This window comes from Pseudoalteromonas sp. M58, assembly GCF_042604605.1.
Taxonomy (GTDB): Bacteria; Pseudomonadota; Gammaproteobacteria; order Enterobacterales; family Alteromonadaceae; genus Pseudoalteromonas; species Pseudoalteromonas tetraodonis.
The window spans coordinates 864,068-921,738 of record NZ_CP152390.1 but is presented as its reverse complement, the minus strand read 5'-3'; the positions used below and the strand labels follow the sequence as shown (position 1 = coordinate 921,738).

Below are 57,671 nucleotides of genomic sequence, written 5' to 3'. Positions count from 1 at the left end.
GTGGCTCATCAGCTAGAAATCGCCATGTACCAAACCGATGCCGATTTTGTTGTCTCGACCGGCGATAACTTTTACCCAAATGGTGTGGCAAGTGTGAACGATCCTCTTTGGCAATCAGCCTTTGAGAATATATACCACGGCCCTCACACATTTGAAGATTGGTATGTTGTTTTGGGTAATCACGATTACCTTGGTAATGCTCAAGCACAAATTGACTACACAGCAAAAAGTCAGCGCTGGCAATTACCAGCAAGGTACTACAGTAAAACATTTGCACTTGAAAACAACGAGCAAGTGTTAATGGTTTTTTTAGATACCAACCCGATTCAACCTGAATATAAAACCCGTGAAAAATACCGCTCAACCCAAAGTCAAAACTATCAAACACAATTGGCATGGCTTGAAACCCAACTAGCTGGCAGTAACGCAAAATGGAAAATTGTTGTTGGCCATCACCCGCTTTACTCTAGCGGTAAACGCTTTGGTCGCAACCAAGGTCTTCGCGACATTTTAGAACCTATTTTAGAACGCCATAACGTGCACGTTTATATCGCAGGGCACGAGCACGACTTGCAATACAATCAACCAAAAAATAGCAAGGTGGCTCACTTTGTCTCTGGTGGTGGCAGTGAAGCACGGTTTGTAAAACAACGTGAATTTACCCGCTACGCAGAAGCAACACCGGGTTTTTTAAGTATCTCAATCAATGGTGAAACGCTAACAATGAGCGCGATTAACCACCTTGGTGAAGTACGTTTTAGCACTGAAAAGCACCTAGATAAGTAAAGGATAAAATAATGAACTTTAAACTAAATACAATTTCAGCTGTGCTTGGCAGTGCACTTCTATTGACTACTATAAGCGGCTGTACACGTAATAACGATACGCAAAATAATGCAGCAGTTACAAAACCATATATTGAAAAAACAGACATTGAAACCAAATTATTCGGCCCACAACAAAACATGCAAGGCTCACAAGCTGCATCGCTAGGTAATAATCAATGGCTAATAGCGAGCGAAAGCCAAGGCTTATTTCTTGCCGATAACGAGAAAGACAGTGTGCTGCTCGCCGGTAACTTTGAGTCAATTTCACTGAAAAAAATAGCAACGCAGCAATTTTTATTGGCAACTCTAGATAACAACCAAGATAATGTGGTTATTTTTAAGCTTATAAAAAATGGCCAAACTTGGCAGCTAAATGAACTCACTCGCATTAGTCCACCTCAAGCCCAGCCCGATGCCGTATGTTTATTTAAAAACAGCAATAACAAAACTGTATCAGCATTTGTGCCAGATGTTCGCGGCTTGATCAGCGAAACGGTTATTTATGATTTAGCCACTAACCAAGCTAAAAATATCGCAGTACGTGAGTTCTCTGCAGTCACAGAGGCTTCAGGTTGTGCAGTAAATGACGACACAAAAACCCTGTATGTGGGTGAGGCAGAGCTCGGAGTGTGGGCCATTAACGCGGATGCAGAATCTGATGCCAATAAGCAGCCTGTGGCTTTGGTACAACCCTACGGCGAATTAAACAGTGAAATCGGGGCTCTATCGGTATCACAAGACGGTACTTTATGGCTCAGTGCCACTGATGGTAATGTGGTTTATGCTTACCAAGCTCAAACAGACAAGCTAAGCCAATGGTCACTGGCAGGTGAGCACACAATAGAGTCTGTTGCAGCGAGCTTTATCAATGACAGTCAAGCCCAGCTGGTATTAATTGATGATGAAACAGGCGCCTATATTCAAGCAAACGTTAACTACACAGCGCAAACAGCGACTTCACAAAACAATGTCGCGATGACTCACCTTCATGCCAGCGCACAAACTACACCGGTTGCTGCGTTTGGTGATGCAGCAGATGATCCGGCTATTTGGATTAATGAGCAAGACGCTAAAAAAAGCTTAATTTTAGGCACTGATAAACGTCGCGGCTTGATGGTTTATGATCTTGCTGGCAGCAAAGTACAATCGCTTAATGTTGGGCGTTTAAATAATGTTGATGTGCGCCAACATCAAGGTATAAACAACCAGACCCATACGTGGATCACTGCCAGTAACCGTACTCTTAATAGCATTAGCGTATTTACTGTAGATGGCGATAACCAAGTAAACCATGTGACAGAAATAGCCACTAACCTACCTGAGATTTACGGTATGTGTATGTATTCCTCTGAGTCTGGCCATTACGTGTTTGTTAATGATAAATCAGGTTTATTTCAGCAGTATAAACTCACCGGTGAGCAAAGTAATTTAAGTGGTGAACTGGTTAGAGAGTTTACTCTACCAAGCCAACCTGAAGGCTGTAGCGCTGATGATAATCTAGGCCAACTATTTGCAGGTGAAGAAGATGCAGGCATTTGGTATATCGGTGCAGAGCCTACCGCTGGTAACAAAGCAGTAAAGCTACAAAGTGTTAATGAGCAACTGGTGGCAGATGTTGAAGGTATGGAGATTTATCATGCTAATGATGCTCGCTATTTAGTAGTATCAAGCCAAGGCGATAATAGCTATGTGCTTTATAAAATCTCAGATGACAAAGAGCCTAGTCTAAGCTTTGCAGGTAAGTTTAATGTAATTGCAAACCTAGATAAAGGCATTGATGGCGTAGGTGAAACTGACGGTTTAACCGTTACAGCAACGGCTTTGCCAGGTTACCCTGAAGGCATGCTCATAGTACAAGATGGCTACAATCGCATGCCCCTACAACCACAAAACTTTAAAATTATTGACTGGCGCGAAGTGAAAAAAGCAATTAGATAATAGCTAACCCTAAATGTACTGATACACACTAAAGCTTTAGTGTGTATCACGTTTAAGCTTTACTAAAATATAACTAAAGATAATTATGTATAAATGTATACTACACTTTATATCTATAAATTAATTGAGGTTATTATGCGGCTACCCTACTTCGTATATTTATTTATCAGCATTATATTTTGTACCAGCTCGCTTGCTAATGCCGAAGAGCCACCAGAACTTCCGCCATTAAACCCCAAATATGAAGCAGAGCATGCCATGGTGTTGGTTAATAAAGGTTCAAGTGTATACGCGATTAACATTCCAAGCTTTGAGCTTCCTTATGATGTACATGTTATGTACAAGGTAGATGTATCTGATATTCCATTTTTAGATTTAGTACGTGACGCTGAGTTAGTTACCGTAAAATCAAAGCCGTTTAATATTCAACGCTTAATGCGAGGCGAAGAAGTCGCGATTACCGCAGATGTATACCTTGGAGATTTTAGACAAGGAGGTAGCTTAGTTTACAGTGATAAATTAATAGAGCTTAGCGAGCAGTTATTTACTCGTGAGCTAACTGATTTAAGCCCAGCCTCAAAATGGCAACAGTACGATATGGTTACGCTAAAAAATAACGAGCGTATTTATATTCACCAAATAACTCAGCCACCAAGCTATCATCATATTATGTTTGTTGATTTAAGTGGTGCCTGTTTACAAAAATTTCGCACCTCAACTGAAGTGCCCTCTGCTGGTGAGCTCAATTATAAGTTTATAAATTGTGGCACATTGAAACCCATGTTTTATGATGCTGAAAGCTTGAGTAAATAACTTAGCCTTGTTTTAGGGACGAAAAAAGGCTCCTCGCAATGCTCAGAGCCTTTGGTTAACTTTGGGAATTAACTCGGTTCATTGATCGTTTTAGATCAGTTTAGCGCCACTAGTTGTGGCGCAATTGTTTGATAATCTACCGCCATGGCAATACTCAAAGCGGTAATATTAATAATAGAAAACGCAAACACTTGGCGTGCCCAACGGGTGGTGTCTATGTTGTAGCGATATCCTCTAAGTGCCATGAGTAACCACCAAAAACTGGTAATACAGGCAACGGCCATAAAGGCAGCACCGGTATAACCACTAATTGGCAATAGCATCACCACTAAAGCATATACCGCAATATAAAGCACAATATGGCGCTTAGCTTTGTTAACACCTTGCGCCACGGGCAATACTGGAATATTAGCGGCTTGGTAATCTTTAAAGCGAAAAATAGCAATCGCATATGAGTGCGGCATTTGCCACAAACTAAACATCACCAACAGTATTAATGCACCCATATCGAACACACCCGTAACGGCGCAATAGCCAACAACAGGTGGAACTGCGCCCGACAGACTACCAATAAAGGTGCCGTAAACAGAGTTGCGTTTCATGTAGAGGCTGTACACCCCTACATAAATGACATAGCCAAAGGCGGCAAAAAATACCGCCGCTTGAGTGGTAAAGGCGATTAATAAGCCAAAGCCAATTAGCCCTAATAACACGCCATGGCTTAAAGCGGCTTTTGCAGACATTTCGCCCGTTACAGTTACACGTGAGCGAGTACGTGCCATAGCAACATCAATGTCTCTATCTATAACATTGTTTATGGCACATCCCGATGCAACAACAAGCGATAAACCAACCAAGGTAACCAACATTAACCATGGGTCTATATCACCGCGGGCGGCAAGTAAAAAACCACCGGCAACGCTGATCAAATTCCCCATAATAATACCTGGCTTAGTAACAGCTAAATAACGACGAAACATCTGAAACCTCTAATACATCATCATTGCGTTTGATTCATAAATGATCCAAACAGACAGTCCAACCACCATGACGATGATCAACGCGCTAAACAAGAAGGTAAAGGTATTCGCTTTGCCTTCATCGGTGGTGAAATTAAGGTGTAAAAAGTATTTTAAATGCACCCAAATTTGCACGATTGCAAAAGTAACGATACTCAAAAGCGTGGTGACTTTTGAAAAATCGCCCTCCATCACCATCCAAAATGGAATGGCCGTTAAAATCACTGACAAAACAAAACCAATAAGATAGGTTTTAACACTGCCATGCGACTGTTCATGATGTTGGCTTTGCATTTGCGTTAAAGCATGCGTTTCACTATGACTCATTACATTGCTCCCATTAAATAAACAACGGTAAATACACAAATCCACACAATATCTAAAAAGTGCCAAAATAAGCTTAAGCAACTTAAGCGCGTGACGGTTTGTTTACCTAAACCGCGCTTGATCACTTCTATCATCATTATGCTCATCCAAATAAGGCCTGCAGTTACATGTAAACCATGCAAACCCACTAATGAGAAAAACGATGTTAAAAAAGCACTTTGCTGTGGGCCATTGCCATGAACAATTAAATGATGGAACTCATAAATTTCCATGCCAATAAACACCGCGCCTAAACAAAAAGTAACCGCGAGCCAACCAAGCGTCAGCGCCTTTTTTTGCCCTTGAGCGGCAATCATGGCAAAACCAAAGGTAATACTACTTATAAGTAGCGCCGCAGTTTCTACGGCAACAAAATCAAGCTCAAAAATATCTTTGCCCGATACACCACCTGCGGTGTTCATATAAAGCACTGCGTAGGTTGCAAAAAATGAGGCAAATAAAAGGCAATCGGTCATTAAATAAAGCCAAAAGCCAAAGATTGTATCGCCAGAGGTATCGTGATGCTCATGCGTATGACTTACGCTATGAGGCTCTAAATTTACATGGCCTTGAGTTGCAGATAACGTACTCATGCGCTTACCTCCTTCGTATTACTGGCAATATGCGCGCCTTCTATTTGTAATATTTCATCGTTTTGCACGTAGTAATCTACATCGCTGGTGTAAGCACGGTTAATAAACAGCGCAATCGCGCCAATAAAACCAAGCCCTGCTAGCCACCAAATATGCCAGATCATGGCAAAACAAAACGCCGTTAAACTCGCAGCAATAAGCACACCCGATGCCGTATTTTTTGGCATATGAATTGGGCTATAGCTAGATTTACCTTGATAAGCTAGGCCTTTTTCTTTCATGTCAGTCCATGTATCAATATCATCAACATGCGGGATTTCAGCAAAGTTATAGTATTGTGGCGGTGATGACGTTGACCATTCAAGGGTGTGACCGTTCCAAGGATCGCCGGTGGTATCATCAAGCGCTTCGCGGTTTTTAAAGCTCACATAAAGCTGAATAACTTGGCAAATAATACCGAACATAATAATCACGGCACCCACTGCAGCAATATAAAGCCAGATATTCCAATCAGGATTATTAGAGTGATTTAAGCGACGAGTCATGCCTAAAAAGCCGAGTACGTACAATGGCATAAAGGCTACAAAGAAACCGATTAACCAACACCAAAATGATGCTTTACCCCAACGCTCATCAAGCTTAAAGCCCATTGCTTTTGGAAACCAAAAAACAAAACCAGCTAAGTAGCCAAATACTGCGCCACCAATAATGGTGTTATGAAAGTGAGCAATTAAGAATAAGCTGTTATGCAATACATAATCGGCACCAGGGATTGCTAGTAATACCCCCGTCATACCACCAATACTGAAGGTAACCATAAAACCAAGCGTCCACAGTACGGGCACAGTAATGCGCAAGCGACCACGGTAAATAGTAAACAACCAACTAAATAACTTAACCCCAGTAGGCACAGCTATGACCATGGTCATCACCCCAAAGAAGGCATTTACATTAGCGCTTGAGCCCATAGTAAAGAAGTGATGTAACCATACAATAAAACCAAGAATAGAAATGGCACCGCTGGCATATACCATCGATTTATAACCAAATAAACGTTTACCAGTGAAGGTCGACACTATTTCAGAGAAGATACCAAAAGCTGGTAATACTAAAATGTATACCTCTGGGTGACCCCATGCCCAAAACAGGTTGATATACATCATGGCGTTACCGCCTGCTTCATTAGTGAAGAAGTGGAAATCTAAATAACGGTCTAGCGTTAGCATGGCAAGCACTGCGGTTAAAATTGGAAATGATGCCGCAATTAAGATATTTGCCCACGTACATGCCCATGTGAAAATTGGCATTTTCATCAGTGTCATACCAGGGGCACGCATTTTAAATACTGTCACTAGGAAGTTAACAGCGGTTAATAGCGTACCGAGCCCCGATATTTGCAAGGCCCAAATATAATAATCGACCCCCACCCCAGGGCTAAAGGTCAACTCCGACAACGGTGGGTAAGCAACCCAGCCTGTTTTGGCAAATTCACCAAATATAAGTGATAAATTTATTAAAATGGCACCACTAGCGGTAAACCAAAAACTTAAATTATTTAAAAATGGAAAAGCCACATCACGGGCACCAATTTGCAGTGGTACAACAATATTCATTAAACCAATCATAAATGGCATCGCCATAAAGATGATCATAATAACGCCATGAGCGGTGAATATTTGGTCGTAATGCTCTGGCGGCAGATAACCTGGCGCGCCACTGGTAGCAAGCGCTAACTGCGCACGCATCATAATGGCATCAGAAAAACCACGAAACAGCATGATTAGTGCTAATAAAATGTACATAATGCCTAAGCGTTTATGATCAACCGAGGTGATCCAGTCACGCCAAAGCACACCCCATTTTTTATATTTTGTTATTAGCCCAGCTATAATAAGCCCGACAACAGCAATCACCGCCATAGTAACCATGATAATAGGTTCATGAAACGGAATTGCATCTATAGATAATTTACCTAAAAACGACATGATTATTCCTCGCCCTGGCTGTGTGATGATGGCATTGAATGATTACCCATTGCTTGATGCTCATTACTCATCTGCTGATGTTTACCCATGGCATGATGTTTTTTATTCATATCGCCATGCGCCTGCATGTATTTCATCACTATGGTATGAAATAAACCGTCATCAACCTTGCCATAATAAGCGACGGGATTGTTTTCACTCGCTTTGGCAAGCTCAACATAATTGGCATGAGTAAGGCTATTGGCGTTGGTTTTAACCTGTTCAACCCACTGGTTAAAATCAGCTTTTGTTGTCGTTGCGATGGCATTAAATTTCATACCAGTAAAACCCGCACCACTGTAATTAGCCGAAAAGCCTTTAAACGTGCCTGGCTCATTAGCAATTAAATGCAGCTTAGTTTCCATACCCGCCATTGAGTAGATTTGACTACCTAACTGAGGAATAAAAAACGAGTTCATGGTACTTTCTGACGTGATTTTGTATTCAACCGGAACATTAGCAGGAAATACCAATTCGTTTACCGTGGCAATACCTTGTTCAGGGTAAATAAATAACCATTTCCAATTAAGTGACACCACTTCAACAGTAAGATGTTCACCTTTACCCTCTATCGGTTTATAGGGGTCAAGCTCTTGCGTTGACTGCCAGGTGATCACACCTAAAATAACAACAATAACAATTGGAACCGCCCATACAACAGCCTCAATCTTATTAGAGTGAGCCCATTTTGGTGCGTAAATTTCATGGTTTTGTGTGTCTCTGTATTTCCAAGCAAAATATAAAGTCATCACAATAACGGGGATCACAACTAACAACATAAGCACAGTGGCGATGATGATCAGATTTTTCTCATCAATACCTATCTGCCCTTTTGGGTCGAGTACCCCGCCATTACAGCCTGATAAAATCAGCGCCATACTAGCTAAAGCAATATTAAAAAGGTTACGAATTAACAAGGGACTATCCTAAAACCTAAAGAGTTTTTATTAGCTGCCAAAAATATTTAGCAACGATATTTGATAAAAACCCAAGTTAATTAAGATTGAATTACAATAATGCAGAGCGAATGCAAGCATGAAGTATTGACCACTGGCTTAATAATAAACACCTAGCAGAACCAACCCAGCTTTTTAAACACATTAATATAACGCAATCAAAATTAACTTGGGTGAGGTGTGGTTGGCTGAGAGTGTGTAAAAAACACTAAGCTACAATGAAAGTAATCGTTATTTACAGCAAGAATAAATAATTAGATACCACAGGTGTAACCTATACCCATAAAATTAATGGGTAAACAGACAACCTGTAAAGCTAGGTGGAGCACGACAACCATGCGCAGCTTGCACTGGTTGCTGAACTTTAGCCTCGCTAAAAGCAAAGGCTGCTTTACGGAGGATTATTCCAGCACGACGCGCTGGAAACATGTGGAACAATAGCCAACAAAGGCCAATAAGTAACTGACACGATAAGATGGGATGAGCTAAAAATTCGGCAATTGTCAGTAATAATGGCTCTATAAAAAAGCCATCACTGACCAATGCTTCAAGCCTAAAGGCATCCTCAATAGCGCCACTAAGCAACATAACGACATTAAAAACTAATAATGTTACAGCCACACTCACGCCCTTTTTCGCTTTTTTAAAGCGCTCATGCAACACTGACTTACCTAAGGTAAGCAAAGCGCTGGTATGAAACAAAGAAAGTGAGTTCAAAAACATTAACCTATTAAAATGACTAATAACAAAATTCGGAGTACACCGTGGCAACAAAAAAGGTTGCAGCCGTAAAGCCTTATACAGTGACATGAAATACAGTCTCAACGCATTAGCACTATTTTGCCAAGCTAGTTTTGATCCGCATCAATAGAACTTTCAAAACTTACTGAAAGTTCGGGCATGAGTATAACAAAGAGAATTTTCTGTTCAAGATAAAAACACGATTATTTTATCGGCTGGTGATTTATTTATGCCGATATAAATAAAAAACCTCCCGTAGTGAGCTACGAGAGGTTTTTTTGTTTAAACAGGGATACCCTATTTAAAGAATTTGGTTTTCTTTCCATACTTGCTCTTTGGCTAGACGCTTTTTGCGTTTATCACATGGATCATCGCAATCACATGCTTTATCAATACCTACAGAGCCTAGGCCTCCGCAGCTACTCGCCATCGATTTTCTTTGTACTATCATGCCTATCGCCATTGCAGCGACAATTAAAATAAGTAAGCCAAAGGTTAGAAAAAAAAGTGACATTGCTTAGCCCCTATTGTTCAGCAATAAAATGAGCCCAAACATCATATCTGAGCTTATTGCATTATATACCCTCATGATAAGGATATAAACCTAAAGACTATAAATAAGGCTTAAACGCAGGGCTTGAATAGGTGACTAACCCCTGTGCCGATTTCGCAATTAAATACACAGGTAAATCATGCTGCTGCGCATAACGTTGTGCCTTTTCCATGCCCATTACCGTTAAAGCAGTCGCTAAACCGTCCGCCGTCATTGCACTTGGGTGTAAAACAGTAACAGAGACTAAATCGTGCTTAATTGGCATGCCTGACATCGGATCAATAAGGTGCGTATAGGTTTCACCATCCATAGTATAAAAAATTCTATAATCGCCAGAGGTGGCAATACCATTATTACCCGGTGTTAATACGCGGTGTACTTTGCGCTCGCCCGGATTTGCATCAGGTTGTTCGATTGCTATTCGCCATGCTTGATTGTCTGGTTTTGTACCAGCAATACGCAGTTCTCCACCAATTTCAACCATGTAATCTGTAATGCCTTTACTTTGTAATAGCTCAGCAACTTTATCAATACCATAGCCTTTTGCTGTAGCCGAAAACGACAGCTCTAAATCATCAACTGTTTTAGCTAACCCTTGCTCATTAAGAACCAGCTTATCTATACCAATGTTACTGACCATATTTGCCAGTGCTTCATCCGTTGGGCGCTTTGTTGGTTTTTTATCAGGACCAAATCCCCATAAATCGATTAGCGGCCCCATAGTCACATCGAGTGTTTTAGTTGAATCACCAATTCGTATAGATTCTGCAATAACCGCTCTAAAGTCATCACTAATTGGCATTACTTGATTAGCACCTAAACGGTTAAAGGTGTTTATTTCTGACTCTTCAATATAGGTCGACATAGACTGGTTAATATCAACTAAAACCGCATCTATTTCTGCTTGTACTGCTTGAGGGTCTACTTGATCAGCGTAAAACTTAATGTGGTAAGTTGTCCCCATCGTTTTACCTTCAAGGTAAGCTTCTTCGTTTTGTTGTGAATTGCCACAACCGGTGATAAGTAACGTGGATATGATTAAAAATAAGGCTACCACGCCTTTAACTGTGCTTAATCGATTCATAATAGCCTACTTATAAAGGTTAAATAGAGTATCAACTAAAATCAGCGGTAAAGCCAAACTCAATCAGTTGATATAAAAAAGCCTCATAACACTTAGTGCTATGAGGCTGGTATTTTAACTAAATTTATTTAGTTTGGGTATTAGCCACCGAAATCATCTAATAAGATGTTTTCTTCTTCTACGCCTAAATCTTTAAGCATAGAGATAACTGCCGCATTCATCATTGGAGGACCACACATGTAGAACTCACAATCTTCAGGCGCTTCGTGGTCTTTAAGATAGTTCTCAAATAACACGTTGTGGATAAAGCCAGTGTAGCCTTCCCAGTTATCTTCTGGTTGCGGATCTGAAAGCGCTGTATGCCAAACGAAGTTATCGTTTTGCTCAGCTAGGCCGTCAAAATCTTCAACATAAAACATTTCACGCTTAGAACGTGCACCATACCAGAAACTAATTTTACGCTTAGAGTTTAAACGCTTAAGTTGGTCAAAGATATGTGAACGCATTGGTGCCATACCTGCACCACCACCTACGAATACCATTTCAGCGTCTGTGTCTTTAGCGAAGAACTCACCAAATGGACCAGAAATAGTTACTTTATCACCTTCTTTCAGTGACCAAATGTACGATGACATTTTACCACATGGTAGGCTTAGGTTTCTTGGCGGCGGCGTAGCGATACGCACGTTAAGCATAATAATGCCTTCTTCTTCTGGGTAGTTAGCCATTGAGTAAGCACGAATTGTTTCTTCGTCTACTTTTGACTCCAGGTCGAAGAAACCAAAATGGTTCCAATCGCCACGATACTCTTCAGGAATATCGAAATCAGCGTATTTAACATGGTGAGCTGGCGCTTCGATTTGGATGTAACCACCCGCACGGAACGGCACTGACTCGCCATCTGGAATTTGTAGCTTAAGTTCTTTGATGAACGTTGCTTTGTTATCGTTAGAGATAACTTCACAATCCCATTTTTTAACACCGAAAATTGACTCTTCAAGTTCAATTTCCATGTCATTTTTAACATTAACCTGACACGCTAAACGACAACCTTCACGTGCTTCACCTTTAGAGATGTGGTCAAGTTCAGTTGGCAGAATATCACCGCCACCTTCTTTAATGTGAACGCGACACTGACCACAAGAGCCACCGCCACCACATGCAGAAGATACGAAAATACCTGACTCAGATAGTGCACCTAATAGCTTACTACCTGCTGATGTTTTAATGGCTTTGTCTGGATCGCCATTAATACCGATGATGATGTCACCGCTTGCAACTAGCTTAGATTTAGCACCAATGATGATTAAAACTAGTATTACAACGATAGCGATAAAAACACCAACGCCTAAGAAAATATCCATGATTGACCTCGCTATTATTACAGTGAAATACCAGAGAATGACATAAAGCCAAGACCCATCAAGCCAACAGTGATAAAGGTAATACCTAGACCACGTAAACCATCTGGTACGTCTGAATACTTCATTTTCTCACGGATACCTGCAAGTAATGTAATTGCAAGCGCCCAACCCACACCAGCGCCAATACCATAAACAACAGACTCGCCGAAGTTATAGTTACGCTCAACCATGAAGGCTACCGCACCAAAAATTGCACAGTTAACTGTGATTAGTGGTAGGAAAATACCTAATGCGTTGTACAGCGGTGGGAAGAACTTATCTAATGCCATTTCAAGAATTTGCACCAGTGCAGCAATAACACCAATGAAAGTTAAGAAACGTAAAAAGCTAAGATCCGCTTCTGGGTAACCAAGCCACTCAAGTGAACCTGGTGCTAATACCGCATGGTAAACCAAGTTATTAACCGGTACTGAAATACCTAATACAACAATAACCGCTACCCCTAGGCCAATTGATGTAGTTACTTTTTTAGACACGGCTAAGAAAGTACACATACCTAGGAAGAATGCTAACGCTAAGTTTTCAATAAAAACGGCTTTTACAAATAAACTAATATAATGTTCCACTTATCGCCCCTTACGCTTTAGCTTCTACTTGGTCTTTCTTATAAGTACGAAGTACCCAAATGAATAAACCAATAATGAAGAATGCACTCGGTGGTAAGATCAATAGACCCATAGGTTGGTACCAACCACCATTTTGTACTAATGGAATAATATCAACACCGAACAGTGAACCTTTACCGAATAACTCACGAATAAAGCCAACAGTAAGAAGCACTACAGAGTAACCTAAGCCATTACCAATACCATCAAGGAAAGACATTAATGGCGGCGACTTCATTGCATAAGCTTCAGCACGACCCATTACGATACAGTTAGTAATGATTAGACCAACGAATACTGATAACTCTTTTGCCGTAGCGTAAGAGAAAGCTTGTAGTACTTGGTCAACCACGATTACCAATGATGCAATAATCGTCATCTGTACGATGATACGTACTGATGATGGGATATGGTTACGAATAGTCGAGATAAAAAGGCTAGAGAATGCAGTTACCAAGGTCAATGCGATTGACATGATTAATGCATTTTTTAAGCTAGACGTTACCGCTAGCGCAGAACAAATACCAAGTACTTGTAATGCGATTGGGTTGTTAGCGAAAACTGGACCGAATAGGACCGCCTTCATTTCTTTAGTATCAGCCATTAGTTCAATGCTCCTTTACGTACTTTCGCAAGGAAAGGGCCAAAGCCATTTTCGCCAGTCCAAAAGTCAACTGCATGGTCAACACCATTAGACGTTAATGTAGCACCTGAAAGACCGTCGATCTTGTGCTCATCACCGGCTGCAGTCCCTTTAACGATTTGGATTGGTAACTCTTTACCTTCCCACGTTGCAGTCCACTGTGGGTTTTGAATTTCACCACCTAAACCAGGTGTTTCGTTATGTTTGTAGAAAATAATGTCTTTAATAGTTTCGCCATCGCTTTCAAGCGAGATAAAACCATACATTAAACCCCATAAACCATACCCCTGAATAGGAAGGATGATTGCATCAGTAGAGCCATCGTCTTTTTTAGAGATGTAAACAGGCGCACGTTTGGTAATACGTTGAATACCTGCGATGTCCTTAATCCCATTCTCTTTAAGAGACTTGCTTAAATCAGCATCATATTTGCTTTTTTCAAAGTCGAAATCTTCTACCGGCTCAGCAAACTCACCACTTTGCATATCAACAAAGCGAGTTTCGATTTTAGCATCAAACGTTTCGGCAACGTTATCAACTTTACCAATACCAGCAGCAGCTAAGATATTACTTTGAATATCTTTTGCTTTATTTGCTTTTTGCAGAGGGCGAAGTTGCACAGACGTTAGCGACACAATAACTGCACACACTAAACATAATGAGACAACAACAGCTAGCGTTTTGCCAATTGATTCGTTATTACTAGACATTACGTGCCAACCTCCGCTTGATATTAGCTTGCACTACAAAGTGATCGAATAAAGGTGCAAACAAGTTAGCAAATAAGATTGCTAGCATGATGCCCTCTGGGTATGCAGGGTTAACAACACGGATCATGATAACCATAAAGCCAATAAGCGCACCGTATGCTAATTTACCTTTATCAGTAAATGCAGCAGATACAGGGTCAGTTGCCATAAAGAACATACCGAATGCAAAACCACCTAATACCATATGCCAGTACCAAGGCATAGCAAACATAGCATTGGTTTCAGAACCAATAGTATTTAGTATTGATGAGGTTACTACCATACCTAGGAATACACCTAGCACGATACGCCAAGACGCAATGCGCACGTAAATTAGGAATAAACCACCAATAAGTACAGCTAGTGTAGACGTTTCACCCATAGAACCTTGAATGAATCCGTAAAACGCATTCCACCAAAGCTCAATATCAGTCGCGTAATTTAACGTACCAGCAAACGCTTGACCAAGCATAGTCGCGCCAGAGAATGAATCTACGGCAGTCCATACTGTGTCACCTGAAATTTGTGCAGGGTATGCGAAGAATAAAAACGCACGACCAGCAAGCGCAGGGTTTAAGAAGTTACGACCTGTACCACCAAATATTTCTTTTGCGATAACTACACCAAAAGTAATACCTAGCGCAACTTGCCATAAAGGAATCGTTGCAGGCAGGATTAATGCAAATAATACAGAGGTTACGAAGAAACCTTCATTTACTTCATGCTTACGCACAGAAGCAAACAATACTTCCCAAAAACCACCGACAATAAAGGTTGTTGCATAAATAGGTAGGAAGAAACATGCTCCGTAGAACATTTTTGCGCCCCAACCAGCATCAACGGTTAACTCACCGCCTAATAACTGGAATAAACCTACTTGCCAAATGTTAGCTAGTTCAAAACCATTACCAAGCGCGATTGCCGCTTGATGACCAATATTGAACATACCAAAGAACATGGCAGGGAACGTCGCCATCCACACTAAAATCATCATGCGTTTTAGGTCGATGTTATCACGAACGTGAGTTGAACCTTTGTTTACGTAACCTGGCGTGTAAAAAATAGTCGCAGCGGCTTCATACAGCGCGTACCATTTCTCATGCTTACCACCTGGTTCAAAATGCGGTTCGATATCTTCTAAGAAAGTTTTTAAGCCCATTTTAGCCTTCCTTCTCGATCGTAGTTAAGCAATCGCGTAGGGCTGCGCCGTACTCGTATTTGCCAGGACAAACGAAGGTGCATAACGCTAAATCTTCTTCATCTAATTCAAGCGCACCTAATGAAATTGCACTGTCTAAATCACGAGACAATAAGTCACGTAATAAGAGCGTTGGCAAAATATCAAGTGGCATAACACGCTCATAGCTTCCAAGTGGAACCATGGCACGTTTTGAACCGCCCGTAGACGTTGTCATTTTAAATAAACGACTCGGTGTAAGGTGAGACAAGAATGTACGCGTTACAGAGAATTTATCACTACCTGGTGCAATCCAGCCAAAAAATTCTTTTTCGCGACCTTCAAGTAATACAGATACTTGAACATGGTAACGACCTAAAAATGCATGAACGCCAGACGACGTAGCACCTGCAAGTACAGAACCAGAAATAACACGGTTATCACCGTCTTCTAATTCACCTGCAACTAAGTCATCAAGTGAAGCACCTAATTGTGTTTTCACTAAACGAGGATTCTTAACACGCGGACCTGCAAGCGAAATCACACGGTCTGTGTAAATTTCACCAGTAAGGAAAAGGTGACCATACGCAATAACGTCTTGGTAACCAATGTGCCAAACTTGCTTACTAGCAGATACTGGGTCAAGGTGATGGATATGAGTGCCAACAAGGCCAGCCGGATGCACGCCACCAAACTCATGTACTTCTACTTGAGCAATAGGTGAACTAGGAACTTGACTACCTGCTTGCTTACAAACAAATACTTTGCCATCGGTTAAACGTGACACAACAGCCAAACCTGCTTCAAACGCTTTCGCATTTTCAGCAATAATTACTGCAGGATCTGCAGCAAGTGGATTGGTATCGATAGCTGTCACAAAAATAGAGCTCGGATTTGCATCCAACGCCGCCACTTTACTAAATGGACGAGCACGAAGTGCTACCCATTGACCCGATTGAACTAGTACTTCTTTAGCTTTTTCACGGTCTAAGCTGTTAAGCTCAATTTCCGAGAAAGAACCAAAGGTGATTTGCTCACTGCCGTTTACTTCAATAACAACAGATTGCAGAACACGTTTAGCACCGCGATTAATTTCTTTTACTGTACCAGAAGCTGGTGCAGTAAATAATACGCCTGGGTTCTTTTTATCTTCAAAAAGTACCTGGCCTTTTTTGACTTGGTCATCCACACGAACATGCATGGTTGGACGCATACCGATAAACTCTTCACCTAGCACAGCTACACGTTTGACGGCAGAACCATCATGAATAACTTGCTGAGGTGCGCCCTCTAAGGGTAAATCCAGACCTTTTTTTATATTGATCATACGCACTTGCACTACATTAACGGAAAGAAACTGAAAAATCGTACTAACCACGCCGCTATTTGTATTATTGCAAGTTATATAAAATGACTCGCTATAAATACCAAACAAGCAGCGCAGTAAAACTCCTCACATATTGCTTTGATTTTAACATTATTGTGGCTGACTATGCGAGTGTATTTATGAAAATTATACGAGAGAAACGTTTATTTAGTTTTGTAATTAACAATTAATAAAATACAAGCTAGACCAAAGTGGTAAATTAGCCAACAATTAGCAAATATTTTTTCAAATCAAAGCTAAAAACAAAAAAGCCGCACAAGGCGACTTTTTCAAAAATGCGCTATCAGCGACAAGTTAGTCAATCATATTGGCAATAGGTGCAACAGGATTTACATCTTGTTCATAATCAACCGCGTCAATACCAAAACCAAACAAGCGTAAAAATTCATTATGGTAACCAATATAATCGGTTAACTCATCAATTGAGTTTGTATCTACACTATCCCAAATGGCTTGAACGCGAGATTGAACGTCATCTTCCAGTTCTTTATAGTTTTGGAATAAATGCCCGCCCTCGTCAAAGCGAGGTGAATCACCGTATAAGTTCTCACTAAATAGCGCATGAATTTGCTCAATTGTGCCCTCGTAAGTGCCATCAGCCTTCATCACTTTAAATAAGGCAGAAATATAAAGTGGCATGATTGGAATTGCAGAGCTTGCTTGAGTAACAACCGCATTAAGCGATGAAACGTAGGCTTCACCATTTAAATCTTGGGTAGCAGCTTTAATAGCAGCAGTGGCACGGTCTAAATCTTCTTTGGCTTTTCCAATTGTTGCATGACCGTAAATTGGCCACGTTAGTTCTTTACCAATATAAGTGTAAGCCGTGGTTTTAAAGTTATCTGCTAATACATCCGCTTCTTTAAGAGCGTCAATCCACATTTCCCAATCTTCGCCACCCATTACTTTAATAGTGTTGTCGATATCGTCTTGGTTTGCCGCTTCAACGGTTACCTCATCAATTTCACGCTTTGACGTATTTAAGTTTTTAGTGGTTACCGCATTACCAATTGGCTTAAGCGTTGAAGAAAACACTTCGCCGGTATTTGGATCAGTACGACGAGGTGACGCTAAGCTGTAAATAATACAGTCAACTTTACCTAATTCAGCTTTAATGGTGTCGATTGTTTTTTGTTTAATTTCGTTAGAAAACGCATCACCATTAATATTTTTTGACCATAAACCTTCAGCTTCAGCGGCTGCTTGAAACGCCGCCGTATTATACCAACCCGCAGAACCTGTTTTACGCTCAGTGCCTTCTTTTTCAAAGAAAACACCTAATGTTTTAGCGCCACCGCCAAATGCAGCGGTAATGCGAGACGCTAGGCCATAACCTGTAGACGCACCAATAACTAATACATTTTTAGGTGCATTTTTTAATGCCCCTTGCTGCTTAACATAATTAATTTGTTCTTGTACATGCTCTGCACAGCCTACTGGGTGTGCATTGGTGCAGATAAATCCGCGAATTTTAGGCTTAATGACCATTGATCATCCTATATCTTTTACAATAAAAATTAGCGCTAGTTTAAAGGCTAAAACAAAAAAAACTGATCTGATCAGTTACTCACTGCTCAAACCAATCCACTATTACCTGTTATCCAACTTTTGAGCCGCCCATGCAATTAGGTGACTGCGGCGCTTCGCCGTCGTGCTCTGTAAATTCGTCAGGGGTATAAGTGTGCATCGCAAGCGCATGAATATGATTTGCCAGCTCATCTTTTAAAATTTCATTAATTTCACGATGACGCTGCAATAATCGCTTACCAGCAAATTCCTCACTGACTACAATCACTTTAAAGTGTGATTCAGTCCCAGCACTGTGCATATGGCTTTCGTTGATCACATTTAAATGCTTGCACGCAATCGCATCGGCTAGCTTGTTACGTATTTGTTCTTGCATTGACATAAAAACCATCCTCAAAATTCAGTTATGTACTTACTATAACAACTGCAGCTATACCATGGCTAATGCTATTTAACTGAAACTATTATTAATATAGCGAAACGTTAAACTTATTCGAGGGTGTTTAAGCGTAGTTTGTTTTGGTAACGCATGTTGGTAATTTTGTTGGCTTTGGCCGCTCATTATTAAACAGCTACCACTTTGTAATTTAATGTTAGTAATGCTGTTACTTACTTTGTGTTTAAGTTTAAATAATCGCTCTGCGCCAAGCGATACACAGGCTATGGTAGGCTCAGGCCCTAGCTGCGTCTCATCATCGCTATGCCAGCCCATGCTATCGTGGCCATCACGATAATAATTAACCAAAATTGAATTAAACGGTTGCTGTAGGTGATTTTCTAATCGTGTTCGCATAGCAAGTAATACGTCTGGCCAAGGCTCTAAATCGAGTTTATGCCCGGAATAGCCGTACTCAAGATTCTCTTCGCTGATAAAACATTGCAGCCTTGGTATTGGCCCCGTTTTGCCAAACACCGTTATATTTGGTTGTTGCCAATTTAAGTTTTGCTGCAAATAATAAAATAAATCGAGGCTTTTTTGCGCACTAAGCACCCTACTTTGATAAGAAAAGCCATTTGGTAACAGTTGGGGGTTGGCGTTTGGCGGTTGCATGTTAGAATTTACCTATCATTTGATTACCGATCATTAAACTATTATGACTACGCAAGCTACGCTCGGCGATAACACCTTTACTCTTGAACGCTTTCCTTTGGATCAAAAAAACCGCAGCTTACAAGCGTGGGATTCAGCAGACGAATACCTCATTGACTATGTTAATGAACACTACCCTGATTGTCGCTCGTTACTGATCTTAAACGACAGCTTTGGTGCACTTAGCTGTTACTTTAGCAAGCAACAATTAACAGTTTGTTCAGTAAACGACTCATATATTAGCCATCAGGCGGCGGCTTATAACTTAGCGCAAAACAAAATTGCAACAACTGCGTTTAGCCAGCTTGATAGTTTATCGGCTTTGCCCGAACAAGTAGACCTAGTGTTGGTAAAAGTACCACGCACATTGGCTTTTTTACAGTATCAGCTATCTGAATTAAGCGAAGTACTGGCGCCCGGTACACCGGTTATTGGCGCAGCAAAAACTAAAGACGTGCATAACTCTACGATTAAAGCATTTGAAGATTTTATTGGTGAGACGAAAACAAGCCTCGCAGTAAAAAAATCACGCTTAATTATTAGCCAAGCCGCTGGCGGTTATAAAGGTGCAGATTTCCCAGTGAGCTGGCCGCTCGAAGGCACTGATTTTACAATAAGCAATCATGCTAATGTGTTTTCACGTGATTCACTTGATATTGGTGCGCGATTCTTTTTTAATTATTTGCCACAAACAAATAAAGCCAAAAGTATTATTGATTTAGGCTGTGGCAATGGCGTAGTTGGTTTAATGACATTAGCGCGCTGTCCTAATGCTCATATTAGTTTTGTTGATGAGTCATATATGGCGGTTGAATCAGCTCGACTCAACATTGAGCTCAACATGGAAGACAAGTTTGAACAATGTACCTTTATAGAGAATGATTGTTTAACTGACTTTGAACGTGAAAGCGCTGATATTGTATTGTGTAATCCGCCATTTCACCAAGCACAAGCGGTTACCGACCACATAGCATGGCAAATGTTCAAGCAAGCAAAAGACACATTAAAAGAAGGTGGCGAGCTGCGTATTATTGGTAACCGCCATCTAGATTACCACGACAAACTAAACCGTATGTTTGGTAACTGTACTTTATTAGGCTCTAATAAAAAGTTTGTGGTACTTAGCGCAACTAAAAATAGTGGGACGTTATAAATGAAACTCTTAAAAGCATTATTGAGCTGTTGTACATTAGTGGTTTTTTCGGGATGTGCCAATCAGCCTAATCAGCTTATTCTTAACCCTGTGTATAAAAGTGGTCAAATAAGCTCAATAAACAGCAGCTTAAACACCAGCGTGATTGATTTACGTGGTGACAGTGCAACCTTAAAGCTGATTGAATCGAGCAAAACCAAAACCATTGCCAGTACGGGTATTACTGAATCGGTTAAAAGTGCGCTAGACAGTGCGCTGAGTCGCAATGGCGCCAGCATTTCTAATTTAGCGCAATTGCGTTTTGAGTTAGATATTCACACGCTGCAAGCGGTAGTTACAGAAACGCTAATGAGCCATACCAGTGAAGCCAAGATTGAATTTGAAGTGCGGGTGATTCGCCCGACCAGTAATTTTAGTAAACGCTACAGCGGTAATGCTAATTTATCTGGCCCGCTTGGTCACGATAGGGCAAAAGTTGAAGGTCAGCTCAATAAGTTGACTGAGCAGTTAATTACCCGCATTGTATCTGACCCAGAATTAATTGCATTTTTAGAAGGTTAACAATGAAGCAACTTTTTTTAATCTGCGTAAGCTTATTATTTAGCGTTAGTAGCTTAGCGGCTCAAGAGGGTCGTTTTGTGCAAAAAGATAACATTTTTCCTCGGGTAGAAATTGTGACATCGTTGGGCAGCATTGTGGTTGAATTAGACCGCTCAAGAGCTCCTATTACGGTCAATAATTTTTTAACGTACGTGTCGGATAAAAGCTATCAAGGCAGTGTGTTTCATCGTGTAGAACGCGACGTAGAAAATGATCGTGACTTTGTAATTCAAGGCGGTGGTTATGATAAAGATTACGATGGTCTACATGAAAACGACCCTATTTTTAATGAAAGCGGTAACGGCTTAACAAACGATATGTATAGCATTGCGATGGCTTATCAAGACCGTGAACCACACTCAGGAACGCGTCAGTTCTTTTTTAATATGGATGATAACGATCATTTAAACCCTGGCCGTGATTGGGGATTTGCAGTGTTTGGCAGTGTGATGGAAGGCTATGAAACACTCGATAAAATCATGGCTGTAAAAACCGGATTTAATGACAAAATTGGCTACAACTTTGTACCCGAAAAACCGGTCGTTATATTAAATATTAAGGTGCTTGAGCAAGTTCCTTTATAACTTTTTTAATAAGAGCAGCCTTAACTGCTCTTTGTATAAGCCAATGAGCCCCTATGAATAGCACACTTTCTGTTAGCGAATACTTTTCTTATTTTAAAGATAAACGTTTGATTAATGTTTTTATATTTGGAATGAGCAGTGGCTTTCCGTGGGTATTAATTGGCTCAGTAATGTCGGCATGGCTTAAAGATGAAGGTTTGAGCCGCAGCATGATTGGCCTATTTGGCATTGTGTTTGGTGCCTACAGCATCAACTTTTTATGGTCACCTTTAATCGACCGCACTAAACTGCCCTTTTTATATAATTGGCTTGGTCAGCGCCGTAGTTGGATACTGTTTTGCCAAAGCTTTATTTTGCTTGGCACATTGCTACTTGCAGGACTTGATTTGAAAGCAAACCTAGCGGCTGCCGCCGCACTTTGCTTGTTAATCGCCATAGCCTCTGCCACGCAAGATATTGCAATAGATGCCTTTCGAATAGACACCCTTAGTGAAAATGAATCTCACAAAGCCACCGCGGCTGCTGCAATGGCCACCTCAGGTTGGTGGACTGGCTATGCTTTATTAGGAGCTGTGCCTTTTTACATGGCTGATATGCCAAATATTGACTGGCCACAGGTGTATTATTTTTTATCCGCGATTATGCTGTTATTAATTAGCTGTGTATTTTGGGCTAAAGAGCCACAATCAAATCGCGAAGCCGTACATGCCGAACTAGAACGTGTTTATCTTGAAAAACTCGCCGCAACTAAACAAACACCACTGACAAAAACGCTCGCATGGCTAGGCGTTACCGTGGTTGATCCGTTTAAAACCTTTTTTGCTAAAAATGGCGTTAAAACCGCGTTGGCGCTGCTGGCGTTTATTTTCTTATTTAAGATTGGTGAAGCATTTTTAGCGCGGATGTCGATTGTATTTTATAAAGAAGTTGGCTTTAGTAATACGCAAATAGCAAATTACTCAAAACTCGGCACGGGATTAATCACCATTGTATTTGCCTTTTTGGGCAGTATTTTTAACCATAAATATGGCATTGTGAAAGGCTTATTTATTAGTGGCGTAGCCATGGCAGCATCTAACTTAATGTTTTCTTGGATAGCCTTAGCTGGTCCACAAGAGCACTTATATGCAATGGCAATTGTAGTTGATGGCTTTACCCAAGCTTGGTCTTTAGTGGCAATGGTTGCCTTTATATCTATGTTGTGTGACAGAGCATTTAGCGCCACCCATTATGCGCTATTGGCATCATTGGGTAATTTAGGGCGTACGTTATTATCGAGTTACAGTGGCGTGGTTATTGATGATTGGCTAATGGGAAATTGGTCATTGTTCTTTGTATTAACTGCACTTATGGTTTTACCCTCATTAGTGTTTTTATTTCTAATTAGGCACAAACTATATTCACTAGAGCAAAATTATCATAAAAATACCTAATGCATCCCTGCACTAGTATTGGCTGTAGACGCTAATTTAACTTTACGATTACAGCCAAAAAGAAAGCGTTAGTCAGCTTTAATTAAGCTTAATGCTTCATACGGGTCGACTTCTAATGCATTACAGTAGCGAACAAACTCAATTACATCTAAACGACGTTCCTGATTTTCAATTTTGCCAATAAAAGAATGTGGCGTACCCAAGATTTGCGCTAAGCTGCGCATGGTGTAGCCTTTTTCATGGCGTTTAGTTTTAAGCCACTTTGTTAATTTTGCATTTTCTTCCGAAGATACGGTTTTACCCATCATATACAACTCCTACTCGTTGTTTAAATATACATATAGCTAAGCGCTTAAAATCGCCAACACTGTAAACCTACAACCACTCACTAAAGCGCAGTGTAAACGCTTACAATTCAACCAATAAAAACGCTCAAATATGTATTAACACTTTATTATTGTGAAAAATGAAACCTTGCCCGTTTCACTCTTGGATACATTATATACCATTCACCGTTGATCTGAATGATTAATTAGTAATTATGCGATTAAAGTTTAACAACAAATATTTACTAACTCTGAATAAGGTTAAATATTTTATAACTTTTTTGTTTCATTTAAATATAAGCCGTTTATTATTAACTTATTATTTGCTTAAAAAGGCTAAATCATGTTTAGACTACTTTTTTTACTGCCTATTATTTTATGCTTGGGCTGGTACTTTTTTTTGCGCCATTATGCAATTCCAATCAAACAGGGTAAAAAAGGCTTTATCTATATTTTAGCTTTCTCTGCATTCGTACTTGGTTTTTTTGTGTTAATAATGCAAATAACAGAATACAGACCAACTGAGTTATGATTTTAAACACATAAAAAAACCGCTAATTAAGCGGTTTTTTTTCAAATAACGGTATCTTTACACGCTAAAACTAGCGCCACAGCCACACGTTGTTGTGGCATTAGGGTTAGAGACAAAAAAGCGTGCCCCTTCTAACCCTTCGGTGTAGTCTACTTCACCGTCAACTAAATACTGGATACTCATTGGGTCAATGACTAAGGTAACCCCGTTTTTAACAATTTCTAAATCGCCAGGATTCGCTTTTTCATCAAAAGTAAAACCGTATTGAAAACCTGAACAACCACCGCCTGTGACATAAACACGCAGTTTTAGATCTGGGTTTTCTTCTTCGTCGATTAACTGTTTAACACGCACAGCGGCTGCGTCGCTAAACTTAATGGGTAATTCTTCAGACATTTTATAACCCTCAATACCTTTATACTAATGCACCAGATTATCTAATACCTGAGTGTTTTAATCAAGTATAGTAAGCTCGCGTTTATAAGCTTTAATTAAAACAATGCGCGTTTAATCTATTCTGTGAATCAATATACTATAAATTTAATTTAAATTAATCGGTTGTTAAAAATCTCAAGGACTTCCCTAGACTATTTTGATAAACTTGACGCCTAAAAATGCTACGGGGAAATAAAGCATGTGGCTTGAGCGACTGAGACGTCGATTAGCAAAACCAAAAACATCCGTACAATTATGCTTATTGGGCGTAAGTGCCGGATTAATTGCTGCATTTTTCATTATACTGTTTCGCCTAACCATTTTATTTTTTCAAAGCTTATTTTTAGAAACCCCTGACGACTTTACTACTCTCCCTACCCTAGAACGGGTATTAATGCCTTTGATTGCTGCACTTCTGATAGCCACATTTGCGGCTTTTACCGGCTTTAAACATTACCGCTTGGGTATCCCTTTTGTAATACACAGAATAAAACGTCATTACGGGCAAATGCCACTTTATAATACGGTTAACCAGTTTGTAGGCGGCGCGCTGGCACTGATCAGCGGTTTTTCTGTTGGCCGCGAAGGCCCCTCAGTTCATATGGGAGCAGCGGGGGCAAGCATATTAGCAAATAAACTACACTTACCCCACAACGCTATGCGTACCCTCAGTGGTTGTGGTGTTGCCGCGGGCATTGCTGCATCGTTCAACACCCCCCTGGCTGCGGTTATTTTTGTAATGGAAGTGGTGCTCAGAGAATACAAAGTGCATATTTTTGTGCCGATTATGCTTGCAGCCGTTACCGGCGCATTAGCAACACAGTTTGTATTTGGTGAAGGCTCAGAACTTGCGCTAATAACCATTGCCCCTTTAAGTGGGTGGCACTACCCCTATTTAATTTTATGCGGCATGGGATTAGGCGCGGTGGCTTATGCTTTTAATCAGAATTTAATGTTAATTATTAAAACCTTTAAACCACTTAGTATGTTTCCACGTTTAATGATTGCAGGGTGTATTGCCAGCTTAATTGCCTATGCAGTTCCACAAGCAATGGGCTCGGGTATGAGCGCTATCACTATTGCGGTTGAGTCACCTGAAAATATTCAACTACTCACCACTATTTTAATTGCTAAGTTATTAGCCACCTTATTTGCTATTGGCTTAGGTATTCCTGGTGGGTTGATAGGTCCGGTTATTGGGCTGGGCGTTTTAACCGGTACTTTAATGGCATTTTTTGCTCAATTTATTAGCCCCGGCACCGATATAGCCGGCACTTACGGGGTGCTGGGCATGGCAGGATTATTAGCGGCCACACTACACTCCCCCTTAGCGGCACTGACCACTGTGATGGAGCTGACCTCGTCACCGGAAATTATTGTGCCTGCGATGATCGTCATTACTACCGCCTACGTTACAGCTTTACAGGTATTTGGTAACCGCTCTATATTTTTACAGCAATTAGACTTTCAAGGGCTTCCCTATCATGTCTCTCCCGCCACTGAAGCCTTACAGAAAGTAGGAGTGATGGATGACATGGATGAAGACTTTAAGCTGCTCTACTCCGACGATAAAGAGCAAATAAAAAACAGTCTAGATGCCATGGACAGTCAAACACCATTAATTGTATTTGATGAAGAAAATGGTTATCGCCTAGCTGAATATGACTTAAGTTTAATGTCTGATCAGGCGGTCAATATAAAATACATTAGCTTACAAGGTATTAGCAGCCAAGCCACCCTTGCAGATGCATTTGAAATTTTGAATGATAAACGAAGTGGTGCACTTTATGTATATAACTTATTAGATAATCAACAAATTATGGGATTACTAAGGTGGGATCAAATCCACCATATTTTAACCATACGTAACAGTTTACTTTAACAATAATGAGAACAATATGAGCGCATTATTAATCTACAAAACCTTGCACGTATTTTTTATGATTGCTTGGTTTGCCGGTATTTTTTACCTACCTCGACTTTTTGTTTATCACGCTATGAGTGAAGAAAAATCGTGTAACTCAATGCTAAAAGTAATGGAACGTCGGCTACTTTATTTTGTTACACCCTTTGCGGTGCTTACCGCAGTATTTGGCGTATTGACTATTGTTGAATACGGCCGAGAATGGTTTCGTTACAGCATGTGGCTGCATTACAAACTCGTGCTGGTGATTATTTTATATATTTATCATGGCTACTGTTTCAAATTGTTAGCTGATTTTAAACACGATAGAAATACCAAAAGCGATCGGTTTTATCGCATTTTCAACGAGCTACCTGTTTTAGCGCTACTCGTTATTGTCGCTTTGGCGATTATTAAGCCAAGCTTTTAGCAAAGGCTTATAAATTACGCTGCCAAGTCGCATACTAAGTTTGTATAATACGCGCGATTGCGTGCTCCTTTGTGGATTATCGCGCCTTTTTGAATAACTAGGAATAACCCCATGTTCAGTTTCCAAGGTGAAAATATACTCTCTGTTAATCAACTCGACCGAGACTGTATTGAACGCATATTTGCTGTGGCAAAAAAAATGGAGCCATACGCTAAAAAACAAAAGCGGACCAACGTGCTTGAAGGCGCTATTTTAGCAAATCTGTTTTTTGAACCCAGTACACGTACTCGTGTTAGTTTTGGCACTGCGTTTAACTTACTCGGTGGACTAGTTCGTGAAACCACCGGCATGCAAAGCTCTGCGCTTGCTAAGGGCGAATCACTCTATGATACCGCACGTGTTATTTCAGCTTATGCTGATGCAGTTGCTATGCGCCATCCTGACTCAGGCTCGGTAGCTGAATTTGCAACAGGTTGCAACGTACCAGTAATAAACGGTGGTGATGGACCCAATGAGCACCCTACCCAAGCACTGCTTGATTTATTAACTATTGAGCGTGAACTTAACCGCTTCGATCAAAATATCGATGGTATGCATATTGCGCTAGTCGGCGATTTAAAATATGGCCGTACTGTTCACTCACTCTCTAAGTTACTGTGCCATTACAAAGACATTAAGTTTTCGATGGTTGCCCCTAATGGCTTGCAAATGCCTGACTCAATTTTATCTGCGGTTGAAAATGCCGGTCATAAAATTGAACTGGTAGATAAAATGGAAGGTAACTTAGCAGCCGATATCGTTTATCAAACACGAATCCAAGAAGAGCGTTTTCCATCACAAGAAGAAGCTAATAAGTATCGTGGTGGATTTAGAATTAGCCAGTCTATTTATAATACTCATTGCAAACCTAATTCAGTATTAATGCACCCGCTTCCTCGCGATAGTCGCCTAGAGGCAAACGAACTTGATAACGACTTAAATGCTAACGACAATCTAGCGATATTCCGCCAAGTACAAAATGGCGTACTCATTCGTATGGCACTGTTTGCTTTAACCCTCGGCGTAGAAAACAAAGTCGAGCAGTATGAAGTAAGCGTTCCTTGGTTTAGCCGCAAACGTGACAGCTAAGCTTTAATTTTAAAGTGATAAAACAATAGGATTTTTCATGACAATTAGCCAAGACTTATTTAAACGAGCTCAAGACTCTATTCCTGGTGGAGTAAATTCGCCAGTGCGTGCATTTAATGGTGTAGGTGGTACTCCGCTGTTTATTACTAAAGCACAGGGCGCGTTTACATTTGATGCTGATGGCAACCGTTACATCGATTATGTAGGCTCTTGGGGTCCAATGATTATGGGCCACAATCACCCTGAAATTAAACAAGCAGTGCATGACGCGGTAGAAAATGGTTTAAGCTACGGAGCGCCTACTGAAGCTGAAATTTTAATGGCTGAAAAAGTAAAAGAGCTAGTACCATCAATCGAAAAAGTACGCATGGTAAGCTCTGGTACTGAAGCAACAATGAGTGCAATTCGTTTAGCCCGTGGTTTTACTGGTCGTGACAAAATCTTAAAATTTGAAGGGTGTTACCACGGCCATGCAGACTCATTACTAGTAAAAGCCGGCTCTGGCGCATTAACTATGGGTGTACCTAACTCTCCAGGTATTCCTGAAGATTTAGCTAAGCACACACTCACCGTTTCGTTTAACAATATTGAAGAAGTGAAAGCGATTTTTGCCAAGTACGCCGATGAAATCGCGTGTATTATTGTTGAACCAGTTGCCGGTAACATGAACTGTATTCCACCAGTACCCGGCTTTTTAGAAGGACTGCGTGAAGTATGTGATCAATACCAATCCGTGCTTATTTTTGATGAAGTAATGACAGGTTTTCGTGTCGCCCTTGGTGGCGCTCAAGCGTATTACAACATCAAACCAGACTTAACCTGTTTAGGTAAAGTAATTGGTGGTGGCATGCCAGTAGGCGCGTTTGGTGGTAAAACAGAAATCATGGATTACATAGCTCCTGTAGGCCCTGTTTATCAAGCGGGTACACTTTCAGGTAACCCTATTGCGATGGCAGCAGGCTTAAAATCACTTGAACTACTAAGCGCTCCTGGCGTGCATGATAAGTTAGAAGCCATTAGTAAAGCGATTTGTGAAGGCTTTGAAGCCGCAGCTAAAAAAGCAGGTATTGCCTTAACGACTAACTACGCTGGCGGTATGTATGGCTTTTTCTTCACCGATGCAGAAAAAGTAACTACTTACAAACAAGCCACTGAATGTGATTTAGAGCGCTTTAAAAAGTTCTTCCACTTAATGCTTGAAGAAGGGGTTTATTTAGCGCCTTCAGCGTTTGAAGCTGGTTTTGTGTGTGCTGCGCACACAGAGCAAGAAGTTCAAGCAACGATTGAAGCAGCAGAGCGCGCTTTTGCTAAGCTATAACGTTTAGTTTTTAAAAACGCTTACCCATAAAAAAAGCCCTTTCGGGCTTTTTTTGTTTTTACTATTTAACGAATACATTCTGGTCTTGGTTTAAACTCACTGGCTCTAAGTGGCAGTTGAATCACTTTGCCACAGCCCGGTGGTGCTTGCTTCCCAGTTTGCTCGTTTACAAATGCCCACCTAATTGAAGGCGGACGGGTATCGGCAATTGCTTGCGGGTTTAGCGGTTTTAAATAACGAATATAGGTTTCAAGCGCGCCAACACTGCCGGTTAAGCCGGTGCTTTTATTATCGTCACGGCCTATCCATGCAACCGTCACTGTATTTTGATCAAATCCAGCAAACCAGCTGTCGCGTAATTCATTACTGGTGCCTGTTTTACCTGCCAACTGGATTGACGGAAAATGTAAGTTTAAGCGCTTAGCGGTGCCATCTTTAGTTACTCGCTTCATAGCATATTTGGTCATGTACATGGCATCTTTATCAAAGTGTTGCTCGTTAATTACTTTGTGCTTATAAAGTACTTTACCAACAGAATCGGTTAACGCAGAAATAGACGTCAGTTCTCTGTATTCACCGTCTGCTGCAATCGTGGTATAAAGCTGTGCCACTTCAAAGCTCGACATTTCAATAGCCCCTAATAATAACGATGGGTATTCATTAATATAGCCTTTAGCTCCTAATCCCCTGAGCGTGTTAGCCACTTTATCGACGCCTACATCAAGCCCTAAGTTAACTGCCGGTATATTAATACTATGGCTAAATGCTTTATAAAGAGGCATGGCACCACGGTATTGATGATCAAAGTTTTCTGGCTGCCATACGTTACCCTCCTCGTTGGTGACTTGAACAGGCGAGTCATCAAGTAACGTCGCTAAGTTATAATGAGGAAGCTGCAGTGCACTTAAATACACTGCAGGTTTAACTAATGAGCCAATATTTCGTTTGGTATCGAGCACGCGGTTAAATCCTGAGTAGCGTACATCACGTCCAGCGACTAACGCTGATACACCGGCTTTTTCAACATTAACGGAGATCATCGCCGCTTCTAACTCTTTGGTATTTGGACGTCTTTCTAAATAAGGTAAACTGGCCTGAATCGACTCTTCCATCGCGGTTTGTTTTTGTAAATCAAAGTAGGTAAATACACGCACACCCGCATCCAATACGTCTTGATCGGGTAGTAGCTGTTTAAGCTCGCGATTAACCAACTCTAAGTAACCTGGATAAGACTTTTGCAAGCTGGCTTTCATTGGTGCAATATCAATTGCGCGCTTTAACGAGGCTCTATACTCTTTAGTAGAAATAAGTTTGTTATCGACCATTAAACGCAGCACTAGGTCACGACGCTCCATCGCACGTTCTTTGTAACGTCTAGGATTGTAATAAGATGGGCCTTTAACCATAGCCACCAGCAAGGCAATTTGGTCGTACTCGAGTTCATCAACAGGTTTGGCAAAGTAAAACTCGGCGGCCAGCCCCATTCCATGTACCCCTTGGTTGTATGACTGACCTAAGTACACTTCGTTTAAATAGGCTTCGAGAATCTGATCTTTTGAGTAACGGTAATCAAGAATAAGCGCAATAAAGGCTTCATTAATTTTACGCACTAACGAACGCTCACGGGTAAGGTAAATATTTTTAGCCAGCTGCTGGGTTAATGTGCTCCCCCCTTGCACGGTGCGCCCTGCGCGAATATTGGTATACAAAGCGCGTAAAATTGAAAATACCGATACACCGTGATGATCATAAAAATCGCGGTCTTCAACTACTAATAAGGTATTTTTAAGCATGTCAGGAAATTTATCTAATGGTACAAACTCTCTATCTTGTTTTGAGTCATTACCAATACGGGCTATTTGTACAGGCTCTAATCTGGCAGTGTTTAAGCGACGGCCAAACTTATCTTTAATACTGGCTACCTTCTCTCCAGAGAAACGCAACTCAATAACATGAGCGCTCTCTAAACCATCATAAAATTCAAAGTCACGACGAAAAATCTTAATACTATTGGCTGTTTTAATATACTGCCCAGTCCGGCTTAAGCGATTAACCGCCGTGTAGTTTAAGCGCTTAAGCTCCCATAATACTTCTTGCTCTGATAAAAACTGGCCTGGAAAAAACGTCATTGAGCGAGCATACACTTGTGCCGGAAGTTGCCATTTATTACCTTCAAACTGGCGAGTTATTTTTGCATCAAGGTAAATAAAATAAAGTGCAATGGCGATAAACGTCGCCAGACTCAGTTTCCAAAAAATAGAAAACAACGTTTTAAAAAGTGGCCGTTTTGCGGTGCTTGAAGTTTTTTTAGTCGCACTCTTTCGCGCCGATGATTTAGATGTCTTTGTAGCGCGCTTAGTCGAGGGTTTACTGGTCGATGTTTTCTTTTTTTCAGCCATTTAAGTGTAATATATTCCGAAGGTTAATTTAACGCGAGGAGCTTATCACATTACTCTAGCACCTGAAAAATTAACCTCCCCTGAAATCAAAAAAGCCCTAACAGAGTAGGGCTTTGATTGAACACACAATACTTTTAATTAATTACTTCTAACTGATACAAACTCTGGATAAGCATCAATACCACAATCGTGTTGATCCATACCGTTTAACTCTTCTTCTTCGGTAACACGAATACCCATGGTTTGCTTGAGGATTGCCCATACAATGAATGAAGCAATAAACACAAAACCAATAATACATAGTAGGCCAATCAACTGATTAACAATGCTGGCCTCAGCATTAGTAACAGGTACTAGCACGATACCTAGGATGCCACACACACCATGAACAGAAATAGCACCCACGGGATCATCTATCTTCGCTTTGTCCAGTGCGACAATACTAAGTATCACTAATGAGCCACCTAGTAAGCCAAATAAACACGCCATTAGTGGTGATGGTGATAATGGGTCTGCAGTAATAACCACTAAGCCTGCAAGTGCACCATTAAGTACCATGGTTAAATCGGCTTTGCCCCATAAAAGTTTACATAAGAACAAGGCTGAAATTGCCCCCATAGCTGCAGCAGCATTGGTATTAAGTAATATTTGACCTACCGCTGTTGCGTTTTCTTTATCTGAAATTAATAACTGTGATCCGCCGTTAAAGCCAAACCAACCCATCCATAAAATAAACGTACCCAATGTAGCAAGTGGCAAGTTTGAACCTGGAATTGGGTAAATTTCACCATTTTTACCATATTTACCTTTACGTGCACCCAGTAGTATTACACCCGCAAGCGCTGCAGCCGCACCAGTTGCATGTACAATTGCAGAGCCTGCAAAATCAACAAAGCCTAATTCAGATAAGAAGCCGCCGCCCCATGTCCAGTAACCTTCAATTGGGTAAATTAATCCTGTTAGTACTACAGTAAACACTAAGAAAGCCCATAACTTCATGCGCTCCGCTACGGCGCCAGATACAATAGACATGGCCGTTGCAACAAACACTACTTGGAAGAAAAAGTCAGATTCTAGTGAATGATTAGCGTCTGCCGCTTGGCTACCTATTAGGCCACCAAACGAAGGAATAACGCCGCCTTCAACATTATCTACGTACATAATGTTGTAGCCTATCAACAAAAACATAGTGCACGCGATAGAATAAAGCGCGATATTTTTAGTTAGAATTTCTGTGGTATTTTTAGAGCGCACTAAACCCGCTTCTAACATTGCAAAACCGGCTGCCATCCACATGACTAAGATGCCAGACATTAAAAAGTAAAACGTATCGAGCGAAAACTTCAGCTCTATAATTGTATTTTCCATGTTGCCCCCTTAAATTGCATCATCATCAAGCTCGCCAGTACGAATACGGACGATTTGGTCTAGGTCGTAAACAAAAATTTTGCCGTCACCAATTTTGCCCGTTCCAGCGACTTTGGTAATGGTTTCTACAACGCGTTGGCAATTTTCACTACGAGTAGCAATTTCAAGTTTAATTTTAGGTATAAAGTCAACCTGATATTCAGCACCACGGTATAACTCAGTATGCCCTCTTTGACGTCCAAACCCCTTAACGTCAACCACTGTCATTCCTTCGATGCCTAAATCAGCGAGTGCTTCACGCACATCATCTAGTTTGAATGGCTTTATTATTGCACTGATCATTTTCACAAAGGCCCCCTTAGGACGCTAGCTTGTTATTGTATTTCCTCTATACAATCCAACCTTTGTGCCATTTTTAAATTAATAATAAAAACATAAACTTAAAAAAATAAATAATATATAAAACAAAAAAGCGCACCATTTAGGTGCGCTTTTTTTATGCAAAATGCAGGATTGGTGCGATATCAATGAAATACAAAGAAGGCGTTTAAAAAAAGTCTAACTATTAAACAAAGTTTATTCTTAACAGAGGTGGTTACTCGCTAACTCAACGATTATTATCGGCAGCTAGTCTCATTACTTTTGTTTTTTACTCAAATATCGCTATAACTGCAGTACATAAAATAAAAAGGGTCACTTATGAAATTTAGTCGAAGTCTATTTTTACCCATTGCCGCTATTGCGCTCACCCTAAGTAGCGCCTCGTTTGCCGATAATCAACGTCGCATTGATATTGACAGTAAAGTGGTTACCCAGCACAAAGCAAAAATAAATAATGAACGATTTTCTTACACAGTAGCAACTGGCACACAACCGGTATGGGATGACAAGGGAGACGCCATCGCAACCCTTCAATACACTTACTACACGCGCGATAAGGTCGATGATAGAACAAAGCGCCCATTACTTATTTCATTTAATGGTGGCCCAGGCTCAGCGTCAGTTTGGATGCATTTAGCATACACCGGACCACGCGTTTTAAAAATTGACGACGAAGGCTACCCTATTCAACCTTACGGTGTTAAAGATAACCCTTATTCGGTTTTAGACGTAGCCGACATCGTTTACGTAAACCCTGTAAACACGGGTTATTCGCGTGTCGTTGAAGATAAAGATGGTAACCTTCTACCAAAGGATAAACAAAAAGAGTTATTTTTTGGTGTGAATGCCGATATAAAATATCTAGCAGAGTGGCTTAATACTTTTGTATCTCGCAATGAACGCTGGCGCTCTCCTAAATTTTTAATTGGTGAAAGCTATGGTACCACTCGTGTATCAGGCTTAGCGCATGAGCTACAAAATAGTCAATGGATGTACATTAACGGTGTTGTACTCGTTTCACCTACCGATATTGGTATTAAGCGCGATGGTCCTGTAAAAGCCGCTAACCGCTTACCTTACTTTGCAGCTACAGCCTGGTACCACAAGGCATTAAGCGCTGATTTACAAGCTAAAGACTTAGACGAGCTATTACCTGAAGTGGAACAGTTTACCGTTAATGAGCTCATTCCCGCGCTTGCAAAAGGCGGATTTATTGCCCCAGATGAAAAACGTCGTATTATTAAAAAAATGGCCGAATATGCAGGTCTATCTGAAACATTTGTTAGCCAAAATAACTTAGACATTCCAACACAGTTTTTTTGGAAAGAGTTATTACGTGAACGCGGACAAATGGTTGGTCGACTGGATTCGCGCTATTTAGGGATTGATAAGCGCGATGCCGGTGAATCACCAGATTACTGGGCAGAGCTTACATCGTGGCTGCACTCTTTTACCCCTGCAATTAACTACTACCTGCGTGAAGAGCTTAATTACAAAACCGACATCAAATATAACTTATTTGGTAACGTTCACCCATGGGATAGAAGCGGAAACAATACCGGTGAAAACTTGCGTTTAGCTATGGCTCAAAATCCGTATTTAAATGTGATGGTTCAAGCTGGCTATTTTGATGGTGCAACAAACTACTTTGATGCTAAATACACAATGTGGCAACTAGATCCAAGTGGTAAAATGCAAAATAGATTAAGCTTTAAAGGCTACCGCAGTGGCCATATGATGTACCTACGCCATGCAGATTTAGAAAGCTCTAACAACGATTTACGCGAGTTTATAAAACAGTCTATACCTAAAGACGGTCAATCCGCTAAATACTAATTAGCTTATATCCACTTAAAAAAGTGACCACTTAGGTCACTTTTTTGCTTATAACCGCGGCAATTCGCCATGTGTGCAATCCCCAGTACGGATGACGGTTGGCTTTGCTGTGTACTGCTTAGTAGCAAGTATTTCAGCTAGATTTATTAGCGTGTTAAAGGTGCTTTTTAGAGCGACTCGGTTATTTAGCCAATTGGGTATACTTCCGCCTGGTAACGCATAAACCTGATAGTCAATATGCAAGTTATTCGCTTGCTGAGTCAGTAACCACGTCGCATCTAATGTGCTTATTCTTACTACCCCTTTAGTTTGAGGTAAAAAATCAGGACGGGCATGAATACTAAGTTGAGTTTGCAACGCGCTGCGTTTTGTATAGCACGAATACGTGACTAAATCTCTATTTGCAACGGGCCAAGGGGAGTCAATAAAGCTGTAAACAAGGTTTTCTGAGGGGCTTAAATATTTCAGTAATTTTACTTTAGCAATATTTTCTATCCAGCGGGGAGCAGCATCGGTATCACTGAGTAAGGCGATTAAATCTTCTGCTGTGGTATTCTTAACCACCGTTTCAGCTTTCATTTTCAAGGTATCATCGCTCAAACGCTGAAAATAAACACTCACCCCCTGTTTACTCTCGTAAAGCTGCCAAGAGGGCTGTGAATACACATTTGTAACAAAACACAAAAGCGATAGAATAATGCACTTTTGCAACAAGTTAAGCGTGCAAAAGTGCTTAGCCATCAAAGCCAATACGGTTCTGTATCAAATGAAGCGTGTCGACTTTGCTCCATAGCACTGACTAAAAAGTCAGACTTTTGTTCCAACCATAGTTGTATTTTTGCTAGTTGAGCATCTTCTTGCCCGCCACACAGCTGTTTTAAATAATCAAGCGTGCTTAGCTCATACATGCCATGAGAAATATCGAGCCAAGGAAGCCTAAATTCTAATCGTTCATCTTTATTAAACAGTGCACCTAAACAGTTACCACTGAGTAAGCTATTTTCTAACTGAGTACGAAAATTTAAATAATCATTGCCCGCTAAACTTTGCTCTTTAGGCAATAAGCGGTGTAAATTTTTCCAATCTTTATCAAATAAACGATGAGCAATATCAATAACGGGCTGCTCAGCGTTTTGTAGCTCTGCTTGGCTCCAGTCTTTACGCCACTGCTTATTTATCAGCCATGTTGTTAAGCTCAGCAATAAACGGTTGTAGCGCGCACTATGAAAAAGCGCAAAAATATCATCAATACTCGGTTGTAACTCTTTTAAATCGTTAATAACTTGAGCTAAGGCGGGCGCACTGTTTATTTTTTTATAAAAAGCATGGCGCTTAGAAGTGTAAGTTTTTAACTGAATGGCATTTTCAACCCATGCTAATTCACTCAATAACCACTTTAGCTCCGTTCTGAGGTGCTCGGTGCTGTCTTTACTGACAATATCATCAAATAACCAAAAGTTATGACGAATTAAACTAATACCGTCGGTCACACGTTTTAATGTTTTTAAACTTGGCTTATCAAAATAGCATTGCTCATGTTTTTGCACAAAGCGAATACCAAAGCCCATGGCTTCAATAAGTGCTTGCTCTTGAGTGGCTTGCTTAGTAAGTTTAACAAAACCGATAGATTTACTCGGTTGTAACGGTGTGTTATCCGCTAGGCGGTAGCCTCTTGCTGCTTTTGAATAAAGCCCCAAGCGCACACTGTTTTGGCTTATTAATTTATCTGCTAAAGCAAATAGCTCGTCTCGGCTACCTTCGACGAGCTCTATTTCAAGCTCGCTAATAATCTCCACTTTACCCGAGGCGGCCACTTCACCTTTATCTAATACCACTTCAATTTTGGCACCATTTTGCGTTTCAATTAACCACGTACGGCGGATAAAATTAGTGCTAAATATAGGGTAGAGGTTTTGTGATATAACATCAATTTGCATGCCGTGTGGCCAAATTGATGAATCAAACGCCATTAAATTAGGTCGATTTGTTTCTATGGGAAGGTTATATTCTGGACGTTGATGTAATCCCCCCACTACGTCTCCTGCAAGCTTAATTGTTTGCTCACAGCGCTCGTCTGTACAACGCGTTCTAAAACCAATATCGAGTGCTCTCAGCTCTCTGCTTGGCGTATCAAAATAAGCATTTTGCAAACTTTTAGAAGGCTTGTTTGTGACTGTTTTTGCAAATTGAGTAATTAACGAGGGGATCAGTGGAATGACGTCATCTGATACCAAAAACTTCAGTTCTATCTCAGTATCCATTAGGCTTGCGGATTACCCTTAAAATTAATAAGTGCTCAAAATAAACAAAGCAGACCTATATTGCAAATTTTTTAATCATAAACACGCAAGCAAAATACTTTGGTTACAATATCTATCTTGCTATTAAACTATTAAATCCATACTATCTATATACTTATGCGAAATAAAAATCACGTTCACAACGGACACTGCTAGATTAACAAGGTAGATAAATGCTAAAACACTGTTTACTATGGCTGCTTTTAACAGCCGCCCCGTTTATGAGCCAAGCAGAAGAAGCTCAATCAACGCCGCCTACTAATGCTAAAACAGCTTATATAATCGATAACTTGTATACTTTTATGCGTTCAGGCGCCAGTAAAGACTATCGCTTACTCGGTTCTATTGATGCAGGCACGCAACTGACTTTATTATCTGATGAACAAAACGGTTTTATAAAAGTTAAAGATGATAAAGACCGTGAAGGCTGGGTAGAGGCTAAATTCATCAGCGAATCAGCTGGTTTAAAGCAGCAGTATCAAGCGCTTAACAGCGAAATTAGCGCTATGCAAAATAAATTACGCCAAGCGCAAGTAGAATTACCTGAACTACAAGAACAAAACTCACAGCTAACCGAACAAAATGCTCAGCTGTTAGCACAAATAAGTCAATTACAAGACTCGCTTGCTCAAGAACAACAATTAAAGCAAGCAACCAGTGCTAAAGAAAAGCGTCAGCTACTCACTTATGGTGGTGCTATTGCATTTTTAGGTTTATTCTTAGGAATTATTTTAACTATTGTGTTATCGCGCAGAAAACGCTATGAAGGTTGGGCGTAAGCGCCACCTATATTGCAGGCATAAAAAAAGCATCAAAAAGATGCTTTTTTTATGCCTGCAATTTTTTATACCTGCAATAATGTACTCAAAGGTTACATATCTAAACGCAGTCCAGGATCCTGTTTGATTTTTTCTATTACCATGTAAGTGTGGTGTGTACCCACTCCCGGAATATCGACCAAATCACCTAATACTTCTCTGTATTCGTCCATATTAGAGACGCGAATTTTTAATAAATAGTCGTAACCACCCGCTACCATGTCACATTCAACAACCTGCTTAATTTTAAGAATGTGTTCGCGAAACACTTTAAATACCGCGGTATTTGAGGTGACTAACGATACCTGCACATGCGCCACTAAGCTTTGATTGAGCTTTTCCTCGCTTAACTTTGCAAAATACCCTTCAATGTAGCCTTCTTGCTCCAGACGTTTAACTCTATCTAAACAAGGACTAGGACTTAAATTCACTTGTTTTGCGAGGTTAACATTTGAAATTCTACCATTGCGCTGCAAAACGTCTAAAATTGATATATCGATACGATCAAGCAGGCGTAATCTATTCGGATTAGTCATATCAGTATTTTATATGGATAAGTTAATAATATGCCCTGTAAATTATCGTAAAACGGCAAAATTAACCAGCATATTCTGCTGGATTTTAATTAGAATGCACGCTTTACACCAACAACATTTAGCGGTAATTAACAATTACCCTAAGTCTTAACACTCCTGAGGGTTGCTTATGTTATTCAATGGCGATTTAACAACGACTTGTCCGATCAGACAAAAGATCCGTGACTTCTACCGTATAGATGAAAATGCGGTTATTGATCACATTTTACCACTTGCAGAAGTCGGTGTTAAAGCACGAAGCCGTGCATGGGAAAGAGCTCGCCAAATAGTTTTAAACATTCGTAAAGACCAAGACGGTCAAAGCGGTGTTGATGCGCTATTAAATGAATTTTCACTATCGAGTGAAGAAGGTGTGGTATTAATGTGTTTAGCCGAAGCGCTGCTTCGTGTTCCTGATAAAGCAACTCAAGAAACATTAATACGTGATAAATTAGCAAACGGCGATTGGAGCTCTCACTTAGGTAGTAGTGACTCTTTATTCGTTAATGCCTCGTCTTGGGGATTATTAGTAACCGGTAAAATGGTTAACTATAACGATAAGACTAAAGAGCAACAGTTTGGCATACTCAAAAAAACCATTGGTCGTTTAGGCGAGCCAGTTATACGTAAGTCTGTTAACTTTGCTATGAAGATAATGGGCAAACAGTTCGTAATGGGTCGTACTATTAACGAAGCGATTGAGCGTGCTGCTGAAAAAGAGCAAAAAGGCTATGTATATTCTTACGATATGCTAGGCGAAGGTGCTCGCACCATGAAAGACGCCAAGCGTTACTTTGATAGCTACATGAATGCGATTCATGCTATCGGTAAAGCCGCAAATGGCCGTGGTCCAATAAAAAGCCCAGGTATTTCTGTAAAGTTATCGGCTATTCACCCTCGATATGAGTTCACTCATAGAGAGCGTGTAATGGAAGAAATCGTTCCAAAACTAAAAGAACTAGCCCTTGCCGCTAAAAAATACGATATCGGCTTTACTGTTGATGCTGAAGAAGCTGACCGTTTAGATATTTCTCTTGATGTTATTGAGGCAGTATTTAGCGATGACGATTTAGGCGATTGGCAAGGTTTTGGTTTAGCGGTTCAGGCTTATCAAAAACGCGCTATTTTTGTTATTGAATGGCTAACCGACCTAGCAACCCGTGTGGGTCGTAAAATGATGGTGCGTTTAGTAAAAGGCGCATACTGGGATACAGAAATCAAAACCACACAACAAGATGGTTTAGATTACTTCCCGGTGTTTACCCGTAAAGCAACCACGGATGTATCATATAAAGCGTGTGCGATTAAAATGCTTGAAGCACGTGATGTACTTTACCCGCAATTTGCAACACACAATGCCTACACTGCAGCGACTATTTTAGAAGTAGCCAAAGGTGATAACCAAGGTTTTGAATTCCAACGTCTTCACGGTATGGGTGAATCTTTATTTGACCAAATCGTTGATGAAGAAAAAATTCAGTGCCGCGTATACGCACCAGTCGGCCAACATGAAGACCTACTTGCTTACCTTGTGCGTCGTTTACTAGAAAACGGCGCTAACTCGTCATTTGTAAATGCCATTGTAGATACCACACAACCGGTTGAAGCATTATTGCCAGATCCTGTTGAAACACTGCAAGGTTTACGTAATAAATACAACACACAGATAAAAATGCCAATTGATTTATACGGTGAAGAACGTGCCAATTCAAAAGGTATGGACTTAACTGATATTAACGTGATCACCCCGTTTAAAGAAAATTTAGACACTTGGTTTGAAGAGCATTTAATTGATGAAAGCCAAGTACCTGAGGGCGCGCTGGCAGTTAAAAACCCTGCAAACCATAAAGAAATTATTGGCCATATAAAATTACAAAATAGCGATGAAATGAAAGTGTTGCTAGCCAACGCTGAAACCGCATTTGAATCATGGTCACAAACACCGGTAAAAGAGCGCGCCAATTTATTACGTCGCGTTGCTGATATTTTAGAGCGCCATCACGATGAGCTTGTTGCTATCTGTATTAAAGAAGCAGGTAAAGTAGCACAAGATGGTATTGATGAAGTACGTGAAGCCGTTGATTTTTGTCGTTACTACGCAGCCCGTGCTGAAGAGCTTGCGCAAGATGAACGCTTTGAAGCCCGTGGTGTTATTTTATGTATTAGCCCATGGAACTTCCCGCTCGCTATTTTCTTGGGTCAAGTTGCAGCGGCCATTGTTACTGGTAACACGGTTATTGCAAAACCAGCAGAGCAAACCAGCTTAATCGCACTACGTGCCATTGAATTAATGCTATCAGTTGGTTTACCTGAGCACGTTGTACAACCTGTCATTGCTCGCGGTAGCGAAGTAGGTAAAACCATTGTTCCTGATGAGCGTATTCAAGCTGTTATGTTTACTGGTTCAACTGAAACGGGCACGCTTATCTCGCAAACATTAGCGGCACGTAACGATATTCAGGTGCCTTTAATTGCAGAGACTGGCGGCCAAAACTGTATGATTGTTGACTCAACAGCGCTTCCTGAGCAAGTTGTTGATGATGTTATCAGTTCTGGTTTCCAAAGTGCGGGTCAACGTTGTTCAGCATTACGCGTACTCTTTATTCAAGAAGACGTAGCTGATGGCATTATCGATATGCTTAAAGGCGCACTTGCTGAGTTGCATATTGGCGACCCATCATTACTCTCTACAGACGTAGGCCCAGTAATAGATGAAAAAGCGCTTAAAACACTCAACGACCATGTTGAATACCTAAAGGGTAATGCAACACTTCACTATGAGTGTAAAATTCCTGATAACAGCGAAAATGGCGCATTTTTCTTTGCACCACGTTTATACGAAATTAAAGACTTATCGGTATTGAAACGTGAAGTATTTGGCCCGTGTGTGCATGTTATCCGCTTTAAATCGAGTGAGCTTGATAGTGTTGTCGACCAAATCAACAACACGGGTTACGGCTTAACAATGGGTATTCATTCTCGCATTGAAGAACGTTGTGAACATTTAGCGAAAATGTCGCGTGCAGGTAACGTATACATCAACCGTAATATGATTGGTGCCATTGTTGGCGTGCAACCGTTTGGTGGCCGTGGACTCTCTGGTACTGGCCCTAAAGCCGGTGGACCAAACTACCTACAACGCCTAATAAAAGAAAAAGCATCACCAGATAACGTACAAATGACTAACCTAACGCCAGATGAGCTTGATTTACACCACTACAGTGGCGCAAATGAGCAAGTAGAAAAGCTGATGGTTAACTCTATGCGCGATGAAAAAATCTGGCGTGCAACGCCACTGAATGATCGTGTTTCTGCGGTACGTCAGTTATTAGCGAAAGTAGCGACGGTTGAAATTATTGACGACCTCGCGGACGATTTAGCGTTAACACTTGCCGATGCTCGCGCTCAGTTAAACCGCTTAGAAAAGCACATGCGTAAATATACAACATTGCCAGGGCCAACAGGTGAGTCGAATACACTTCACCTTGAAGCTCGGGGTTGTGTGGTTTGTTACGCAGATAAAAGCACCTCATTTAACTTTTGGGCACTGTCTATTATTACCGCACTAGCGGCTGGTAATACGGTAATTACTGTTGCATCTGAAATATTTTACGACGAAGCGGTTGCCTTTAGAGATAAGTTTATTGCAACCGGCGTTGCTGAAGGTGTTTTCCAAGTAGCTAAACCAAACCAGTTACAAGCTATATTGGCACACCCTCACCTAGCGGGTGCGGTAGTTGCTGCACGTTCTTCTCGCTTAGGCTACTTCAGCCAACAGCTTGCACAACGTAAAGGCGCAATACTGCCAGTGATCAGCTCAGAGTATTACGACACGCTAATTAAGCGCCTTATTACTGAAAAAACAATCAGTATCGATACAACGGCATCAGGCGGTAACACCTCGTTGATGACGCTTGTTGAAGATGATGAATAGAAAATAGTCATCATTTAATTAAAAAGGCATCAATTTGATGCCTTTTTTTATTTCTAAATGTGAATTTATTTGTTACTTTCTCTAATCATATTTGTTAATTAGAGTTCACTTTGAAAACCATTCCGACTACACAGCTAAAACCTGGTATGTTTGTACAAAAGGTTGTTAAGCAAACTGGCAATATTAGAATAAAAAACCAAGGCTGGGTTAAAACTCAAAGTGGAATTGATAAATTAATAAAATCTGGCATTTTAGAGGTAGAAATCGATCCTGATAAAATGCTCACCTCTGAAGAATCTGAAACACAACCAACGCCTGCGACTAAGCACGAAATCAAAAAGCGCGATCCATGGTTAATAACCCACAGCGCTGAGCAAGAAATGAGTAAAGCTAAAAAGCTTTATGATGAAGCAAAAAACTTACAAACCAAAGCATTTGGCGATATAGAATCTGGCCGCACTGTTGATGTTGCTCCTTTTAGGGAGCTGGCTAGCGGGTTTATTGACTCCGTATTTAGAAATCAAGATGCGCTGGCGTGCATTACGCAAATGCGCCAAAAAGATGCCTATTTATTAGAGCACTCGATAAATGTGTCTATTTTAATGAGTATTTTTGCAAAACATCTCAATATTGAAAAACCAATCATTGAAGAACTTGCAACAGGTGCCCTATTGCATGATATGGGAAAAATAAAAATACCTGACGCGATTCTCAACAAACCAGGTCGCTACAGTGACGAAGAATTTAAAGTGATGCAAAATCATGCGCGCTTTAGCAAAGAAATACTAGAAGACGCAGGATTAACGGGGATTGCTGTTGATATCGCAGGTATGCACCATGAGCGCTTAGATGGTAAAGGCTACCCCTTTGGTAAAAAGGGCGATGAAATAAGCCAATATGTTCGTATGGCCTCTATTGTTGATGTATATGATGCATTAACCGCTGAACGCGTTTATAAAGCGGGTATGGAGCCAATTAAGGCGTTTAAAATATTAAAACAAGGTTGCCCTGATAGCTTTGATGGCGTGCTACTTAATAAGTTTATTCAATGCATTGGTATTCACCCAGTGGGCACGCTGGTAAAACTTTCCAGCCAAAAAGTGGGGCTGGTGACCCAAAGTAATCCTGCAACACCATTAAAACCAGTCGTAAAAACGTTTTTTAATGCCAAACATGGGCGTTACACTGAAGTTCAAGATATTGACTTATCGAGCAAAAGAACACAAGACACGCTTGAATCAGCAGTGAAACCCAAAGAATATAATATAGATTTAGAGGGTTTTTATAAGCACTCTATCTTTAGTTAATTGGCCACTACTGTGGCCAATCTTGCAGAGCTTTTAAGCTAAACTCATAGCCATCAAAATCAAGTACGCTCTGATCCGGTGCTATTTCTAGCACCCTCAATGCACCAATAGACTCCCCTTCATATAGCTCTCTGCCATTGAGTTTTATCCAGCGCTTATCTGCTGTCGACGAATAAATATGTGCCTGATATTTAATGCTTGGCAACATACTTTGTAAGCCATCCGGCAGTAGCTCAACGGGTTGTACCCGTGATGAATGACGAGAGCCTTGAGTTACTTCGTAGTCGGTTGTTGTCTCTGTGTCATTAACAGCTTGCGCAAACGCATTTTTCAGTGTGTCGGGAACCGTATCTAGTTCAGCGGTTGATTCTGGCTGGGCAGGCACATTTTGATTAAGTGGTTTACCTAACACTTTGTATTTACTCAACTCATCGGCACCGAGTGTTCTTTTCGTTGATTGAGTTGGTACACTTTGCGGTTGGTTGCTCGGTGATTGAAAACTAGATGAAACGTTACTCTGCGCCGAGAAATTTTGCGTTTGCCCTTGAGACGCTTGATTAACGCTCATAGGTAAATATTGCCCTTGTGGCGTAAGCAACATTTGCTGTACACCCGTTGGGGTTTGTACATAAACCAATTGCCCTGCCAGTGGCACAGAATTGTTAGGCGCAGTTGTAACAAGGGGCGCTTGAGGGGTTGTTACTGCTTGAGCAACCGTTTTTTGTACTTCCTCTGGGCTTGTTGGTTTTTCTACTACTGCTGAGTCTTTTTGACTAAGGTCATTTTGAACAACCTCATTTTTTACGGCTACATTTTCTTGTTGCAGCCACTTACCGACAAAAAAGCCACTGGTCAATATACCCGTCGCCAATAAACTTCCGGCGAGTAAAAAACTAATTCGACGATAGGTCATCAACTGATGTTGTTGTTTTAATTGTTGCGCTTGCAAGTCATATTGCTCTGCGCTCATGGTATCGTGCTTTGACTGCTTTAACGCATCTAATAAATAAGACATGAATCACCTAACTAAAGAATAAATGACAGGCCAATTCCTGCACCAAAAAGCATTAACGCAGCAGCGCTATAGGGCCAAATCGAACCTGTTTTACTCACCTTATTATTTGTGGCAATAAAGTCGATAGGTAAAGATTCACTCGCCGCTTGCTTAACAATATCACTGCCAACAATTTCTTGTTGTTTAGAAAATGCCCCTACTAATGCGCGTTCACACACCAGATTCATTAATCGTGGCACACCGCCAGTTAGCTGATGCACCATTTGCATCGCTTCCATTGAAAATATTTTCTTGTCACAACCTGCTATATGCAACCGGTGTTGAATATAAGCAATGGTTTGCCCTGGTGTTAGCGCTAACAAGTGATACCTGGCTGTAATACGCTGTGCCAGTTGCCTTAACTCATTACGCTTTAAAAGTTGCTGTAACTCAGGCTGCCCAACTAATACTATTTGTAATAACTTTTTATGGTCGGTTTCGATATTGGTTAATAAGCGAAGTTGTTCAAGCACATCGGGGGCAAGTAGCTGTGCTTCATCAATAATTAAAATAGTATGCCCCCCCGCTTTATTATTAAACTCAAGGTGCTTTTTAATCACATCCGTTAGACTTTTCAGCGTGGCATTTTTGGCGTCGTAAGTTATTTGTAATTCATCGCAAATACTGGCTAACAGTTCAAGTTCTGATAACGCAGGATTATGGATCATGGCTACTTGGGTATTTTCAGGCAGTCGCTCTAACATACTACGTGTTATGGTGGTTTTACCCGTCCCCACTTCACCAGTTAACAGCACAAAGCCACCGTCTTCACCTAGTCCATAGGTAAGGTGCGCTAATGCTTCTTTGTGGCGTTCACTTAAAAATAAGTAGTGGGGATTAGGCGAAATTGAGAATGGCTTTTCTTGTAAACCAAAATAGCTTAAATACACCTTTATAGTCCTTGGTCGTTAATTCACGGCCTATAATGGCAAAAAAATAGCCTGAGTGACAACTACAACCAGGCTTTATTATTAAAATAGTGTAAATAAAAGGGCATTTTTAGATTCGCTAATATATTAATTAACTACTTCTCATAGCGTACTAGGCGTAAATATACGTTACTTGTTTTAGCATGTAAGCTATTTAAACCACTGGAGAATTGATAAACCCATGCCGAGTTTATATTGCTAATACCCGAGGTATTAGACCAATAATTTTGCGACTGCGTTGCTAAAAAAATACCCGCATTAATACTTGGATCGGTACAACGGTGATCTACTATACTAGCTAACTCTTTAATACTCGGCACTTGCCAGTCGTTATAATTTGCCGTGGTGTCATTAAGTGCGCCTTTAAGTGAAGCTTGCCAATTTAATGGTTGAGTATCGCCATCGCAGCTAGTTGTTTCGCTATTATAAACTTGACCATAGTTACAGCGCTGCCACATTAGCCCTGTTTTAGTATCTGACACAGTGCCATCAATATTAATCACAAATCGGTCGGTATCATCGCTAGTCGCGACTTCCTGATAACACTGCTGCGCTGCAAGTGACTGACTTAATCCTAAGGCTAATAACATAGAGACTTTAATTAATTTCATAATAATCACCTTAACGATTTCTAACTAAGCGCACATAAGCGGCATTATCTTTTGGATATGCTAAGTCGTTGCCATCCATCATATCGATAATGTAAGCCTGAGATAAACTGGCACCATCAACAGCCGTTTGCGAAGTCCAGTAGCGTAAATGCCCTACACTGTTAGTCGATGGTGTATTAGGGAAAAATGCAGTATCTATCAATACGTTTTGCCCTTGTTTACCGTAATCAATTAAACCTAAAAGTTCAGTATAAGTGGGTAAACGCCAGTTACTACCACCACAAAAATCAAGCGCATTAACTTCATCAATATAGGTTTGTAATCCGCAATCAGTATTGCTCGGGCACGTGGTATTAGCGCTACCATTTACATCGCCGCTATTTACTGTACCTTGCCAAATGTAACGGTTTTGCCCATCACGTAAAGTGGTATTTGGTAACACCCCGGAATAAGGGCTTTTTACTTCCCAAACAAGGCCGGTAGTATTATCACGAATACAGCTAAAGTTTTGCGCATCATCGAGAAGCTCATCGGCAAACTCATTAAGTTTGGTGTAATCAAAAGCCAGATTCCCTTTACCCACTTTACCTAAACGATTGGCAAAACTATCGCGCCCAAGATCAGCATCTTGAGCTGGAAATTCATCATTATTACAATTAATTCGCTGAGTATTGTTATAACACTCTCCTACTCCTGTATCATTTATTAACCCAAGCGCTTTGGGTGTTACATCAATAAATACGGTATCTGTGTCGGTGCGCCCTTTTAAGTCCATAACTTGTACTTCAAAGCTAAGCGTTGCATTTAAATCAATATCAGAGGCAAAAAAGCTGGCAGTACATGACTGTGATTCAATCAGGGTTTCTGCATTACCGGTAAGTTGTTGCCACATACATTGATAAGATTGAGTTGCCGCTTCACTGGCTGTGGCATCTAAGATAACCTTATCAAACTCTTCTACTGTTTGATTAGCGCCTGCATCGGCAATAATCACTTGAGCTGTTTTATTAAGGGTCATATCAAATTGTGATGCAGATACTCCGCCCTCATCATCTGTTACGGTGAGCTGCCATTTTAAGTTGGTGTTATTTTCTAATAATGGATGAGAAAAACTAAGCGTTGGATTGGTATAGCTATCAATTGTTAAATCCGGCCCTGACAATAATTGCCACAAATAACTGCTAATTTCGCCATTTTCATCGGGGTCTGTGGAAGTTAAACCACTAAGGGTTACAGTATCCTTATAAACTGAGGGCAAGTTTGCAGGAGCAACTTGAGTAACAACAGCAAGAGGAAGCTGATTATTAGAGGCAATGAAAACACTCAAGTCGTCATTCACTAAACTGCCATCTGAGGTTTGATAGCTAACTCTTAATACCAGTTCACTGTCAGACTTTACATCTGGTGCAGTAATGGTTTGTTCAGCCCCTTCAAGCGGAAACACATCTATAATAGGGCCACTTACACGCTGCCAAGTAAATGTACCATCTGCAGGAGAGCCTTTTGCAGAAATAGTAAACTCTGATTTTTCTACAACTTGAAGATCGTTACCTGCAAATACTGATGTTTTTATATCACTGTTATCAGCACCGCCTCCCCCTCCGCATGCAGCCAAAAGCAAGCATGACATAAGTGGTATTAACGAAATTGCTCTCATACTCAGCACCTTTTTGTCTTAAAATTATCTAATAAAACTATTAAGCAAAAAAAATGCCATTATAAATTATAAATAGCTATCTTGATGAATACGAACAAATAATTTAGTGCCAACTTTACTGTAATCTACTTTATATTCGCGGCCATCTAAGGATTGAATAAACAACAATTGTTTTTCTTCGCTAAATACATCAGCACTAGTAATATAAACAACGTCGAGGTAACGCTCTTTTGCATCTCGGCGGTTTTTTGGCAGTTCTTCTTTAAATGGCTCAAGACCATTACCTGTTACTTTAATTTTAGGGTGAGTCTCACCATTAACAATCACTAAATCTAGTTTTCTGTCTTTATGTATTATGGTGTTTCGACCACTTTTAATGAAAGATCTGTCTTGGCTCATAGTTATTCCTAATCCCGCAGTGAGTGCTTATGTTATTATTCACACTGCGACTTTATAAACTGAGAGGGATCGCGCTTCCATTTATTTAAATTTGCGCTAAATTCCCAAATATCACTTTCTATTACACTGGCTGGTAACAGTAAGTCATACCCTGTTAGAAGCTGAAGATGCTTAGCCCTATTAGCAAACATTGCTATAAGCCCATTATAGTCAATTCCTTTTTTTGACCTATATTTATTATCTTCAACTAACCATTCTGATGGGCAATGCCCATTTTTGCAATTTTTTTGAACAACTTGCATAAAGAAATGTCGCTGCTCTATCAACAATTTACCCGCAATTCTTGGGGCTAAAGCAGACAAGAATGAATCTATATCATTTAACTTAATACCAATCGCATTAAGCTCAAGGTAATCAATGCCATTATCAACCTTAGGTATACCACAATGGTGCAAATTCTCTGGGTATAAATGCCATTGTCCATACTTATGCTGATATATTAATTGCTGCTCAGTTAAAATAATACTATAAAAAGGTTCTTGTGTTTTAAAAAAGCCAATTAAAATTGCAGCAATACATAAACTTACTAAAAAAATTTCGATAATACTTATTTCGCCTGGGCGTAATAAATTAAACAGCATGATAATAATCAAGCCAATGCTGCCGACCACTAATATTTCAATTCCATTTTTAGCGCCTTGCGCTCGGTATTTTAGTATTTGTTTATTTATATTAGCCATACTGAAAAAACGCCATATAAAATATAAACATAATAATAGCCCACAATACTAACTTTCTCAGCGTTAAACAGCGTTTGCATGATGTTTTAAAACTCATCAATTAACTCCCATTATTACTGTTAAATATGCGCAATGACTAAGTATCAGTTATTTTTACGCTTAACGCACAAATTAATGAGATACATAACCGCCTTTTTTTGTCCTGATTTCGTACAATACTTATAATCTATTTTCAGGTATGAAAACAATGCACTCTAAACAATCAGGTAAAGCCTTATTTCCATTTATTATTTCGTTACTAATAATTTTTAGCGTTTATTTGTATTTTCCCGCATCACAGGGCGAACAAGCCAATTACTCGGCAATGACAACGCAAGTCTCTGCCCACACGGTAAGATCGCAAGAAAACGCAATTATGATTGAAGCCATTGGCAGTGCTCGTGCTAATCAGGCTATCTACATTAAAAGCGCCCAAAACGATTATGTCACTAGCATTTACTTTGAAGATGGCGACTTGGTCAGCAAAGGACAAAAATTAGTACAACTGCAAAACCAACAAGAACAATTTGCAGTAAAAGAACTTAGCATTAATTTACAAGAAGAAAAACGTCAATTAGCCAGACTGACCGAGCTTTCTCGCTCGCAAGCGACGGCCAAGTCATTGCTTGAAGAACAACTCGCTCGCGTTGATGCCAGCGAAGCACAACTTGAAAGTGCTAAAACCAAACTCAATGAAATGGCCATCACCGCGCCTTTTTCTGGGTTACTGGGGAAACGCGAAATATCGGTGGGTGCGTATATTAATAATAGTACTGTGATCACAACCCTCGATGACATTAGTATTATAAAAGTTGATTTTAAAGTGCCTGAAAAGTATTTAGCTCAACTGAAAAACGGCATGATTGTTCGCACTCAAAACGATGCTTACCCTGATCAAACCTTCAGCGGTAAAGTAACCCATATAAGCTCACGTATCGACTCAATCACTCGCAGTGTAGAAGTAACAGCAAGTTTTGCTAATAAATCAGGTTTACTTCGCCCAGGTATGTTGCTTAAAACTGCACTAGAGCTAAGCAGTAACCAAGCGCTGATGGTGCCTGAAAAGGCCATTATTCCTCTGCAAGATAAGCATTACGTTTTTCAAATTGAAGATGGCATAGCAAACCGTAAAGAAGTACATGTTGCAAGTAGAAATAATGGCTGGGTTGCGATAGACAAAGGGTTAAGTAATGGCGAGCAAATTGTTACCGAGGGAATAATTAAAATTCGCTCAGGTAGTAAAGTAAGCGTTAAGGGGTAGCACGTGAAAATTACCGATACTAGCGTCAAACGCCCCGTTTTTGCGATTGTTATTAACTTACTGTTACTCACATTTGGCTTAGTTGCTTTTAGCATGTTGCCTTTGCGAGAGTATCCAGATATTGAAACACCAATTGTAAATATTAGTACTGAATATACCGGTGCATCTGCCGAAATTATTGAAACAAAAATAACGCAAGTTATTGAAAACCGTATTTCGGGCATTGAAGGTATTAAAAGTATTAACTCATCGAGTCGTAATGGCCGCTCAAACATTACCATTGAGTTTAATATTAGCCGTGACATAGACGATGCCTCCAACGATGTGCGTGAACGTGTAGCGCGTGCACTTGATAGCCTACCCGAACAAGTACGTCCTCCTGAAGTATCAAAATCAAATAGTGACGAAAGCCCTATCGCGTGGTTTGTACTTAACAGCGAAACCATGGATTCATTGCAACTTTCTGATTATGCACAGCGTTTTATTGTAGATCGATTAGCCGTTGTTGATGGCGTATCGAATGTGCGCATTGGGGGGGAGCGAAAGTATGCCATGAAAGTATGGCTTAACCGCCAAGCGATGGCCGCCCGTGGTATTACCTCCAGTGATATTGAGCAAACACTGCGTAGTGAAAATGTAGAACTTCCGGCCGGTGAAATTGAATCAGTTGATCGTGATTTTACCGTTCGCACTGCCCGCAGCTATAAAAACCAACGTGATTTTCAAAACCTAGTTATTAAACGAGGTGAAGATGGTTATTTAGTGCGTCTAGGCGAAGTGGCTGACGTAAAACTAGAAGCCGCCGATGATGAAAGTTTATTCCGAGGTAATGGCCGTAATATGATTGGTATGGGTATTGTTAAACAAGCCAAAGCCAATACCCTAACTGTGGTTGATAACGCCCGCAGTGAACTGGAAAAAATAAAACGTAATTTACCTGAAGGCACCACCATAGAAGACAGTTATGATTCTTCGGTATTTATTAAAGAGTCAATTAATGAGGTTTATAAAACTTTAGCAATTTCTATGGGGTTAGTCGTGCTTATTATCTTTATATTTTTAGGTAACATTCGCGCCACTCTTATTCCCGCGGTCACAGTACCGGTCGCCCTAGTCAGTAGTTTCATGTTTTTATTAGCAATGGGTTATTCAATTAACTTATTAACTCTACTAGCACTGGTGTTAGCAATAGGCTTAGTGGTCGATGATGCCATTGTAATGCTAGAGAATATTCACCGCCGTATTGAACTTGGTGAACCGCCTTTATTGGCAGCTTATCGCGGCGCACGTGAGGTGGGCTTTGCAATTATAGCCACCACCTTAGTGCTTATATCCGTGTTTGTACCATTAGTGTTTATGGAAGGACGAATTGGCGCACTATTTACAGAGTTTGCTATGGCAGTAAGTGCTGCCGTGTTTTTCTCTAGTATCACTGCGTTGACACTCTCTCCGGCGCTGTGTTCAAAAGTGTTAAAGGCCTCTGAAAAAGAAAGTAAGTTTAGCCAAGTTATGGACCGTTTTTTTACTAAATTAGAAAATGGATACCGTAACGCTTTAGCGTCAAACATGACCCGTAAATGGGGCTTAATGCTGAGCTTAGTTTTGGCTGGGTTTGTTAGTTATTCATTATTTTTACAAATACCTTCAGAGCTCACGCCAAAAGAAGATCGTGGCACCTTCTTTGTGCTTATGAATGGCCCTGAAGGGGCAAGTTATGAAAATAACGCAGCTAATATGGCAAAAATTGAAGAGCGCTTGATGCCTTATTCTGAATCTGGCGAACTAAGTCGAGTGCTTGTTCGAGTCCCAGGCTGGGGTGGCAGTGGCGGCGTGGCTATTGTTGGCATGGCTGACTGGGATAAGCGCAAACGCTCAACATGGGAAGTCATGGATGAAATAAGCGGCAAAATGCAAGAGGTCACCGACGTTCGTGCATTTGCTATTATGCGCCGTGGTATTGGCGGAGGTGGTTCATCTCGCCCTATTGAATTTGTTTTGCAAGGTAATGATTATGCTCAACTTGCCGATTGGCGAGATAGAATTATTAAACGCGCTGAGAAAAACCCTGGATTAGTGCGTATTGATCATGATTATAAAGAAACCTTCCCTCAGTTTTTAGTCAGTATTGATAAAAATAAAGCCGCTGATTTAGGCGTATCAGTCTCTGATGTGGGTCGTACACTTGAAACCATGCTTGGCCAACGCCGTGTAACCACCTTTATTGACCGCGGTGAAGAATACGATGTAATTTTAAAGGGCACAAAACAAGACTTTGCCAACCCGACTGATATTTCAAATATTTACCTAAAATCACGTAGCGGAGAACTTGTTCCTCTTGATAGCCTTATTAGCTTAAAAGAAGAAGCCACCGCCTCGCGTTTAAACCGCTATAACCGAATGCGTGCAATTACTTTAAGTGCCAACCTCGCAGATGGTTACACGCTAGAACAAGCACTAAACTTTTTAAACAAGGTTGCCACAGAGGAAAACGACATTGATGGTGCCATTGACTATAAAGGTGAGTCGCAATTGTTTTATGAAGGTGCCTCAGCCATGACCTATGTGTTTGTGCTGGCATTAACCGTGACCTTTTTAGTACTGGCAGCTCAGTTTGAAAGTTTTATGCATCCATTTGTTATTATGTTAACTGTGCCACTTGGTTTAATGGGTGCCATGTTTGGGCTGTGGAGTATGGGGTTAACGCTTAATATATACAGCCAAATAGGTATTGTTATGCTCATTGGGTTAAGTGCTAAAAACGGTATACTGATTGTTGAATTTACCAACCAGTTACGTGATAAAGGCGTAGAATTTAGTGAGGCCATTTTACAAGCGGCTACACAGCGTTTACGCCCTATTATTATGACTTCCCTAACAACGGTTATGAGTGCCGTACCTTTGGTGTTGGCTTCCGGTCCAGGCTCGGAAAGTAGAATGGTAATTGGTGTGGTGGTATTTACTGGCGTAACGGTGGCAACCATACTAACTCTGTTTGTGGTGCCAGCCGCTTATTACGCACTAGCGCGAAATACACAATCACCTGAGTTTTTACAACAAAAACTTGATAAGCAAGCCGCTGAAAAACCGCTTAAAGAGATCTAAGTTACTCAGAGCGTCGTAACTAGATGTTACGGCGCTTTATTCAGTGCACATATCCCTAACAATTGAGGAAGTACTTATGAGTTCGACCACACAAGTAGCAACACTCGGCGGCGGCTGTTTTTGGTGTATTGATGCAGCATTTAGGCGTGTAAAAGGTGTACTCAGTGTTTGCTCTGGTTATACTGGTGGACATACTGATAACCCAACTTACAAAACTATTTGCACTGGTAACAGTGGCCATGCAGAGGTAATTAAGGTTGAATTTGATGCCAGTGTTATCAGCTTTGAAACCTTACTCGCGATGTTTTTTACCCTACACGATGCCACACAACTAAATCGCCAAGGTAACGATATAGGCACTCAATACCGCAGCGTTGTGTATTATCATAATGAGCAACAACAAGTACAAACACAGGCAGTTATTGCAGAGCTGCAAAGTCATGTTAGCGAACCTATAGTGACTGAGGTGAGCCCAGCAACCACTTTTTACCCCGCAGAGCACTACCATCAGGACTATTACAATGAAAATCCTGAGCAGGGCTATTGCAGTATTTTAATTGCACCCAAATTACATAAGTTTGAAACCGAATTTAGCGAGTTTTTATCGGAATAAAGTGCTTTTAATAAATAGCCCAGCAATAAGCTGGGCTATTTGTTCCTTGGCAACTAGGATAAGTGACTAAAACTGATAATTTGCCCCTACAAAGAAAGTTCTTCCTGCGCTGTTATAACCTAATAGCTTACCACTGGCAGCAAAGCCCGTCGCAGCAGTAAAATATTCTTTATCAGTAATATTCTCTATTCGAGCAGCTAACGACAAATTATCTAGCAACTGGTAATTGGCTGCTATATTAAATACCGTATAAGCAGCGAGCTCCGAGTCATAATACGCAATCGAAGGACGCGATGAGCGATATTGCATATCCAAGCTGGCATCAAAATCACCCCATGTTTTAGCGAGTTGATAATTAAACGATTCAGAAGGTCTACGTGGTAAATCGGTATTCGTTTTTTCATCTGTAGCGTCTAAAAAGCTAAAATTAACCGAGTGTTCAAAGCCTAGCGCTGAAAACTCTGCCGACAGCTCAAATCCCTGCATAGATACTTTATCTATGTTAGTGGCAATATATTTACCTGAGTCTGCATCATAATTATTACTAATCAAATTATTGATACGGTTATCGAAAATAGCAATATCATAACGGCCCCATTGGGTTTCTAAAGTTATACCAAGCTCATTATTTAAGGCTTCTTCAGGTTTAATATTATTGTTTGGTAAATAGTACGGGCTGTTAGTCACAAACGCATTGATTAACGAAGGAGCTCTAAATGCAGTACCGTGATTTAAACGTAGTGTTACATAGTTATTTGCTTTGTAACCAAGTCCTGTACTGTAAGTGTTTGCACGGCCATGGAAGTCATAATCATCGGTTCTAACAACCGCATTTGCTAACCATTTGTTATGGCTATAAAACGCGCCTATAAACAACGCCTTATTATCGCGTTTTTCTTCTGATGACGTTGCTGACGAGTTTGATAAATCCTCAGATAAATAATTAAAGCCACCCGATATATCAAGTTCTTCAGTAAGGGTATAAAGCCCTCGATATTCAAACTCAACACGCTCTGTGCTATACACTTGCTGCACATCGGTACCTGTTTGGGTATTTTCTTCTTGCGAAACGCTCACCGAAGTACTTTGGCTATATATATCTGAGGCTTTGTTCCAGCCTAGCTTAGCGGTGTAATTTTCAAAGTCGTAGGCATCGTTACCCCATGCATTATCATATTGTGCTTCGCCTTCGCTATACTGAGATTGCAGGCTCAATTGGCCTAGTTCAGCAAGCTCATAAGCTAAATTAAAGCCAATGTTTTTATTTTTGTAGCCATCATCATCATGATCTTTTGTGTACTCAGCCGCTGGATCTTTGCCAGTAACATCAAAACCATCCGTCTCTTCGTAGCCTAAATTATAATTAAAGCTAAGCGCCTCTTTTACAAGCCCACCAGCAAGCTGATAATTACTGTAGCTATGGCTGCCTAAAGTAGCCGAAAGCGAGTTATTTGAGGCTTTACGGGTGATAATATTAATTACTCCGGCTACCGCATCAGAGCCATAAATAGCAGCTCTTGCCCCTTTAATAACTTCAACACGCTCGATACTGTTAACTGGAATATTCGTCAGTGACACACTACCTGAACTTGCATCGCTCACTCTTACACCATCAACCAGTACTAAGGTATATTTAGCGCTGGCCCCGCGAACAAATATATCTGCCTTTTGACCTAAACCGCCGTTACGGACAATATCTATCCCAGCTATGGTATTTAATATTGCAGGTAAGTCTCGATAATTCGCTTTTTCAATATCTGCGCGGTCGATAACTGCCACACTTGCTAATACATCATTTATAGGTTGTTCAAATTTATTAGCGGTTACTGTTATTGTTTCGATTGATTGTTCTGCAGCAGATACAGAAATAGATAGTACAGCCGAAATGGCCACACCCAGTGCGGTTTTATTTAACATCATGTCCCCTATCTTTGCCCACCGCAAAGATGTTAGTAAGTAAGATTAAATCAAGGCCGGTCTCCGGACTCAGTTACCATAATTTAATACAGCATAACTTTACCGTTGCGGGGGCAGTGTTGGGATTGACTTCATCAATGAAAACGCACCAACTTCCCGATTATCCTACTAAAAAAATCACACCATTGAAGTGTTTAGCAAGCACCTTGAAAATAGGCTGCTATTGTTATCTGTTTACTAAAAAAAGTCAACGGACGTCTAAACATCTAAAAATCCAAAGATTCAAGATTCAGGGTTCGGGGTTCGGGGTTCGGGGTTCGGGGTTCGGTAATTATCATAGTTCCAAAAATAAAAAGCCAAACAATATAACTTGTTTGGCTTTATACGCATTCCTTTGAGCTCAGCACCTATACAGCCATGCTCGAGGCAATAAATTAATCGCGGAAGTTTTTAAACTGAAATGGTTGACCTAAATCTGCCGTGCGTACAACTTGCATAGCCGCTTGTAAGTCATCACGCTTTTTACCTGTTACGCGAACTTCTTCACCTTGAATGGCCGCTTGTACTTTTACTTTAGAGTCTTTGATGGCTTTTACTACTTTTTTAGCCATGTCTTTTTCGATACCCTGTTTAAGTGCAACGTTACGAAAAACATTTTTGCCCGCACGAGAAATATCTTGTAGCTCTAAGCTTGCAACATCCATCCCACGTTTAGAGATTTTACTCGCTAAAATATCAAATAACTGCATTACCTGAGCATCTGCTTCAGCTTTTAATTTAATTGTTTTATCGTTTAGCTCTATTGATGCATCAACGCCTCTAAAATCAAATCGCGTTTCTAGTTCACGGTTGGCGTTATCAACCGCATTTTTTGCTTCGTTCATTTCTACTTCAGATACAATATCAAATGAAGGCATAGCGTTCTCCTAACTATCTAATCTTAATTTTATGCCGCAATTATAACGTTAAAATGATAAATCTTTACATTTTTCTGCATTTTGTTCAGGTGCGATACTAAATTAGTTTGATATACTGAGGCTTCTTTTTTATACGATTTTAGGAATTTTCGTGAC

General features: G+C 40.5%; 53 protein-coding genes and 1 riboswitch (2 of these 54 running past the window's edge). Of the genes, 20 read left to right on the top strand and 33 right to left on the bottom strand.

Annotation, left to right across the window (positions count from 1 at the left end; translation table 11 throughout):
• The 3 genes from AAGD16_RS04260 to AAGD16_RS04250 all read left to right on the top strand — a co-directional run.
• On the top strand, positions 1-786 hold the 3' portion of the coding sequence (locus AAGD16_RS04260; protein WP_016899377.1) for a metallophosphoesterase. Its footprint begins 189 nt before the window's first position; the window shows 786 of its 975 coding nt (coding positions 190-975); its start codon lies beyond the left edge, outside the window; it ends in the stop codon at positions 784-786.
• Positions 787-797: 11 nt separating this feature from the next.
• Positions 798-2,765 (top strand): phytase, encoded by a 1,968-nt coding sequence (locus AAGD16_RS04255; protein WP_016899376.1) that lies wholly within the window; start codon positions 798-800, stop codon positions 2,763-2,765.
• Between the two features lie 135 nt (positions 2,766-2,900).
• On the top strand, positions 2,901-3,578 hold the full coding sequence (locus AAGD16_RS04250) for a hypothetical protein (protein WP_013464357.1): 678 nt from the start codon (positions 2,901-2,903) through the stop codon (positions 3,576-3,578).
• Between the two features lie 95 nt (positions 3,579-3,673).
• Here the strand turns inward: AAGD16_RS04250 and cyoE are convergent, their stop codons facing one another.
• The 17 genes from cyoE to AAGD16_RS04165 form a co-directional block, all read right to left on the bottom strand.
• Positions 3,674-4,558: a heme o synthase gene (gene cyoE, locus AAGD16_RS04245; RefSeq protein WP_008111919.1), complete on the bottom strand. Its 885-nt coding sequence runs from the start codon at positions 4,556-4,558 to the stop codon at positions 3,674-3,676.
• Positions 4,559-4,567: 9 nt separating this feature from the next.
• On the bottom strand, positions 4,568-4,924 hold the full coding sequence (gene cyoD, locus AAGD16_RS04240) for a cytochrome o ubiquinol oxidase subunit IV (RefSeq protein WP_377113832.1): 357 nt from the start codon (positions 4,922-4,924) through the stop codon (positions 4,568-4,570).
• Positions 4,924-5,556, bottom strand: coding sequence for a cytochrome o ubiquinol oxidase subunit III (cyoC, locus tag AAGD16_RS04235; RefSeq protein WP_008111916.1), 633 nt, complete (start codon positions 5,554-5,556; stop codon positions 4,924-4,926). Before cyoC ends, cyoD begins: the two co-directional genes overlap by 1 nt.
• Positions 5,553-7,541, bottom strand: a complete 1,989-nt coding sequence (gene cyoB / locus AAGD16_RS04230) for a cytochrome o ubiquinol oxidase subunit I (RefSeq protein ID WP_377113828.1) — start codon at positions 7,539-7,541, stop codon at positions 5,553-5,555. The genes cyoC and cyoB overlap by 4 nt, the downstream gene beginning before the upstream one ends.
• Before the next feature lie 2 nt (positions 7,542-7,543).
• Complete coding sequence (cyoA, locus tag AAGD16_RS04225; protein WP_377113825.1) at positions 7,544-8,497, bottom strand: ubiquinol oxidase subunit II; 954 nt, start codon at positions 8,495-8,497, stop codon at positions 7,544-7,546.
• Between the two features lie 327 nt (positions 8,498-8,824).
• Entirely contained in the window at positions 8,825-9,253 is a 429-nt protein-coding gene (locus AAGD16_RS04220; RefSeq protein WP_013464351.1) for a hypothetical protein, read from the bottom strand.
• Positions 9,254-9,578: 325 nt separating this feature from the next.
• Positions 9,579-9,791, bottom strand: coding sequence for a (Na+)-NQR maturation NqrM (gene nqrM / locus AAGD16_RS04215; protein ID WP_010391098.1), 213 nt, complete (start codon positions 9,789-9,791; stop codon positions 9,579-9,581).
• A 97-nt stretch (positions 9,792-9,888) separates the two neighbouring features.
• Positions 9,889-10,914, bottom strand: a complete 1,026-nt coding sequence (locus AAGD16_RS04210; protein ID WP_377113820.1) for an FAD:protein FMN transferase — start codon at positions 10,912-10,914, stop codon at positions 9,889-9,891.
• 140 nt (positions 10,915-11,054) lie between these two features.
• A complete protein-coding gene (gene nqrF, locus AAGD16_RS04205) occupies positions 11,055-12,278 on the bottom strand; it encodes an NADH:ubiquinone reductase (Na(+)-transporting) subunit F (RefSeq protein WP_013464349.1) in 1,224 nt (407 codons plus the stop codon).
• Between the two features lie 17 nt (positions 12,279-12,295).
• Entirely contained in the window at positions 12,296-12,904 is a 609-nt protein-coding gene (gene nqrE / locus AAGD16_RS04200) for an NADH:ubiquinone reductase (Na(+)-transporting) subunit E (protein ID WP_006791490.1), read from the bottom strand.
• A 10-nt stretch (positions 12,905-12,914) separates the two neighbouring features.
• Entirely contained in the window at positions 12,915-13,547 is a 633-nt protein-coding gene (locus AAGD16_RS04195) for an NADH:ubiquinone reductase (Na(+)-transporting) subunit D (RefSeq protein WP_006791491.1), read from the bottom strand.
• The gene (locus AAGD16_RS04190) at positions 13,547-14,296 is read right to left on the bottom strand and encodes a Na(+)-translocating NADH-quinone reductase subunit C (RefSeq protein WP_008111895.1); all 750 of its coding nucleotides are present in this window, start codon (positions 14,294-14,296) and stop codon (positions 13,547-13,549) included. The genes AAGD16_RS04195 and AAGD16_RS04190 overlap by 1 nt, the downstream gene beginning before the upstream one ends.
• Positions 14,289-15,494 carry an NADH:ubiquinone reductase (Na(+)-transporting) subunit B gene (locus AAGD16_RS04185; RefSeq protein WP_008111893.1) on the bottom strand — a complete coding sequence of 402 codons (1,206 nt, stop codon included), beginning with the start codon at positions 15,492-15,494 and terminating at the stop codon, positions 14,289-14,291. Before AAGD16_RS04185 ends, AAGD16_RS04190 begins: the two co-directional genes overlap by 8 nt.
• A 1-nt stretch (position 15,495) precedes the next feature.
• Positions 15,496-16,839 carry a Na(+)-translocating NADH-quinone reductase subunit A gene (locus AAGD16_RS04180; RefSeq protein ID WP_377113813.1) on the bottom strand — a complete coding sequence of 448 codons (1,344 nt, stop codon included), beginning with the start codon at positions 16,837-16,839 and terminating at the stop codon, positions 15,496-15,498.
• Positions 16,840-17,193: 354 nt separating this feature from the next.
• On the bottom strand, positions 17,194-18,387 hold the full coding sequence (gene fabV / locus AAGD16_RS04175) for an enoyl-ACP reductase FabV (RefSeq protein WP_024601887.1): 1,194 nt from the start codon (positions 18,385-18,387) through the stop codon (positions 17,194-17,196).
• A 109-nt stretch (positions 18,388-18,496) separates the two neighbouring features.
• Positions 18,497-18,808, bottom strand: a complete 312-nt coding sequence (locus tag AAGD16_RS04170) for a BolA family transcriptional regulator (protein ID WP_028835483.1) — start codon at positions 18,806-18,808, stop codon at positions 18,497-18,499.
• Between the two features lie 69 nt (positions 18,809-18,877).
• Positions 18,878-19,477 (bottom strand): alpha-ketoglutarate-dependent dioxygenase AlkB, encoded by a 600-nt coding sequence (locus AAGD16_RS04165; RefSeq protein ID WP_024601885.1) that lies wholly within the window; start codon positions 19,475-19,477, stop codon positions 18,878-18,880.
• 43 nt (positions 19,478-19,520) lie between these two features.
• Between AAGD16_RS04165 and AAGD16_RS04160 the strand changes: the two genes are divergently transcribed.
• The 4 genes from AAGD16_RS04160 to AAGD16_RS04145 are packed head-to-tail and all read left to right on the top strand — an operon-like array spanning position 19,521 to position 23,286.
• Positions 19,521-20,669 carry a methyltransferase gene (locus AAGD16_RS04160; protein WP_377113808.1) on the top strand — a complete coding sequence of 383 codons (1,149 nt, stop codon included), beginning with the start codon at positions 19,521-19,523 and terminating at the stop codon, positions 20,667-20,669.
• Positions 20,670-21,230, top strand: a complete 561-nt coding sequence (locus tag AAGD16_RS04155) for a YajG family lipoprotein (protein WP_013464342.1) — start codon at positions 20,670-20,672, stop codon at positions 21,228-21,230. It begins immediately after the preceding gene.
• A gap of 2 nt (positions 21,231-21,232) precedes the next feature.
• Positions 21,233-21,853, top strand: a complete 621-nt coding sequence (locus AAGD16_RS04150; protein ID WP_013464341.1) for a peptidylprolyl isomerase — start codon at positions 21,233-21,235, stop codon at positions 21,851-21,853.
• A gap of 53 nt (positions 21,854-21,906) precedes the next feature.
• Positions 21,907-23,286, top strand: a complete 1,380-nt coding sequence (locus AAGD16_RS04145) for an AmpG family muropeptide MFS transporter (protein ID WP_058154298.1) — start codon at positions 21,907-21,909, stop codon at positions 23,284-23,286.
• 68 nt (positions 23,287-23,354) lie between these two features.
• Here the strand turns inward: AAGD16_RS04145 and AAGD16_RS04140 are convergent, their stop codons facing one another.
• The gene (locus AAGD16_RS04140) at positions 23,355-23,594 is read right to left on the bottom strand and encodes a helix-turn-helix domain-containing protein (protein WP_008111877.1); all 240 of its coding nucleotides are present in this window, start codon (positions 23,592-23,594) and stop codon (positions 23,355-23,357) included.
• A 361-nt stretch (positions 23,595-23,955) separates the two neighbouring features.
• Between AAGD16_RS04140 and AAGD16_RS04135 the strand changes: the two genes are divergently transcribed.
• Positions 23,956-24,144, top strand: coding sequence for a hypothetical protein (locus tag AAGD16_RS04135; RefSeq protein WP_013464338.1), 189 nt, complete (start codon positions 23,956-23,958; stop codon positions 24,142-24,144).
• Positions 24,145-24,201: 57 nt separating this feature from the next.
• On the opposite strand, the gene erpA is transcribed toward AAGD16_RS04135, so the two are convergent.
• Complete coding sequence (gene erpA, locus AAGD16_RS04130) at positions 24,202-24,540, bottom strand: iron-sulfur cluster insertion protein ErpA (protein WP_002958911.1); 339 nt, start codon at positions 24,538-24,540, stop codon at positions 24,202-24,204.
• A 238-nt stretch (positions 24,541-24,778) separates the two neighbouring features.
• Between erpA and AAGD16_RS04125 the strand changes: the two genes are divergently transcribed.
• From AAGD16_RS04125 to hemL, 4 genes are all read left to right on the top strand, one after another.
• Positions 24,779-26,461 (top strand): chloride channel protein, encoded by a 1,683-nt coding sequence (locus AAGD16_RS04125; RefSeq protein ID WP_016899367.1) that lies wholly within the window; start codon positions 24,779-24,781, stop codon positions 26,459-26,461.
• A gap of 16 nt (positions 26,462-26,477) precedes the next feature.
• On the top strand, positions 26,478-26,912 hold the full coding sequence (locus AAGD16_RS04120) for a CopD family protein (protein ID WP_010391077.1): 435 nt from the start codon (positions 26,478-26,480) through the stop codon (positions 26,910-26,912).
• Positions 26,913-27,023: 111 nt separating this feature from the next.
• Positions 27,024-28,040, top strand: coding sequence for an aspartate carbamoyltransferase (locus AAGD16_RS04115; RefSeq protein WP_290190722.1), 1,017 nt, complete (start codon positions 27,024-27,026; stop codon positions 28,038-28,040).
• Between the two features lie 37 nt (positions 28,041-28,077).
• Entirely contained in the window at positions 28,078-29,358 is a 1,281-nt protein-coding gene (gene hemL / locus AAGD16_RS04110) for a glutamate-1-semialdehyde 2,1-aminomutase (RefSeq protein WP_024601882.1), read from the top strand.
• A 65-nt stretch (positions 29,359-29,423) separates the two neighbouring features.
• Here the strand turns inward: hemL and mrcB are convergent, their stop codons facing one another.
• The 3 genes from mrcB to AAGD16_RS04095 form a co-directional block, all read right to left on the bottom strand.
• Positions 29,424-31,757 (bottom strand): penicillin-binding protein 1B, encoded by a 2,334-nt coding sequence (mrcB, locus tag AAGD16_RS04105; protein WP_058154295.1) that lies wholly within the window; start codon positions 31,755-31,757, stop codon positions 29,424-29,426.
• A gap of 138 nt (positions 31,758-31,895) precedes the next feature.
• The gene (locus tag AAGD16_RS04100; protein ID WP_016899363.1) at positions 31,896-33,125 is read right to left on the bottom strand and encodes an ammonium transporter; all 1,230 of its coding nucleotides are present in this window, start codon (positions 33,123-33,125) and stop codon (positions 31,896-31,898) included.
• 9 nt (positions 33,126-33,134) lie between these two features.
• A complete protein-coding gene (locus AAGD16_RS04095) occupies positions 33,135-33,473 on the bottom strand; it encodes a P-II family nitrogen regulator (RefSeq protein WP_010391070.1) in 339 nt (112 codons plus the stop codon).
• Positions 33,474-33,824: 351 nt separating this feature from the next.
• Here AAGD16_RS04095 and AAGD16_RS04090 point away from each other — a divergent pair, with 351 nt between their 5' ends.
• Positions 33,825-35,342, top strand: a complete 1,518-nt coding sequence (locus AAGD16_RS04090) for a S10 family peptidase (RefSeq protein WP_028835489.1) — start codon at positions 33,825-33,827, stop codon at positions 35,340-35,342.
• A 48-nt stretch (positions 35,343-35,390) separates the two neighbouring features.
• Here the strand turns inward: AAGD16_RS04090 and AAGD16_RS04085 are convergent, their stop codons facing one another.
• A complete protein-coding gene (locus AAGD16_RS04085; RefSeq protein ID WP_064662971.1) occupies positions 35,391-36,083 on the bottom strand; it encodes an START domain-containing protein in 693 nt (230 codons plus the stop codon).
• Positions 36,083-37,603: a CYTH and CHAD domain-containing protein gene (locus tag AAGD16_RS04080; protein WP_028835491.1), complete on the bottom strand. Its 1,521-nt coding sequence runs from the start codon at positions 37,601-37,603 to the stop codon at positions 36,083-36,085. Before AAGD16_RS04080 ends, AAGD16_RS04085 begins: the two co-directional genes overlap by 1 nt.
• 212 nt (positions 37,604-37,815) lie before the next feature.
• Between AAGD16_RS04080 and AAGD16_RS04075 the strand changes: the two genes are divergently transcribed.
• On the top strand, positions 37,816-38,421 hold the full coding sequence (locus AAGD16_RS04075; RefSeq protein ID WP_013464329.1) for a TIGR04211 family SH3 domain-containing protein: 606 nt from the start codon (positions 37,816-37,818) through the stop codon (positions 38,419-38,421).
• Positions 38,422-38,513: 92 nt separating this feature from the next.
• Here the strand turns inward: AAGD16_RS04075 and AAGD16_RS04070 are convergent, their stop codons facing one another.
• A complete protein-coding gene (locus AAGD16_RS04070; RefSeq protein ID WP_016899359.1) occupies positions 38,514-38,996 on the bottom strand; it encodes a winged helix-turn-helix transcriptional regulator in 483 nt (160 codons plus the stop codon).
• Between the two features lie 169 nt (positions 38,997-39,165).
• Here AAGD16_RS04070 and putA point away from each other — a divergent pair, with 169 nt between their 5' ends.
• Together putA and AAGD16_RS04060 are read left to right on the top strand one after the other, a co-directional pair.
• Positions 39,166-42,969 (top strand): bifunctional proline dehydrogenase/L-glutamate gamma-semialdehyde dehydrogenase PutA, encoded by a 3,804-nt coding sequence (gene putA / locus AAGD16_RS04065; RefSeq protein WP_013464326.1) that lies wholly within the window; start codon positions 39,166-39,168, stop codon positions 42,967-42,969.
• 110 nt (positions 42,970-43,079) lie between these two features.
• Entirely contained in the window at positions 43,080-44,276 is a 1,197-nt protein-coding gene (locus AAGD16_RS04060; RefSeq protein ID WP_033104047.1) for an HD-GYP domain-containing protein, read from the top strand.
• A 7-nt stretch (positions 44,277-44,283) separates the two neighbouring features.
• Here the strand turns inward: AAGD16_RS04060 and AAGD16_RS04055 are convergent, their stop codons facing one another.
• The 6 genes from AAGD16_RS04055 to AAGD16_RS04030 form a co-directional block, all read right to left on the bottom strand.
• A complete protein-coding gene (locus tag AAGD16_RS04055) occupies positions 44,284-45,291 on the bottom strand; it encodes a general secretion pathway protein GspB (RefSeq protein WP_377113792.1) in 1,008 nt (335 codons plus the stop codon).
• 11 nt (positions 45,292-45,302) lie between these two features.
• Positions 45,303-46,220 carry an ExeA family protein gene (locus tag AAGD16_RS04050; RefSeq protein WP_377113789.1) on the bottom strand — a complete coding sequence of 306 codons (918 nt, stop codon included), beginning with the start codon at positions 46,218-46,220 and terminating at the stop codon, positions 45,303-45,305.
• 134 nt (positions 46,221-46,354) lie between these two features.
• Positions 46,355-46,870: a DUF1566 domain-containing protein gene (locus AAGD16_RS04045; RefSeq protein WP_013464322.1), complete on the bottom strand. Its 516-nt coding sequence runs from the start codon at positions 46,868-46,870 to the stop codon at positions 46,355-46,357.
• Between the two features lie 10 nt (positions 46,871-46,880).
• Complete coding sequence (locus tag AAGD16_RS04040) at positions 46,881-48,527, bottom strand: DUF1566 domain-containing protein (protein WP_377113786.1); 1,647 nt, start codon at positions 48,525-48,527, stop codon at positions 46,881-46,883.
• A gap of 66 nt (positions 48,528-48,593) precedes the next feature.
• A complete protein-coding gene (locus tag AAGD16_RS04035) occupies positions 48,594-48,926 on the bottom strand; it encodes a hypothetical protein (protein WP_013464320.1) in 333 nt (110 codons plus the stop codon).
• Between the two features lie 35 nt (positions 48,927-48,961).
• A complete protein-coding gene (locus AAGD16_RS04030; RefSeq protein ID WP_036956773.1) occupies positions 48,962-49,666 on the bottom strand; it encodes a DUF2982 domain-containing protein in 705 nt (234 codons plus the stop codon).
• Positions 49,667-49,913: 247 nt separating this feature from the next.
• Here AAGD16_RS04030 and AAGD16_RS04025 point away from each other — a divergent pair, with 247 nt between their 5' ends.
• From AAGD16_RS04025 to msrA, 3 genes are all read left to right on the top strand, one after another.
• The gene (locus tag AAGD16_RS04025) at positions 49,914-50,966 is read left to right on the top strand and encodes an efflux RND transporter periplasmic adaptor subunit (RefSeq protein ID WP_008465994.1); all 1,053 of its coding nucleotides are present in this window, start codon (positions 49,914-49,916) and stop codon (positions 50,964-50,966) included.
• Positions 50,967-50,969: 3 nt separating this feature from the next.
• Positions 50,970-54,068 carry an efflux RND transporter permease subunit gene (locus AAGD16_RS04020; RefSeq protein ID WP_013464318.1) on the top strand — a complete coding sequence of 1,033 codons (3,099 nt, stop codon included), beginning with the start codon at positions 50,970-50,972 and terminating at the stop codon, positions 54,066-54,068.
• A gap of 76 nt (positions 54,069-54,144) precedes the next feature.
• Positions 54,145-54,681 carry a peptide-methionine (S)-S-oxide reductase MsrA gene (msrA, locus tag AAGD16_RS04015; protein WP_013464317.1) on the top strand — a complete coding sequence of 179 codons (537 nt, stop codon included), beginning with the start codon at positions 54,145-54,147 and terminating at the stop codon, positions 54,679-54,681.
• A gap of 66 nt (positions 54,682-54,747) precedes the next feature.
• Here the strand turns inward: msrA and AAGD16_RS04010 are convergent, their stop codons facing one another.
• Together AAGD16_RS04010 and AAGD16_RS04005 are read right to left on the bottom strand one after the other, a co-directional pair.
• Positions 54,748-56,598, bottom strand: a complete 1,851-nt coding sequence (locus AAGD16_RS04010) for a TonB-dependent receptor domain-containing protein (protein ID WP_138765097.1) — start codon at positions 56,596-56,598, stop codon at positions 54,748-54,750.
• A gap of 36 nt (positions 56,599-56,634) precedes the next feature.
• A riboswitch (cobalamin riboswitch) is annotated at positions 56,635-56,800 on the bottom strand.
• Positions 56,801-57,032: 232 nt separating this feature from the next.
• On the bottom strand, positions 57,033-57,515 hold the full coding sequence (locus AAGD16_RS04005) for a YajQ family cyclic di-GMP-binding protein (protein WP_013464315.1): 483 nt from the start codon (positions 57,513-57,515) through the stop codon (positions 57,033-57,035).
• Between the two features lie 151 nt (positions 57,516-57,666).
• Here AAGD16_RS04005 and AAGD16_RS04000 point away from each other — a divergent pair, with 151 nt between their 5' ends.
• Positions 57,667-57,671: the 5' portion of a VanZ family protein gene (locus AAGD16_RS04000; protein ID WP_008466003.1), read on the top strand. Its footprint extends 346 nt past the window's final position; the window shows 5 of its 351 coding nt (coding positions 1-5); the start codon lies at positions 57,667-57,669; its stop codon lies off the right edge, out of view.

Excerpts from the sequence above, each read along its gene's own strand:
- AAGD16_RS04255 (WP_016899376.1), top strand. The coding sequence starts at position 798 with ATGAACTTTAAACTAAATACAATTTCAGCTGTGCTTGGCAGTGCACTT.
- AAGD16_RS04250 (WP_013464357.1), top strand. The coding sequence starts at position 2,901 with ATGCGGCTACCCTACTTCGTATATTTATTTATCAGCATTATATTTTGT.
- cyoE (WP_008111919.1), bottom strand. The coding sequence starts at position 4,558 with ATGTTTCGTCGTTATTTAGCTGTTACTAAGCCAGGTATTATTATGGGG.
- cyoD (WP_377113832.1), bottom strand. The coding sequence starts at position 4,924 with ATGAGTCATAGTGAAACGCATGCTTTAACGCAAATGCAAAGCCAACAT.
- cyoC (WP_008111916.1), bottom strand. The coding sequence starts at position 5,556 with ATGAGTACGTTATCTGCAACTCAAGGCCATGTAAATTTAGAGCCTCAT.
- cyoB (WP_377113828.1), bottom strand. The coding sequence starts at position 7,541 with ATGTCGTTTTTAGGTAAATTATCTATAGATGCAATTCCGTTTCATGAA.
- nqrM (WP_010391098.1), bottom strand. The coding sequence starts at position 9,791 with ATGTCACTTTTTTTTCTAACCTTTGGCTTACTTATTTTAATTGTCGCT.
- AAGD16_RS04210 (WP_377113820.1), bottom strand. The coding sequence starts at position 10,914 with ATGAATCGATTAAGCACAGTTAAAGGCGTGGTAGCCTTATTTTTAATC.
- nqrF (WP_013464349.1), bottom strand. The coding sequence starts at position 12,278 with ATGGATATTTTCTTAGGCGTTGGTGTTTTTATCGCTATCGTTGTAATA.
- AAGD16_RS04195 (WP_006791491.1), bottom strand. The coding sequence starts at position 13,547 with ATGGCTGATACTAAAGAAATGAAGGCGGTCCTATTCGGTCCAGTTTTC.
- AAGD16_RS04190 (WP_008111895.1), bottom strand. The coding sequence starts at position 14,296 with ATGTCTAGTAATAACGAATCAATTGGCAAAACGCTAGCTGTTGTTGTC.
- AAGD16_RS04185 (WP_008111893.1), bottom strand. The coding sequence starts at position 15,494 with ATGGGCTTAAAAACTTTCTTAGAAGATATCGAACCGCATTTTGAACCA.
- AAGD16_RS04180 (WP_377113813.1), bottom strand. The coding sequence starts at position 16,839 with ATGATCAATATAAAAAAAGGTCTGGATTTACCCTTAGAGGGCGCACCT.
- fabV (WP_024601887.1), bottom strand. The coding sequence starts at position 18,387 with ATGGTCATTAAGCCTAAAATTCGCGGATTTATCTGCACCAATGCACAC.
- AAGD16_RS04170 (WP_028835483.1), bottom strand. The coding sequence starts at position 18,808 with ATGTCAATGCAAGAACAAATACGTAACAAGCTAGCCGATGCGATTGCG.
- AAGD16_RS04165 (WP_024601885.1), bottom strand. The coding sequence starts at position 19,477 with ATGCAACCGCCAAACGCCAACCCCCAACTGTTACCAAATGGCTTTTCT.
- AAGD16_RS04160 (WP_377113808.1), top strand. The coding sequence starts at position 19,521 with ATGACTACGCAAGCTACGCTCGGCGATAACACCTTTACTCTTGAACGC.
- AAGD16_RS04155 (WP_013464342.1), top strand. The coding sequence starts at position 20,670 with ATGAAACTCTTAAAAGCATTATTGAGCTGTTGTACATTAGTGGTTTTT.
- AAGD16_RS04150 (WP_013464341.1), top strand. The coding sequence starts at position 21,233 with ATGAAGCAACTTTTTTTAATCTGCGTAAGCTTATTATTTAGCGTTAGT.
- AAGD16_RS04145 (WP_058154298.1), top strand. The coding sequence starts at position 21,907 with ATGAATAGCACACTTTCTGTTAGCGAATACTTTTCTTATTTTAAAGAT.
- AAGD16_RS04140 (WP_008111877.1), bottom strand. The coding sequence starts at position 23,594 with ATGATGGGTAAAACCGTATCTTCGGAAGAAAATGCAAAATTAACAAAG.
- AAGD16_RS04135 (WP_013464338.1), top strand. The coding sequence starts at position 23,956 with ATGTTTAGACTACTTTTTTTACTGCCTATTATTTTATGCTTGGGCTGG.
- erpA (WP_002958911.1), bottom strand. The coding sequence starts at position 24,540 with ATGTCTGAAGAATTACCCATTAAGTTTAGCGACGCAGCCGCTGTGCGT.
- AAGD16_RS04125 (WP_016899367.1), top strand. The coding sequence starts at position 24,779 with ATGTGGCTTGAGCGACTGAGACGTCGATTAGCAAAACCAAAAACATCC.
- AAGD16_RS04120 (WP_010391077.1), top strand. The coding sequence starts at position 26,478 with ATGAGCGCATTATTAATCTACAAAACCTTGCACGTATTTTTTATGATT.
- AAGD16_RS04115 (WP_290190722.1), top strand. The coding sequence starts at position 27,024 with ATGTTCAGTTTCCAAGGTGAAAATATACTCTCTGTTAATCAACTCGAC.
- hemL (WP_024601882.1), top strand. The coding sequence starts at position 28,078 with ATGACAATTAGCCAAGACTTATTTAAACGAGCTCAAGACTCTATTCCT.
- mrcB (WP_058154295.1), bottom strand. The coding sequence starts at position 31,757 with ATGGCTGAAAAAAAGAAAACATCGACCAGTAAACCCTCGACTAAGCGC.
- AAGD16_RS04100 (WP_016899363.1), bottom strand. The coding sequence starts at position 33,125 with ATGGAAAATACAATTATAGAGCTGAAGTTTTCGCTCGATACGTTTTAC.
- AAGD16_RS04090 (WP_028835489.1), top strand. The coding sequence starts at position 33,825 with ATGAAATTTAGTCGAAGTCTATTTTTACCCATTGCCGCTATTGCGCTC.
- AAGD16_RS04085 (WP_064662971.1), bottom strand. The coding sequence starts at position 36,083 with ATGGCTAAGCACTTTTGCACGCTTAACTTGTTGCAAAAGTGCATTATT.
- AAGD16_RS04080 (WP_028835491.1), bottom strand. The coding sequence starts at position 37,603 with ATGGATACTGAGATAGAACTGAAGTTTTTGGTATCAGATGACGTCATT.
- AAGD16_RS04075 (WP_013464329.1), top strand. The coding sequence starts at position 37,816 with ATGCTAAAACACTGTTTACTATGGCTGCTTTTAACAGCCGCCCCGTTT.
- AAGD16_RS04070 (WP_016899359.1), bottom strand. The coding sequence starts at position 38,996 with ATGACTAATCCGAATAGATTACGCCTGCTTGATCGTATCGATATATCA.
- putA (WP_013464326.1), top strand. The coding sequence starts at position 39,166 with ATGTTATTCAATGGCGATTTAACAACGACTTGTCCGATCAGACAAAAG.
- AAGD16_RS04055 (WP_377113792.1), bottom strand. The coding sequence starts at position 45,291 with ATGTCTTATTTATTAGATGCGTTAAAGCAGTCAAAGCACGATACCATG.
- AAGD16_RS04045 (WP_013464322.1), bottom strand. The coding sequence starts at position 46,870 with ATGAAATTAATTAAAGTCTCTATGTTATTAGCCTTAGGATTAAGTCAG.
- AAGD16_RS04040 (WP_377113786.1), bottom strand. The coding sequence starts at position 48,527 with ATGAGAGCAATTTCGTTAATACCACTTATGTCATGCTTGCTTTTGGCT.
- AAGD16_RS04035 (WP_013464320.1), bottom strand. The coding sequence starts at position 48,926 with ATGAGCCAAGACAGATCTTTCATTAAAAGTGGTCGAAACACCATAATA.
- AAGD16_RS04030 (WP_036956773.1), bottom strand. The coding sequence starts at position 49,666 with ATGGCTAATATAAATAAACAAATACTAAAATACCGAGCGCAAGGCGCT.
- AAGD16_RS04025 (WP_008465994.1), top strand. The coding sequence starts at position 49,914 with ATGCACTCTAAACAATCAGGTAAAGCCTTATTTCCATTTATTATTTCG.
- msrA (WP_013464317.1), top strand. The coding sequence starts at position 54,145 with ATGAGTTCGACCACACAAGTAGCAACACTCGGCGGCGGCTGTTTTTGG.
- AAGD16_RS04010 (WP_138765097.1), bottom strand. The coding sequence starts at position 56,598 with ATGTTAAATAAAACCGCACTGGGTGTGGCCATTTCGGCTGTACTATCT.
- AAGD16_RS04005 (WP_013464315.1), bottom strand. The coding sequence starts at position 57,515 with ATGCCTTCATTTGATATTGTATCTGAAGTAGAAATGAACGAAGCAAAA.